The 52,146-nt window shown below is 70.4% G+C and carries 47 protein-coding genes; 38 read left to right on the forward strand and 9 right to left on the reverse strand.

All coding sequences use genetic code 11. The features are described 5' to 3' along the window. The coding region (locus tag FXO23_RS41645) for a DUF222 domain-containing protein (RefSeq protein ID WP_158892858.1) at positions 1–291 on the reverse strand (291 nt) is incomplete at its 3' end. A 331-nt stretch (positions 292–622) separates the two neighbouring features. On the opposite strand from FXO23_RS41645, the gene FXO23_RS41650 reads away from it, so the two are divergent. The 8 genes from FXO23_RS41650 (at position 623) to FXO23_RS41685 (ending at position 8,229) form a co-directional block, all read left to right on the forward strand. After that, positions 623–1,360, forward strand: a complete 738-nt coding sequence (locus FXO23_RS41650) for a class I SAM-dependent methyltransferase (RefSeq protein ID WP_158892860.1) — start codon at positions 623–625, stop codon at positions 1,358–1,360. Next, positions 1,357–2,172, forward strand: a complete 816-nt coding sequence (locus FXO23_RS41655; protein WP_246258339.1) for a Rossmann-like domain-containing protein — start codon at positions 1,357–1,359, stop codon at positions 2,170–2,172. The genes FXO23_RS41650 and FXO23_RS41655 overlap by 4 nt, the downstream gene beginning before the upstream one ends. Beyond that, entirely contained in the window at positions 2,169–3,389 is a 1,221-nt protein-coding gene (locus FXO23_RS41660; protein WP_246258340.1) for an MFS transporter, read from the forward strand. The genes FXO23_RS41655 and FXO23_RS41660 overlap by 4 nt, the downstream gene beginning before the upstream one ends. Further along, positions 3,386–4,453, forward strand: a complete 1,068-nt coding sequence (locus tag FXO23_RS41665) for a GHMP family kinase ATP-binding protein (RefSeq protein ID WP_246258341.1) — start codon at positions 3,386–3,388, stop codon at positions 4,451–4,453. Before FXO23_RS41660 ends, FXO23_RS41665 begins: the two co-directional genes overlap by 4 nt. Continuing rightward, positions 4,386–5,324 (forward strand): pyridoxal-phosphate dependent enzyme, encoded by a 939-nt coding sequence (locus FXO23_RS41670; protein ID WP_246258342.1) that lies wholly within the window; start codon positions 4,386–4,388, stop codon positions 5,322–5,324. The genes FXO23_RS41665 and FXO23_RS41670 overlap by 68 nt, the downstream gene beginning before the upstream one ends. 92 nt (positions 5,325–5,416) lie before the next feature. Next, the gene (locus tag FXO23_RS41675; RefSeq protein ID WP_218952318.1) at positions 5,417–6,439 is read left to right on the forward strand and encodes a FecCD family ABC transporter permease; all 1,023 of its coding nucleotides are present in this window, start codon (positions 5,417–5,419) and stop codon (positions 6,437–6,439) included. A gap of 3 nt (positions 6,440–6,442) precedes the next feature. Next, positions 6,443–7,234 (forward strand): ABC transporter ATP-binding protein, encoded by a 792-nt coding sequence (locus FXO23_RS41680; protein WP_158892866.1) that lies wholly within the window; start codon positions 6,443–6,445, stop codon positions 7,232–7,234. Next, on the forward strand, positions 7,231–8,229 hold the full coding sequence (locus FXO23_RS41685) for an ABC transporter substrate-binding protein (protein ID WP_158892867.1): 999 nt from the start codon (positions 7,231–7,233) through the stop codon (positions 8,227–8,229). The genes FXO23_RS41680 and FXO23_RS41685 overlap by 4 nt, the downstream gene beginning before the upstream one ends. 20 nt (positions 8,230–8,249) lie before the next feature. On the opposite strand, the gene FXO23_RS41690 is transcribed toward FXO23_RS41685, so the two are convergent. Next, positions 8,250–9,065, reverse strand: coding sequence for a DUF899 domain-containing protein (locus FXO23_RS41690; RefSeq protein ID WP_158892869.1), 816 nt, complete (start codon positions 9,063–9,065; stop codon positions 8,250–8,252). Between the two features lie 744 nt (positions 9,066–9,809). On the opposite strand from FXO23_RS41690, the gene FXO23_RS41695 reads away from it, so the two are divergent. Next, on the forward strand, positions 9,810–10,790 hold the full coding sequence (locus FXO23_RS41695) for a cyclase family protein (protein WP_246258343.1): 981 nt from the start codon (positions 9,810–9,812) through the stop codon (positions 10,788–10,790). A 90-nt stretch (positions 10,791–10,880) separates the two neighbouring features. Here FXO23_RS41695 and FXO23_RS41700 read toward each other — a convergent pair whose 3' ends face one another. Genes FXO23_RS41700 through FXO23_RS41710 form a run of 3 tightly spaced genes read right to left on the reverse strand, consistent with a single transcriptional unit; the run spans position 10,881 to position 13,394 of the window. Continuing rightward, positions 10,881–12,539, reverse strand: coding sequence for a tannase/feruloyl esterase family alpha/beta hydrolase (locus FXO23_RS41700; protein WP_158892871.1), 1,659 nt, complete (start codon positions 12,537–12,539; stop codon positions 10,881–10,883). Between the two features lie 5 nt (positions 12,540–12,544). After that, positions 12,545–13,057 (reverse strand): SRPBCC family protein, encoded by a 513-nt coding sequence (locus FXO23_RS41705; protein WP_158892873.1) that lies wholly within the window; start codon positions 13,055–13,057, stop codon positions 12,545–12,547. Between the two features lies 1 nt (position 13,058). Then, positions 13,059–13,394 (reverse strand): ArsR/SmtB family transcription factor, encoded by a 336-nt coding sequence (locus FXO23_RS41710; RefSeq protein ID WP_158892875.1) that lies wholly within the window; start codon positions 13,392–13,394, stop codon positions 13,059–13,061. Positions 13,395–13,485: 91 nt separating this feature from the next. Between FXO23_RS41710 and FXO23_RS41715 the strand changes: the two genes are divergently transcribed. From FXO23_RS41715 to FXO23_RS41740, 6 genes are all read left to right on the forward strand, one after another. After that, positions 13,486–14,745, forward strand: coding sequence for an MFS transporter (locus FXO23_RS41715; protein WP_158892877.1), 1,260 nt, complete (start codon positions 13,486–13,488; stop codon positions 14,743–14,745). A gap of 26 nt (positions 14,746–14,771) precedes the next feature. After that, complete coding sequence (locus tag FXO23_RS41720; protein ID WP_158892879.1) at positions 14,772–15,437, forward strand: class I SAM-dependent methyltransferase; 666 nt, start codon at positions 14,772–14,774, stop codon at positions 15,435–15,437. 368 nt (positions 15,438–15,805) lie between these two features. Beyond that, positions 15,806–17,536 carry an amino acid adenylation domain-containing protein gene (locus FXO23_RS41725; protein ID WP_158892881.1) on the forward strand — a complete coding sequence of 577 codons (1,731 nt, stop codon included), beginning with the start codon at positions 15,806–15,808 and terminating at the stop codon, positions 17,534–17,536. Position 17,537: 1 nt separating this feature from the next. After that, a complete protein-coding gene (locus tag FXO23_RS41730) occupies positions 17,538–18,941 on the forward strand; it encodes a tryptophan 7-halogenase (RefSeq protein ID WP_158892883.1) in 1,404 nt (467 codons plus the stop codon). Position 18,942: 1 nt separating this feature from the next. Then, on the forward strand, positions 18,943–20,136 hold the full coding sequence (locus FXO23_RS41735; RefSeq protein ID WP_158892885.1) for a cation:proton antiporter: 1,194 nt from the start codon (positions 18,943–18,945) through the stop codon (positions 20,134–20,136). After that, complete coding sequence (locus FXO23_RS41740) at positions 20,133–21,533, forward strand: tryptophanase (RefSeq protein WP_158892887.1); 1,401 nt, start codon at positions 20,133–20,135, stop codon at positions 21,531–21,533. The genes FXO23_RS41735 and FXO23_RS41740 overlap by 4 nt, the downstream gene beginning before the upstream one ends. A 4-nt stretch (positions 21,534–21,537) precedes the next feature. On the opposite strand, the gene FXO23_RS41745 is transcribed toward FXO23_RS41740, so the two are convergent. Next, entirely contained in the window at positions 21,538–24,279 is a 2,742-nt protein-coding gene (locus FXO23_RS41745) for a ferritin-like domain-containing protein (protein ID WP_158892889.1), read from the reverse strand. Between the two features lie 158 nt (positions 24,280–24,437). Continuing rightward, a complete protein-coding gene (locus FXO23_RS41750) occupies positions 24,438–25,616 on the reverse strand; it encodes a DUF1015 family protein (protein ID WP_158892891.1) in 1,179 nt (392 codons plus the stop codon). A 130-nt stretch (positions 25,617–25,746) separates the two neighbouring features. Here FXO23_RS41750 and FXO23_RS41755 point away from each other — a divergent pair, with 130 nt between their 5' ends. The 20 genes from FXO23_RS41755 to FXO23_RS41850 are packed head-to-tail and all read left to right on the forward strand — an operon-like array spanning position 25,747 to position 48,331. Further along, positions 25,747–27,378 carry a phage tail sheath family protein gene (locus FXO23_RS41755; RefSeq protein ID WP_158892893.1) on the forward strand — a complete coding sequence of 544 codons (1,632 nt, stop codon included), beginning with the start codon at positions 25,747–25,749 and terminating at the stop codon, positions 27,376–27,378. 20 nt (positions 27,379–27,398) lie between these two features. Continuing rightward, positions 27,399–27,923, forward strand: coding sequence for a phage tail protein (locus FXO23_RS41760; RefSeq protein WP_158892895.1), 525 nt, complete (start codon positions 27,399–27,401; stop codon positions 27,921–27,923). A 4-nt stretch (positions 27,924–27,927) separates the two neighbouring features. After that, positions 27,928–28,638, forward strand: coding sequence for a T4 family baseplate hub assembly chaperone (locus FXO23_RS41765; RefSeq protein ID WP_158892897.1), 711 nt, complete (start codon positions 27,928–27,930; stop codon positions 28,636–28,638). Further along, positions 28,635–29,414 (forward strand): hypothetical protein, encoded by a 780-nt coding sequence (locus FXO23_RS41770; RefSeq protein WP_158892899.1) that lies wholly within the window; start codon positions 28,635–28,637, stop codon positions 29,412–29,414. Before FXO23_RS41765 ends, FXO23_RS41770 begins: the two co-directional genes overlap by 4 nt. Further along, complete coding sequence (locus tag FXO23_RS41775) at positions 29,411–30,682, forward strand: Pvc16 family protein (RefSeq protein WP_158892901.1); 1,272 nt, start codon at positions 29,411–29,413, stop codon at positions 30,680–30,682. The genes FXO23_RS41770 and FXO23_RS41775 overlap by 4 nt, the downstream gene beginning before the upstream one ends. After that, positions 30,682–32,736, forward strand: coding sequence for an ATP-binding protein (locus FXO23_RS41780; RefSeq protein WP_158892903.1), 2,055 nt, complete (start codon positions 30,682–30,684; stop codon positions 32,734–32,736). The genes FXO23_RS41775 and FXO23_RS41780 overlap by 1 nt, the downstream gene beginning before the upstream one ends. Then, positions 32,733–32,993 carry a hypothetical protein gene (locus tag FXO23_RS41785; protein WP_158892905.1) on the forward strand — a complete coding sequence of 87 codons (261 nt, stop codon included), beginning with the start codon at positions 32,733–32,735 and terminating at the stop codon, positions 32,991–32,993. The genes FXO23_RS41780 and FXO23_RS41785 overlap by 4 nt, the downstream gene beginning before the upstream one ends. A gap of 3 nt (positions 32,994–32,996) precedes the next feature. Beyond that, positions 32,997–34,112, forward strand: a complete 1,116-nt coding sequence (locus FXO23_RS41790) for an eCIS core domain-containing protein (protein ID WP_158892907.1) — start codon at positions 32,997–32,999, stop codon at positions 34,110–34,112. 10 nt (positions 34,113–34,122) lie between these two features. Beyond that, positions 34,123–34,506: a hypothetical protein gene (locus FXO23_RS41795; protein ID WP_158892909.1), complete on the forward strand. Its 384-nt coding sequence runs from the start codon at positions 34,123–34,125 to the stop codon at positions 34,504–34,506. Then, a complete protein-coding gene (locus tag FXO23_RS41800; protein WP_158892911.1) occupies positions 34,503–35,153 on the forward strand; it encodes a YkgJ family cysteine cluster protein in 651 nt (216 codons plus the stop codon). Before FXO23_RS41795 ends, FXO23_RS41800 begins: the two co-directional genes overlap by 4 nt. Then, positions 35,150–35,782: a hypothetical protein gene (locus FXO23_RS41805; RefSeq protein WP_158892913.1), complete on the forward strand. Its 633-nt coding sequence runs from the start codon at positions 35,150–35,152 to the stop codon at positions 35,780–35,782. The genes FXO23_RS41800 and FXO23_RS41805 overlap by 4 nt, the downstream gene beginning before the upstream one ends. Positions 35,783–35,792: 10 nt before the next feature. Further along, on the forward strand, positions 35,793–36,140 hold the full coding sequence (locus FXO23_RS41810) for a LysM peptidoglycan-binding domain-containing protein (RefSeq protein ID WP_158892915.1): 348 nt from the start codon (positions 35,793–35,795) through the stop codon (positions 36,138–36,140). Beyond that, positions 36,133–37,254, forward strand: a complete 1,122-nt coding sequence (locus FXO23_RS41815; protein ID WP_158892917.1) for a hypothetical protein — start codon at positions 36,133–36,135, stop codon at positions 37,252–37,254. The genes FXO23_RS41810 and FXO23_RS41815 overlap by 8 nt, the downstream gene beginning before the upstream one ends. Further along, complete coding sequence (locus FXO23_RS41820) at positions 37,251–37,769, forward strand: phage baseplate assembly protein V (protein WP_158892919.1); 519 nt, start codon at positions 37,251–37,253, stop codon at positions 37,767–37,769. The genes FXO23_RS41815 and FXO23_RS41820 overlap by 4 nt, the downstream gene beginning before the upstream one ends. 42 nt (positions 37,770–37,811) lie before the next feature. Then, positions 37,812–38,120: a hypothetical protein gene (locus tag FXO23_RS41825; RefSeq protein ID WP_158892921.1), complete on the forward strand. Its 309-nt coding sequence runs from the start codon at positions 37,812–37,814 to the stop codon at positions 38,118–38,120. A gap of 5 nt (positions 38,121–38,125) precedes the next feature. After that, positions 38,126–38,488: a GPW/gp25 family protein gene (locus FXO23_RS41830; RefSeq protein WP_158892943.1), complete on the forward strand. Its 363-nt coding sequence runs from the start codon at positions 38,126–38,128 to the stop codon at positions 38,486–38,488. After that, complete coding sequence (locus tag FXO23_RS41835; protein ID WP_158892923.1) at positions 38,485–41,367, forward strand: putative baseplate assembly protein; 2,883 nt, start codon at positions 38,485–38,487, stop codon at positions 41,365–41,367. Before FXO23_RS41830 ends, FXO23_RS41835 begins: the two co-directional genes overlap by 4 nt. Beyond that, on the forward strand, positions 41,364–44,639 hold the full coding sequence (locus FXO23_RS41840) for a putative baseplate assembly protein (protein ID WP_158892925.1): 3,276 nt from the start codon (positions 41,364–41,366) through the stop codon (positions 44,637–44,639). The genes FXO23_RS41835 and FXO23_RS41840 overlap by 4 nt, the downstream gene beginning before the upstream one ends. Continuing rightward, positions 44,636–46,771 carry a hypothetical protein gene (locus FXO23_RS41845; protein ID WP_158892927.1) on the forward strand — a complete coding sequence of 712 codons (2,136 nt, stop codon included), beginning with the start codon at positions 44,636–44,638 and terminating at the stop codon, positions 46,769–46,771. The genes FXO23_RS41840 and FXO23_RS41845 overlap by 4 nt, the downstream gene beginning before the upstream one ends. Before the next feature lie 9 nt (positions 46,772–46,780). Then, a complete protein-coding gene (locus FXO23_RS41850) occupies positions 46,781–48,331 on the forward strand; it encodes a DUF6519 domain-containing protein (protein ID WP_179957030.1) in 1,551 nt (516 codons plus the stop codon). 63 nt (positions 48,332–48,394) lie between these two features. On the opposite strand, the gene FXO23_RS41855 is transcribed toward FXO23_RS41850, so the two are convergent. After that, entirely contained in the window at positions 48,395–49,114 is a 720-nt protein-coding gene (locus FXO23_RS41855; protein WP_158892929.1) for an AfsR/SARP family transcriptional regulator, read from the reverse strand. A gap of 238 nt (positions 49,115–49,352) precedes the next feature. On the opposite strand from FXO23_RS41855, the gene FXO23_RS41860 reads away from it, so the two are divergent. Both FXO23_RS41860 and FXO23_RS41865 read left to right on the forward strand, forming a co-directional pair. Next, positions 49,353–49,640 (forward strand): hypothetical protein, encoded by a 288-nt coding sequence (locus FXO23_RS41860; protein ID WP_158892931.1) that lies wholly within the window; start codon positions 49,353–49,355, stop codon positions 49,638–49,640. Continuing rightward, complete coding sequence (locus FXO23_RS41865) at positions 49,637–50,428, forward strand: peptidoglycan recognition protein family protein (RefSeq protein WP_158892933.1); 792 nt, start codon at positions 49,637–49,639, stop codon at positions 50,426–50,428. Before FXO23_RS41860 ends, FXO23_RS41865 begins: the two co-directional genes overlap by 4 nt. A gap of 53 nt (positions 50,429–50,481) precedes the next feature. Here the strand turns inward: FXO23_RS41865 and FXO23_RS41870 are convergent, their stop codons facing one another. Then, on the reverse strand, positions 50,482–51,357 hold the full coding sequence (locus tag FXO23_RS41870) for an SAM-dependent methyltransferase (protein WP_246258344.1): 876 nt from the start codon (positions 51,355–51,357) through the stop codon (positions 50,482–50,484). Positions 51,358–51,790: 433 nt separating this feature from the next. Here FXO23_RS41870 and FXO23_RS41875 point away from each other — a divergent pair. Continuing rightward, the coding region (locus tag FXO23_RS41875) for a DUF222 domain-containing protein (RefSeq protein ID WP_246258345.1) at positions 51,791–52,146 on the forward strand (356 nt) is incomplete at its 3' end.

Consider the following 52,146-nt stretch of genomic DNA (forward strand, 5'->3'; position numbering starts at 1 on the left):
GGGTTCGGCGATCTTGGCGGCTTTCTCCTCGTCGATCACCCCACCCTCCATGGCTTTCAAGGTCTCGGGCAGCCGCGTGGTGAGCGTCCGCGCAAGCACCACCTTCCTCGCCGCCTTATGCTCGGTCAGTTTCAGCATCCACGCGACTTCGACGGGCACACCCCGGGATCTTCCTTGCAGGTTGTCCAGTTCCGCAATGGCTCTCAACTGCCGAGCCTGCGCCCGCGCGATCACCTCCCCCTCCGACTGGATAATGTCTTTCAGGTCCGCAAGTCTGGTATTTGTTTCCACGTCTCCTATTTTATCGAAAATGGAAGATCAACACCCATCTCGAATGGGTGAATCGGGCACAGAAACCAACGTAACCAAACGTGCCCATTCCGTGGGGAACTGTCGCTGGCGACCAACAACGCGAACCGACCCGTGGAGCGACAGTTTCCCACGGCGCGCCGAAGGCGTGCCTGAAACCCAACCACCCACGGACCCACCCCGAAACCAGCCTCCCACGCCCGAAACATGGCGAAACGCCTATTTGACAACGACAATCCTTTTCGTCAACCTGGCTGAGCGCACCAGACTGGGGTCGGGGGAAGCAGGACAAGCACAACTAGATGGGAGTTCGATGCTGAACGACGACCCGGCAGGCCGGGCCTTGCTCGACCGCCTGCCGGAGCCGCTGCCGCCCGAGCAGATCATCGCGCTCAACCGTCCCAAGGCCGATCTGCACACGGTCCGCCACTACGAATGGAACGGATGGTCGTTCGAGGTTCCGCCGGGTGTCTTCCTGCCCGGGGCGACCAGCCGGATGATCCACGAACGCCTGCTCGACGGGACGATCGACGTCCGCGGCCGCGCGTACGCGGCGATGGGCGCCGGGCTGGGCGTCGAGGCCGTGGTGGCCGGGCTGCGCGGAGCGCGGGAGGTCTACGCGATCGACGTGCACCCGGGCAGCGTCGACACCACCCGCCGCTACTACGAACAACTCGTCGGAAACCGGGCGAGCACCACGTTCGTCCCGGTGGTGGCCGATGTCTTCGACGGATTCACCGGTGGCCCGCTGGACGTCGTCACCTTCAACCCGCCCGCGGTGAGCCAGACCGTGAGCGACGATCCGGACATCGTGCGCAACGTCTGCGTCGGCAGCTCGCTGCTGGAGCGGTTCTTCGCCCAACTGGCCGAACGGGAGCTGCTCGCGCCGGACGGCGAGGTCTTCGTCATCGTCTCCAACACCGCGGATCTGCGTGCGATCGTCGAGCACGCCCTCGACCACGGCTTCCGGCCCGAGGTGCACTACCTGCACGACTGGCGGGACGGGGTCCAGACCTATCTGTTCCGCGTGCGACAGGGGAAGAACGCGTGACCGCAACGGAATCGCTGAGCGTCGCGGATCTCTTCGAAGAGGCGCTGGCCGACCCGGCGGCCGAGCAGCAGCTGGCGACCAGCGTGTTCTGGCTGCACCACGGGACCCGCCTGGCCGGGGGAAACACGACCTACCGCAACCAATACGTGCTCGTGCGCGCTGGGCACTCCTTCGGTGGTTGCGCGTTCGAATCGAACGAGATCGATCCCGAAATCTGCCGGGACGCCTCCGGCAGCCCGCTCGCCGCGCTGCTGCGCGAGGGACCGCTCCCGCTGCGGATCGCCGCCCTGGACGCGTTCCTGGCCCTACGGCGTCCGCACCGCGAGGCGGAGAACGCGGAACCGCTGGAACTTCCGGCGGGCACGCCCGAAGAGCGGGCGCACGCCCGCGACGCCGCGATCGCCGGACTGCTCGACCTCGAACCGGGCGCGAAGGTCGGGCTCATCGGCGTGGTCAATCCGCTGGTCGCCGCGATCCGGGAGCGGGGCGGGGAATGCCTGCCGTGCGATTTCAACCTGCGGACGACCCAGTGGGGCGACCCGGTGACCGATTCCATGGCGGAGGTGCTCGACGCGGCCGATGCGGTGGTGGCGACCGGGATGACGTTGAGCAACGGCACGTTCGACGAGATCCTGCGCCGCTGCCGGGAACGCGCGATCCCGCTGATCGTCTACGCGCAGAGCGGCAGCGCGGTCGCGCGGGCGTTCCTCGGGTCGGGGGTGACCGCGCTTTCGGCGGAGCCGTTCCCGTTCTCCCAGTTCAGCGCCGAGCCCACCACGCTGTACCGCTACCGCGCGGAGGCAGCCCGGTGAGCGCTCCGGCTGACTCCGCGGTGAACGAGGAGGCGGTGCCCGGGGACGCGCGGATGGCGGTGACCCTGTGGCCGATCCTGCTGGCTTCGGCGGTGGGGCTGGTGCCGTTCACGGTCTTCAGCACGTTCCTGGTCCAGATCGCCGAGGACGCGGGGACCGAGGTCGCCGCGCTGGGCAGCCTGCGCGGACTCGGCGGCCTCGCCGCGCTCGTCGTGGGCACCGCGCTGGCGCCGGTGATCGACCGGTTCCCCCGCGAGTGGACCGCCGCCGGCGCGCTGGTGCTGCTCGGCGGTTCGTCGCTGCTCGGCACGATCGGCGAGATCCCCGCGCTCGCCGGATTCTGCCTGCTGATCGGGGCGGCGACGGCGGTGCTCAATCCGGCCCTGGGCGCCGCGGCGGCGGACCGGTACGGAACGGGTGCCGCGGCGGGGCGGGCCGCGACGCTGGTCACCGCCACCCAGTCGCTGACCGCGATGCTCGCCGCGCCGGTGCTGGCACTGCCCGCGCTGCTCTGGGGCTGGTCGGGCGACCTGGTCGCGGTCGGGGTGATTTCCGTGCTGCTCGCGGTGGTCCTGCTGGGCAGGCGAGCGGGCGGCACGCGGGCATCGGGGGAGCCCGCCCTGGGCTACCGGGCGTCCTTCCGCGCTCTGCTCGCCGTTCCCGGGGTGGTCGCGCTGCTGCTGATCGCCCTGTTGCGGACGGCCGCCTTCATGGGTTACCTCGCCTATCTCGCGGCCTTCTACCACGACCGGTTCGCCCTCTCGCCCGAGGTCTTCACGTTGGTGTGGACGCTGTCCGGGGCGTCGTTCTTCGTGGGCAACCTGCTCGTCGGCCGGTTCGTGAACGGGCAGCGCACCACGCCGCGCACCGAGGTCGTCCTGGTGGGCGGGCTCGTCGTCGCGGTGGCCGCGGTCGTCGGCGTCTTCTTCGCCCCCGTACTGCCGGTCGCGCTCGTGCTCACCTCCCTGCTCGGGCTCAGCCACGCGACGGTGGCCGCCTGCGTGGTCACCCTGCTGGTGCGCCGCAGCGGCACCCGGCGCGGTTCGGCGCTGAGCGTCAACGCGGCGGGGATGAGCTTCGGGGTGTTCGCCGGAGCCGGGTTGGGTGGGCTCGGCCTCGGCTTCGGCGGATTTCCCGGCGCCGCCGCGGTGTTCGGCGGGCTCACCCTGATCGCCCTGGCCGCCGCGCTGACCTTGCTGCGCGGGGGTGACCGGTGAAGGGCATCGGCCACGCGCCGTGCCACCACGGCGAGATCCTGCAGGGCGTTTTCGCCGACGCCGCCGGGAACCTGTGCCGGGGCCTGGTCACGTTGCCGCTCGTCGGGCCGGGCGCCCGCGCCGAGTTCCACCGCGATCGGTCGGCGGATCCCGGAGATCTCACGGTGGTGCCGGGCGACCGGGCCAAGGCCCGGCGCGCGGCGGAACTCGCCGTGGCCGAATGCGCCCGGGTCACCGGGCAGCGGCCGTGCGGCGGGGTGCTCGATCTGAGCGGTGACATTCCGATCGGGCTCGGCATGGGCTCGTCGACCAGTGACATCATCGCGACGGTCCGGGCGGTGGCGGCGAGTTTCGGGATCGTGCTGCGGTCGTCGGCGATCGCGCGGTTGGCGGTACGCGCGGAACTCGCCTCGGATCCGCTCATGCTCGACAACCGGCCGCTGCTGTTCGCGCAACGCGAGGGCCGGGTGCTGGAAGTCCTCGGCGGCGCGCTGCCCGCGGCGGTGATCGTGGGCTGTGCCACCGGCGGCGGGCAGGCGGTGGACACGCTCGCGATCCCGGTCACCGAGTACGGCCCCGAAGATCTCGGCACGTTCGAGCGGTTGCGCGCGATGCTGCGTCGCGCGATCGGCACCGGGGACGTCGAGCTGCTCGGCAGGGTCAGCACGGAAAGCGCGCGGATCAACCAGCGCGTGCTGCCGAAGGCCGAGTTCGAAGTGCTCGAGCACGTCGCGGCGCTCGTCGGCGGCGCGGGGGTGCAGGTCGCGCACAGCGGAAACGTCGCCGGGGTGCTCTTCGACGCCGGGAGCCCCGATCTGCCGCACCGGCTGCGGCGGTGCACCCGCGTCCTGCGGCAGCACGGAATCGAGGTCACCCGAGTTTTCGGCAGCAGAAACTGGGAGGAACGCGAACATGCACGACCACATCGCGGATGCGATCGGGCGGCCAGATCTGGTGCGCGTCGGGCGTGGCCTGATCTGCCTGCGTTTCGAAACGATGAAGATCGTGTCGGCGCTCGGCGCCGTGCGGCGGCTGCTGGAGGCGGGCACCGTCAAGCCGGGTGACACGCTGGTGGACAGTTCCAGCGGGATCTACGCCTACGCGCTCGCGCTGGCCGCGCACCGGTTCGGACTGCGGTGCCACATCGTGGGTTCGACCACCGTGGACCACACGCTCCGGACCCAGCTGGCCATCCTCGGGGCGCGGCTCGAGCAGATGTCGCCGTCGAAGAACCTCAAACTCGACCAGGACCGCCGGGTGCGCCGGATCGAGGAGATCCTCCGGGAAAACCCCTCGTACCACTGGATGCGCCAGTACCACGACGACATCCACTACCACGGGTACCGGGCCGTCGCCGACCTGATCGCGCGGGAGGTGCCGCTGGACGATCTCGTGCTGGTGGGCGGGGTGGGCTCCGGGGCGTCCACCGGCGCGCTCGCCGGATTCCTGCGCGAGCGTTCGCCGTCGGTCTCGCTCGCGGGCGTGCAGCCGTTCGGCAGCGTGACCTTCGGCAGCGAGCACGTCGAGGACCCCGACATCATCATCGCCGGGATCGGCAGTGCCATCCCGTTCCGCAACGTCCGGCACGACAGCTACGACGTCATCCACTGGATCTCCTACGAAGCCGCGCTCGCGGGGAGCGTCGACCTGCTCCGGCGGCACGCGGTCTTCGCCGGGCTGTCCACCGGAGCGAGCTACCTGGCAGCGCGCTGGGAACAGCGCGAGCGTCCACAAGGGACAGTGTTGTTCGTGGCCGCGGACACCGGGCACCGCTATGTGGATTCGGTGTTCGCCCGGCACGCCGAGGCCGCGGCGATCGACGAGCTCGCTCCCCGGGAAGTGTCCACAAGGGATGAACTGGCACTGCCGTGGTGCCGGATGCACTGGGCCCGTGCCGCGGGGCTGCAGGCCGCCGTGGAGAGAGTGGCCGGATGAGCGAGGTCGTCGTGGACAGTCCGCCGCTGGCGGCACCGGGTGAACCGGCGGCCACCCGGGGAAACCGCCGGTGGCTGAACACCCGGCGCGGCATGGTTTTCGGTGTTGCCGTGCTGTCGGTCGCGCTCGCCGGTTCGGTGCTGCTGGCCATCGGCCTGGGTTCGGCGGTCGTCCCGCCCGGGGACACCGCGCGTTACCTGTGGGCCGCGTTGACCGGGGACACCATCGCCGCCGAGGAGTTCACCCGGTACCAGATCATCTGGCAGGTGCGCACCCCGCGGGTGCTGCTGTCCGCGATCGTCGGGGCCGGGCTGGGCGCGGTCGGCGTCGCGATCCAGGCGATGGTGCGCAACGCCCTGGCGGACCCGTACATCCTGGGCGTCTCCTCGGGCGCCTCGGTGGGTGCGGTCACGGTCAGCGTGTCCGGTGCGCTCGCGGCGCTCGGGATCTACGCGGTCTCCGCCGGCGCGTTCGTCGGGGCACTGCTGGCGTCGGTCCTGGTCTACTTCGCCGCGCGGTCCCGGGCCGGGGTCACGCCGCTGCGCCTGGTGCTGACCGGGGTGGCGATGTCGTTCGGGTTCCAGGCCGTGCTGAGCGTGATCATCTACCTGGTGCCGAACAACGAGGCGACCAGCACGGTGCTCTACTGGACGATGGGCAGCTTCGGGGCCGCGACCTGGGGCTCGCTGCCGATCGTCGCGGTGGCGGTGCTGGCCGGGGTGCTCGTGCTGCGCGGTTGCGGGCGCGGGCTGGACATCCTGTCCCTCGGTGACGAGACCGCCGCCAGCCTGGGCGTGCACACCGCCGGTCTGCGCCGCGGGCTGTTCGTCCTGACGGCCGTGGTGACCGCGGCGATGGTGGCGGTCAGCGGGGCCATCGGTTTCGTCGGGCTGGTGATCCCGCATCTGGTCCGGATCGTGGCCGGTGCCGGGCACGCCCGAGTGCTGGTGCTCGCGCCGCTGGCGGGGGCGCTGTTCATGGTGTGGGTGGACCTGCTGTCCCGGACCCTGGTCGCCCCGCGCGAACTCCCGCTGGGGGTCATCACCGCGCTGATCGGGGTCCCGGTGTTCATCACCTTGATGCGCCGCAAGGGTTATCTGTTCGGAGGCGGATGAGGAATGGACCTCAGGCTGGACCGCGTGTCCGTGGTCGTCAACGGCAGCACCCTGGTCCGGGAGCTTTCCCTGGAGGTGCCGGGCGGGCGGATCGTCGGGTTGATCGGGCCGAACGGCTCCGGGAAATCCACCGCGCTGCGCTGCGTGTACCGGGCGCTCGAGCCCAGCGGTGGCACGGTGTGGGTCGGCGGCACCGATCTCGCGACGATCGGTCTCCGGGAAAGCGCGCGGTCGGTCGCGGCGCTGACCCAGGAGGGCGGGGCGGAGTTCGACTTCACCGTCGAGGAGATCGTCGCGCTCGGCCGGGCCCCGCACCTGCGCGGCAACCAGGCGCTCAGTGCCTGGGAGCGGGCGCTGTGCCGCAGTGCGATGACCCAGCTCGACGTGCTGCATCTGGCGGATCGGGGAGTGCTGTCGCTGTCCGGCGGGGAACGGCAGCGTGTCCTCGTCGCGCGGGCCCTGGTGCAGGAACCCCGGGTGCTGGTGCTCGACGAGCCCACCAACCACCTGGACGTGCGGCACCAGCTCGAACTGCTGTCGCTGTTGCGGGACTCCGGGCTGACCGTGCTCGTGGTGCTGCACGACCTCAACCTCGCGGCGGCCGTCTGCGATCGGCTGGGCGTGCTTCACCGCGGCTCGCTCGTCGCCGCGGGCACCCCGGCGGAGGTGCTCACGGCCGAACTCGTGCGGGATGTGTTCGGCGTGGCGGCGACCGTCGTCACGCATCCGCTGACCGGCGACCCGCAGTTGTTGTATTCGCTTACTTCGGCGCAGAAGAAGGAGACCTCGGTATGACCCAGTCCTCCCCGGCCCGCGTGGTGCGGCTGACCGCCCTCGCCGTGGCAGGCGTGCTGCTCGCCGCGTGCGGGGCCCAAGTGGACAACCGCGAGGCGCAGGTCCGCACCACCACGGTGAAGCGGTGCGGCGAGGAGGTGCGGTACACCACGCCGCAGCGCGCCGTGGTGTACGAGGGAGGCAGCGCGGACAAGATGTTCGCGCTCGGCCTCACCGACCGCGTCCACGGGTACGTGCTGCCGCCGGCGAATCCGCCGGTGACCCAGTCGCCCTGGGCCGCCGAGTACCAGAAGGTCAAGTTCCTCGGGGACGATCTGCTCAACCGTGAACTCGTGGTCGAGGCCAAGGCCGACTTCGTGGTGGCGGGCTGGAACTCGGGCTTCAGCGATCAGCGCGGCATCACCCCGAAGGTCCTGGACGGCCTCGGCATCCAGAGCTTCATGCACACCGAATCCTGCTACAACTACCCGAACTTCCCGGAGAAGGTCACGCCGTTCGAAGGGCTCTACACCGACCTCGAGCGCCTCGGGAAGATCTTCGGGGTGGAGGACCGGGCGGCCCAGGTCGTCGCCGACTACCGCAAACGGGTCGACGCCGTCCGGGCCCAGGCGCCGCAGGGGAACCCGGTCCCGGTGTTCCTCTACGACTCGGGCACCGAGCAGGCGTCCACCGCGGGCAACCAGGTGCCGCCGAACGACATCATCAAATTCGCGGGCGGCCGCAACGTCTTCGACAACGTCGAGGCGCGCTGGACCAAGGTCGGCTGGGAAGCGGTGGTCGACGCCAAGCCCGAGGTCATCATCATCCTGGACTACAACGACAAACCCGCCCAGGAGAAGATCAACTTCCTGAAGTCCTCGCCGGTCACCGCGAAACTGCCCGCGGTGGTCAAGAACAACTTCTTCGTCCTCAACTACAACGAGGGCATCAGCAACCCGCGCAACGTCGACGGGCTGGAACGCTTCGGCGAGTACCTCCGCAACCTGAAGCGGTAGGCCGATCGTTTGCTCCGGCGTCAGTGGTGGTGGCCTTGTCGGCCGAGGGTCTCCACGGGGGTCGCGCCGGGGCGGGTCCACTGCGGCACGGGGCGGCCGGTCGGGCCCCAGGTGGCGTTCCCGTCGGCGTCCGTGCGCCAGTACCAGCAGATCGGCGAGCCGTGCCCGCCGACCGGCGAGCCGGCCTGCGGCGCCTCGGGCCAGCCCTCGGGGTTGTCCTCCCATCCCTCGCGTCGGCCGTAGGGCGTCATGTCGAGCAGGCCGAGGGATCCGCTGGCCGGCTCGTTGCCGCGGCCCGTCGTGGAGTAGGTGAGGAACACGCGGTCGCCGTCGCGCAGGAAGCAGACGAGGTGCCCCATTTCGCCGCCGATCGGCGCGTCCACGTCGCGCACCGAGTACCAGGGCTGGGTGTAGCCCATGAACTCGACGTAGGAGGCCACCTCGTCCCACCGGCCCGTGGTCAGGATGGCGAACGAGACGCCGCGGGCGTTGAGGTAGACGGCGTCCTTCAGGTGCCAGGCCGTGAGGGTGCAGCCCTCGCACTGCCCCTGGTGCGGCGCGCCGTCGTACCACATGTGCTGGTAGACCACGAGCTCGTCGCGGCCCTGGAACAGGTTTAGGAACGGGACAGGGCCGTCGGGTCCGACGACCTCGACCGTCCCGTCGATCTCCACCATCGGCAGCCGGCGGCGGGCCGCGGCGATCGCGTCGCCTTCGCGGGTGTGGGCCTTCTCGCGGACCAGGAGCTCGTCCCGGGCGGCCTGCCAGGTGGCCAGATCGACCACGGGCGGGCGGCCGGGCAGCGCGGTGGTCGGGTCGTCCGGCGTGGTCGTCATGGTGTCCTCCGTGGTGTCTCGTGCCGCTTCGACAGCGCGTCGGAACTTTATTACGCGCGGGAATGCCGGTCCACGCTCGCGTGTCCCTGGTCAGGAGGTGTTTCCTCGGCGACAACGCAAGAGTCAACACCTCGGCTCTTCTCAACCGCCCGCACCGCGGTCAACCATCGATGGCGGCTGCTGGGGCCGACCTGACGAGTGTCGTTCAGGGAATTCGAGGAGATTGTGAATGCACAAGTTCGCTAAAACGTTGGTTGTGGGTGGCGCCGCGGTCGCCTGGGTGTTGGGAGCCGGCACCGCGTCGGCGGGCGACGTAGCGGCAGGGCAGGCTCGAGCGGCCGCTCCCGCCGTGCATGATTGCTGGACCGAGGCTGTGGACGATGCGCGAGTTCGGATCAAATGCAACTATGTTTCCGTAGGAGAGGTCCGCGGATATGCCGTGTGCGCCGGGGTTGACAGCAACATCGCCACCGGTTGGATAACGGCTCCCAAGAATCAGTACGTGACGATAACGTCAACGTACAAATGCCGGTGGGGAATCCGCAGTCATCACGTTGAAGAGCGGGGCTGACGCCGATTGACGGGTGCTCGCCGCGGCCGCCGCGGCGAGCGCCCACACCGCTGGACGAGACCGGCGACTCGACCGGCAAGGCCGCTACCCGTACCGTACCTCCTGACCGGCCGACCGCCGGCCCGCTGATCTGGTGTCGTGCCGGTTCAGCGGGCCTTGCTGTCTTGAACCGCGTGACCGGAGGAGTCGATGCTGGGATGACGGCAGGGCGATCGATGCCCACACAGGACGACGTGCTCGGGTACTTCAGCACGCTGTCGAACTGGGGACGGTGGGGCGACGACGACGAGCTCGGCACGCTGAACCACATCACCGACGACGTCCGGCTGGCGGCGGCGCGGGCCGTGCGCCACGGCAGGAGCGTGTCGTGCGCATGGGATGTTGCCGTACCGGAAGACATGGAGCGGTCGACGACGACGTGCCCGTGTGCCGCCGACATGCCGGGTGCCGAGGACATACCGGTGCCCGGATTCCGCAACGACCGGCGCTGGGGCTTTTCGAACGAACGGCTCGGCATCATGTTCCACGGCAACACCGTCACCCACGTCGACTCGCCGTGCCACCTCTTCTGGGACGGCACGATGTACAACGGGCGATCGCACTCGTTGGTCGACGCCGCGACGGGATCGGCGTGGGCGGCCGTCACGGCGGCGGCGAACGGGATCGTCACGCGTGGTGTCCTGCTGGACATCGCGAGGGTCCGCGATGTGCCGTGGCTGGAACCGGGGCAGGGGGTGTTTCCCGAGGATCTCGAGGAGGCCGAGCGTCGCCAGGGCGTGCGGGTACGCCCCGGCGACGCGGTACTCCTGCGGACCGGCGGTGGCCGCATCCGCCACGAGGGCGGCCAGGCCGGCGGCATCACGCAGGCCGGTTGGCACGCGTCCTGCCTGCCGTGGCTGCATGAACGGGAGGTCGCGCTGATCGGCGCTGACACCCCCCAGGACGTTCAGCCTTCGGGGTACGAAGACGTGTTGATGCCGGTCCACGCCGTGAGCCTCGTCGCGATGGGTCTGTGGCTGCTCGACAACTGCGACCTGGAGGCGTGCGCGACGACGGCTGCCGAACTCGGCCAGTGGGACTTCCACCTCGCGGTCGCGCCGGTCCGCTTCGCCGGTACTTCCGGCAGCCCGGTCAATCCGATCGCCACGTTCTGACCATGGGACCCGCGCGAAACGGGGAACTCGGTAGACCGAAACGGGGGACTCGCGCCAGTCAAGCCCGGTCCGACCGCGGCCCGGCACGACTTACGACACCGGGGGAGCGACCGGTCCCGGCCGGTAGTACAGGTCCGTGCCCACCCAGTTCACCGCGTCGCGCGGCGGCGTGGGCGGGGGAGCGGGAACGAAGTTGTTCGCGTCGTCGATGCTTCCGGTGCCGTCGTACTGGGGCCGCAGCGGATACGGGAACACCGGTCGGGTCCGGAGTTCGTTGCCCTGCGCGTCCCGTCCGGTGGCGACGATCTTGTCCGGGGCCTTGCCGCGTTCGACCCAGCCGATCAATTCGCGGAACGGGTTGAACTCGGTCAGCCGGTCGCCGCCCGCGCAGTGGTACAGGCTCGGCACCATGAACGTCCGGGCGAATTCCTGGGTTTGCCGCAGGCCACCGGAATGCCGCACCAGGCGCTGGTAGTAGTCCAGCGTCGCGGCCGGTGGGATGCCCGGATCGGCCCAGCCGTGCCAGAGGATGAGCTTGCCGCCGGAGCGCCGGAACGGCTCGAGGTCGAGGCTCAGCGCGTTGGCTTTCAGCCCTTCCGGGGTCAGGCGGTCGAATTCGCGGACCGTGAACTGGAAGTCCTTGAGCGACGAATGCGGCGTGCCGATCGGGTAGCCGATGTACTTGAGGTAGTTGTCGGCGATCCCGGTGTGCAGCGGCACCGGGAAGTCCGGGGACGGCAGGATGGTCCCCTCCCAGGCGAGTTCGGAGCCGAAGGGTTGCGAGCCGGGGTAGAGGCGGCGCCCGTGGGCGTCAGCCGGTCCCGCGTACAACTTCCGCGCGGCTTCCACCTGGGCCGCGGTCAGGCAGTCCGGCTGGTCGGTCGCGCCCGGGCAGCGCACGGCCACGGGGTCGAAGCGGCAGGCACGCGGATCTTCGATTTGGCCGTCGACCAGCCCGTCCAGCCGGTCGCAGGCCGCCACCGCGGCGTTGTGCAGCACCGGCAGCTTCTCGCGGGTGATGATCGGGGCGCCGTTCTCGCCGGTGTTCGAGCGGATGTTCCAGGTCGCGTACACCCCCGCCAGCGGGCCGAAGTAGCTGGCCGGTGCGCCCGCGAGGATGCCGTCGAAATCGTCCGGGTACCGCTGGGCGAGCAGCAGTCCTTCGCGGCCCCCGGTGGAGCACCCGTCGAAGTACGAATGCTTCGGCGGCGATCCGTAGTAGGCCGCGATGATCCGCTTGGCCGCGACCGACACCACATGGGGCGCGCGGAAGAAGAAGTCGTCGCGCGCCGCCTGGTTGTCCGCCGCCCACTTCCCGTCGATGCCGTCGCCCACGTGGCCGTCGTCGGTCGCCGCCACCGCGAGGTCCCCACCGCGCGGACCACCGCAGTCGGGGAACTGGACCGGGAAGATCAGGCCGCAGAAGGCGCCGCACCCGTACTGGAGGTAGCGCCCGGTGAACGTGGCGGTGGGGAGTTTGAGCTGGAAGCCCACGGCGGGTTCCACCTGACCGCGCACATCGCAGTACTCCGGTTCGCCGCCGGTGGCCGGAACGACCGTCGCCGCGGTGACCCGGGTCGCCGCCGAGGGGATGTCGAACTGCCCGACCAGCTCGGCGCACTGCCGGACCGGTTTGAGCACCGGGTCCGCCTCCGCCGCCGCGGTGCTCGGAACGAGACCGGTCAGGGCCGTGGTCAGGGCGATGAGCGCCACGCAGGTTCTGGCGCGCCAGGACGATCCGCGTCTCATCGGATTCACCGCCCGTCGCGAAGGTCGGCCGCGATCTGCTCCAGCAGATCCATCTGCTCCTGCAGGCCGACTTCCATCCCGGAATCGAGGATGGTGTCGCGCAGTTCCTTGTTCGGGCAGCGCACGAGGTAGGTGAGGGTGGTGCGCCCGCCGGTTTCGGTGAAGCTGACGATGTTCAGCGGCACCGCTTCGTCGGACGCTTCGGCGCCCGGCATCTCGTAGACCTCGGTCGTCACGATCCGTTCGTTTGGGACGATCTCGCGGTACTCGCCGTGGAAGGCGACTTCGAACCCGCCGTTCGCCACCAGCACGTACCGCCAGCGGCCGCCGACCCGCAGATCGATCTCGACGCTCGTCATCGTGCCGCGGTGCCCGCTCCACCACTTCCGGACCAGTTCCGGCGTGGTCCACGCCCGGTAGACCAGATGCCTTGGCGCGTCGAACTCCCGGGTGATCAGGATTTCCTCGTCCGAGGGAAGCGTCACCATCGCCGATCCGCTGCTCGTCTTCTCCACCATCTCATTCCTCCTCGTCCTTGAGTTCCGCCAGCACGTCGTCCAACAGCTCGAACCGCTCCGACCACGAGCGCTCGTACTTCTTCACCCAGTCGTGGATCGGCTTGAGCGCCCGGCCGTTGAGCCGGTACAGCCGCTGCCGCCCTTCGTCCCGCACGTCGACCGCCCCCACTTCGCGGAGTACCCGCAGGTGCTTGGACACCTGCGGCTGGGCCAGCCCGAGCGCGCCGACCAGGTCGTTCACCGAGCGCTCACCGCTCGCGAGGACGTCGAGGATCTGCCGCCGCCGGGGTTCGGCCACCGCGTTGAAAGCGTCCGTGGTCGTTGCCGCTCGCGCCATGCGGCAATCATATTCCCATATAGGTATGCGTCAAGGGGCTAGAACCATCGATGGATTGCCCGGGTACACCACGCGCGGAAGCATCAGATCCGTGCCGAGCCCGAAGCGCGTGACGGCGGTGACCGTCACGATCCTGTTCGTGTCCTGGATCGTCAGCTTCATCGACCGGTTCGTGATCGCGACGGCGTTGCCGAGCATCGGCAAGGAGTTCGGCCTCGACCGGAGTCAGCAGGGCTTGCTGCTGACGGTGTTCTTCGTGATGTACGCGCTCTTCCAGTACCCCGGCGGCCTGATGGCCGATCGGATCGGCGCCCGGAAGACCATGGTGATCGCGATGGTCGCGTGGTCGGTGTTCACCGGCGTGAGCGGCCTCGCGATCTCCTTCGGCATGTTGCTGATCGTCCGGGTGCTGTTCGGCGTCACCGAGGGGCTCTTCCCCGGCGCCGCGACGAAGGCCCTCGCCGAGCGGACCGAACCGGCGACCCGGATGACCGCCACCGGGATCGTCCTCTGCTCGAACCCGTTCGGCGCCGCGCTGGCACCAATGATCGCGGCACCGGTGATCGCCGCCGTCGGCTGGCAGAGCTCCTTCCTCGCGGTGGCCGCCGCGGGCGTGGTCGTGGCGGTGGTGCTCTGGTACACCCTGCCGCGTCCGCTGCCCGCCGAGGTCGCGGTGGACAAGGACGCGGCGCCCTCCGCGCCGCGGATCGGGCTCCTCGGGTTGCTGCGCCGCGGCGTGCTGTGGCGTTTCACCCTGATGTACGGCGGATTCGGCCTGGTGGGCTGGGGGCTGACCAGTTGGGTGCCGGGCTACCTGCAGACCGAACGGCACGTGTCGACCAGCGCGTCCGGCCTGCTGGCCTCGATCCCGTTCTTCTGCGGCACCGCGGGCATGGTGCTCGGCGGCCTGCTCTACGACCGCGTCTTCCACGGGCGGCACCGGCTGCTGATCATCCCGTCCTGCCTGGCCTCCGGCGGTTTCCTGCTGCTGATGGTTTCGGCGTCCTCGACCGGGATGTTCATCTTCTACCAGTCGGTGGCGATGCTGGTGCTCTACCTGAGCATCATGCCGATCTTCGGGCTCCCGCTGCGGTTGCTGCCCCGCGAGATCGCCGGTTCGGCCAGCGGCCTGATCAACATGGGCGGCCAGATCGCGGGCGCCGTCGCGCCGTTCGTGATGGGGTTCCTCGCCGACCACGTGTCGTTCGACGCGGCCTTCCTGTTCCTGGAGGTCGGGCTGGTCGTCGCGGCGGGTGCCACCTTCTGGGCGCCCCAGCGCCCCGAGGACCTGCTGAAACACTTCCCCGAACTGACCGCCGAACCGGGCCACCAGGAGGACACTCGGGTGTAAAAGTGAGACGATGGTACCGTTTTTCGGTGACTGATACAGGTACCGTGAATCACTGGGACGAACAGGCCGCGAACTGGATCGCCTGGGCTCGCGAGCCCGGGCACGACGCTTACTGGCATTACCGCGACGCGTTCTTCGAATTGGTGCCCGCGCCGGGGGAGTCCACTTTGGATATGGGCTGCGGCGAGGGCCGGGTGGTCCGCGACCTCGCCGCGCGCGGTCATCGGGTCACCGCCGTGGACGCCTCGGCGGATCTGCTCGCCGCGGCTCGGGAGGCCGATCCGGACGGTGACTACCGCCGGGCGGACGCCGCCGACCTGCCCTTCGCCGACGACGAGTTCGATCTGGTCGTTTCCTACAACATGCTGATGGACGTGCCGGACGCGGCGGCCGTGGTGCGCGAGGCGGCCCGGGTGCTGCGGCCGGGCGGACGGCTGTGCCTCTCGCTCGTGCATCCGATCGCGGACGCCGAACGCTGCATGGACGGCGACTACCTCAGGACCGTGCGGTTCCACACCGAGGTGGAACAAGGCGGGCTGCGCATGGTGTTCGACGGCTGGCGCCGCCCGCTGTCCGCGTACACCCGCGCGCTGGAGGACGCGGGTCTGGTGATCGAGGCACTCCGCGAGCCGTCGGACATCGAGACCCCGGAGTTCCCGCTGTTCCTCTGGATGCGGGCCCGGCACGCCTGACCGGCGGGCATATCCGGTGGGTTATCACCCACCGTGATATGCGATCCGTTCGCAACGCGCTCGTTACCCCGAACGGTGTAATTGGACTTACGCTTTCTTGATCAGCTTGCCTGGTACGCACCATCGGCGGTGGCGCCGGGCCGGGAGACCCCCTGCCGGGCGCCGCGGATGGTGCGGCTGCGATTTCAAATAGCACGGTATTTGAGGGCGTGGTCGTCGCGTGCTCCGCGAGGCGGTCATGGCCCGTGGTGAATTCTGTCCTCTTTAGGCATACGCGGAAAAGGGTCCCCAAGTTCATGCTGCCGTCGAGTGTCTGTCCAATGTAGACGCTGTGGTCGTTGACGCCCTTTCCGAAGTTGGGAAGGATCATGGCGGCCGGATGGTGGGAGTTGTTCGAGCGCCGCGCCGCGGCGTCCCCTTCGGACACCGGGCTGGTGGCGGACGGTGTGGCGTGGAGTTTCCGGGAGCTCGATCGGTGGAGCAACCGGCTGGGTCACCTCCTGCGCTCGGCCGGCGCGGCGCCGGGCACGGTGGTCGCGTGCGCGATGTCCCGTTCGGTGTGCGCGGTGCTGGCCCTGCTGGCGGCGGCGAAGACGGGCGCGACCTATCTCGCCCTCGATCCGTCCCTGCCCCGGGCCCGCCGGGAGGTGATCCTGGCCGACGCGCGCCCGGCGGTGCTGCTCACCGATCTCACTGATCTCACTGAGGCGCCCGGGGTGGGGGAGCGGATCACGCTGGACGCCGAACGGTGGCGGGCGGACCTCGCGGGTTACCGGCCGGAACCGTTGTGCCAGGCGGCGGAGGGTGCGGCCTACCTCGTCTACACCTCCGGTTCCACCGGACTGCCCAAGGGAGTTCTGGTCGGCAACGCGAGCCTGGTCAACCTCTACCGCGAACTGTCCGCGCGCTTCTTCCCGCTCGCCGCGCCGGGCAGCCGGGTGGCGCACGGGCAGCCGCTGGCCTTCGACGCGTCGTTCGATCCGTTGCTGTGGCTGGTCGGCGGGTACGAGGTGCACCTGATCCCCGAGGAGGTGCGGGGCGACCCGGACCGCTATCTCGGGTTCCTGCGGGAAAGCCGGATGCCGGTGGTGGAAGTCGGGCCCGCGTTCGTCGCGGCGCTGGCCGACCGCGGCCTCCTCGCCGAGGACACCCGGCCCGGCCTGCTGCTGATGGGCGGCGAGGCGGTCGGCCGGTCGTTGTGGTCGCGGTTGCGGGCGGTGCCCGGGATGACCGCGGTGAACCTCTACGGGCCGACCGAATGCACCGTGTTCACGACGTCGTGCCGGCTCGCCGAGTGCGCGGATCCGGCGATCGGACGCCCGATCCGCCACACGCGTGCCCAGGTCGTCGACGCGGATCTGCGCCCGGTGCCGGACGGCGAGCCGGGGGAGTTGCTCGTCGGCGGGGCGTGCCTGGCCATCGGGTACCTGAACCGGCCGGAACTGACCGCGAACCGGTTCGTCGAGCGGTCCGGACGCTGGTACCGGACCGGGGACCTGTGCCGCCGCCGTACCGACGGCCGCCTGGAGTGGCTCGGCCGGGCCGACGACCAGGTCAAGATCCGCGGGTACCGCGTCGAGCCGGGCGATGCCGAGCACGCCCTGCTGGGGTTGCCCGGGGTGCGCCAGGCGGTGGTGCGTGCCGAAGGCGTGGGCCGGGATCTCCGGCTGGTCGCCTACGTCGTGCTCGCCCCGGGGGTGTGCGGGCTTCGCGATCGGCTGCGCGAGGTGCTACCCGAATACCTGCTGCCGTCCCGGATCGTTCCGCTGGAGGCGATGCCGCTGGGGCGCAACGGGAAGATCGATCGAGCGGCTTTGCCGTCCGTCCCGATCAGACCGCGCGGACCCGCCGAGCACTTGACTCCCGCGCAGCAACTGGTCGCCGCGGCCTACCAGGCGGTGCTCGGTGTCCGCGCGGTGAACGCCCAGGCCGATTTCTTCGAACTCGGCGGGCACAGCCTGTTGGCCGCCGCGGTCGCGGCCCGGCTGCGGGCCGACGGAGTGCCGTGTTCGTTACGCGATGTCCTTCGCCACCCCACGGTCGGCCAGCTCGCCCAGCTGGTGTCCGCGCGGCGGCGCGAGACGGTGAAGGAGCCATGACATGCCAGCCGACGACTTCGACGTGATCGTGGTGGGCGGTGGCCCCGGCGGTTCGACGGCGGCCGCGCTCACCGCGCTGGAGGGGCACCGGGTACTGCTGCTCGACAAGGAGGTGTTCCCCCGCTACCAGATCGGCGAATCCCTGCTGCCCGCCACGGTCCACGGGATCTGCGCGATGCTGGGCGTCCGCGAGCAGATCGAACGCGCCGGGTTCGTCCGCAAGCGCGGCGGGACGTTCAGCTGGGGAAGCGACCCCGAACCGTGGACCTTCGCGTTCGCGGCGTCGGAACGGATGGCCGGCCCCACCTCGTACGCCTACCAGGTCGAACGTTGCCGGTTCGATCAGTTGCTGCTGAACAACGCCGAGCGGCTCGGGGTCGAGGTGCGGCAGGGACATCGCGCGGTGGGCGTGCTCCGGGAATCCGGCCGGATCGGCGAGGTGCGGTATGTCGACCCCGGGGGAGCCGAGCGGACGGCCGCGGCGCGGTTCGTGGTGGACGCCTCGGGGCACGGCAGCCGGTTGCACCACGAGGTCGGCGGGACGCGGGAGTATTCGCCGTTCTTCCGCAACCTCGCGCTGTTCGGGTACTTCGTCGGCGGCCACCGCATGCCCGCGCCCAACTCCGGCAACATCCTGTGCGTCGCGTTCCCGGACGGCTGGTTCTGGTACATCCCGCTGTCCGCCACGCTGACCAGCGTCGGCGCGGTGGTCAAGCGCGAAGCCGCCGCCCGGGTCCAGGGCGACCCGGACCGCGCCTACGCGGCGCTGATCGGGGACTGCCCGATGATCGCGCGCTTCCTGCGCACCGCGCGCCGCGCCGCGGAGCCGCCGTACGACCGGCTGCGCGTGCGCAAGGACTATTCGTACGACCGGTCGGTGCTGTGGGCGCCGGGCATGGTGCTCGTGGGCGACGCCGCGTGCTTCATCGACCCGGTGTTCTCCTCGGGGGTGCACCTGGCCACCTACAGCGCGCTGCTGGCGGCCCGGTCGATCAACAGCGTGCTGGCCGGGCTGGACGAGGACCGCTGCTTCGCGGAGTTCGAGGCCCGCTACCGCCGGGAGTTCGCGTTGTTCCGCGATTTCCTCATCGCGTTCTACGATCAGCGGACCGACGCGCAGACCTACTTCCAGCAGGCCCGCCGGATCACCGAACACCGGGGCACGCGGCTGGAGGCGTTCGTCGATCTGGTCGCCGGGGTGTCCGCCGGTGACTTCTCCCGCGAACCACCGGAGGGCGTGCTCGATCAGGCGGCGCTGGGCGCGGTGCTCGCCGAGGGCGCGAACCTCCAGCTGCGCGGCATGCTGGGCGAGGCCGCCGGACTCGAGCCGCCGATGTTCCCGGGCGGCCTCGTGCCGTCCCTGAACGGACGCCGGTGGGTCGTGCCCGAGCGGACCGAGGTCTGACATGTCCGACCTCGCGCTCCTGCTGGGCACGCTGGCCCTCCTGCTCGGCCTCACGAGGGTCTTCGGCTCGCTCGTCACCAGGATCGGGCAGCCCGCGGTGGTCGGGGAGATCATCTTCGGCCTGCTGCTCGGCCTGACGCTCTCGGCCGCCGGGATCCGGACCTTCCCGGCCCGGCTGGACTCCACAGTGGACACGATCGCGCAGGTGGGGCTGGTGCTGTTCCTGTTCTGCATCGGCGCCCGGCTGGCGCCCCTGCTGACGCTCCGCCGGATGACCGCGGCCGTGGTGCCGGCCCTCGGCGCGGCGGTGGTCCCGTTCGGCCTCGGGGTCCTGCTCGCGTGGTGGCTCGCCGCGCGGCACGCACCCGCGGGCACGGCGGCGTTCGTGCTGTTCGCCGGGGCCGCCATGGCCATCACGGCGTTCCCGGTGCTCGCGCGGATCCTCGCCGAACGCGGCATGCTCGTCGACTCGGACGGGCAACGCGCGCTCAGCGCCGCCGCGCTGAGCGACGTCTGCGCCTACATCGCGCTCGCCCTGGTCGCCGGTTCGCTGCACGGCGGTTCCCGGATCTGGTCCCTGGTCCTGATCGTCCCGATCCTGCTGTCCATCGCCGTGCTCGCGCATCCCTGGTTCGGCCGCGTGGCGGCGCGGCTCACCGGTCCGGCGGCCGCCACTCTCATGGTCACCATCGCCTGCGCCGGTGGGGCCGCGACCGAGATGGCGGGCCTGCACAGCGCCATCGGCGCCTTCCTCACCGGGCTGGCGGTCGGTCGCTCGTCCGCCGCGATCCTTCCGGCCGAACTCGTGGTGCCCACCGCGTCGCTGTTCGTGCCGCTCTACTTCGTCATGGTCGGGCGCCGGGTGGACCTGTCCCGGTTCGACGCCCCGCTGGTGCTGGAGGCCGCCGCGGTGGTCGCGGTCGCGGTGCTCGGGAAGTTCGGCGGGAGCTACCTGGGTGCGCGGATCGCCCGGCAGCCACCGCGCCCCGCCGCGGTGTTCGCCGCCCTGATGAACACCCGCGGCATCACCGAACTCGTCTTCGTCAGCATCGGCCTGAGCCTCGGCGTGATCGACGGCGCCTTCTACACCGCGATGGTCGCGATGGCCCTGATCACCACCGCGATGACCGGTCCGCTGCTCAACCGCCTGGGCCATCCCGCCCGGGCCGCCCGGGAAAGAGGTGCCGTGAAATGATCGCCTACCCGCCGGAACCCTGGCGCATCAAGATGGTCGAGCCCATCCGCGCGACCACGCGGGCGTACCGCGAACGGGCCCTCCGCGCCGCCGGGTGGAATCCGTGCCTGCTGCGTTCCGAGGACGTCTACGTCGACCTGTTCACCGATTCCGGCACCAACGCGATGTCCGACCGCCAGTGGTCGGCCCTGATGCGCGGCGACGAGGCCTACGCCGGGGCGCGCAGCTTCTACGTCTTCGAAGAGGCGGTCCGCGCCCACTACGGCTACCCGCACGTCATCCCGGTCCACCAGGGACGCGGCGGCGAGAACATCCTGTCCCGCTGCCTGATCCGCCCCGGCACCCATGTGCCCGGCAACATGTACTTCCCCAGCACCCGCGCGCACCAGGAACTCAACGGCGCCACCTTCCACGACGTGATCATCGACGAAGCCCACGACCCGGTCTCCGAACATCCCTTCAAGGGCAACGTGGACCTCGACAAGCTCCGGGCCGTCCTCGACGCGTGCGGGCCCGCGAACATCCCGTACGTCTCGGTCGCGGCGACGGTCAACATGGCGGGCGGGCAACCCATCAGCGTCGCGAACCTCACCGAGGTCTGCGAACTCGCCCACCACCACGGAATCCCGGTCTTCCTGGACACCGCCCGCGCGGTGGAGAACGCGTGGTTCGTCAAGCAACGCGAACCGGGCTGGGCGCGGCGATCCGTCGCGGAGATCCTGCTCGCCCTGTGCGCCCCGACCGACGGCGCGGTGATGTCCGCGAAGAAGGACAGCTTCGCCAACATCGGCGGCTGGATCGCCCTGCGCGACGCCGAACTCGCCGAACAGGCACGCGGCCTCGTCCTGCTCTTCGAGGGATTGCACACCTACGGCGGAATGGCCGGGCGCGACATGGAGGCGATCGCCCAGGGCATCGCCGAATCCGTGGAGGAGAGCATGATCGCCGCCCGCGTCGCCCAGCTCGAGTACCTCGGGCGGCGCCTGCGCGACGCGGGTGTGCCGGTGCTCCGGCCGATCGGTGGCCACTGCGTGTGCATCGACGCCGCCGCCACGCTGGCCCACCTTCCCCGCGACCAGTTCCCCGGCCAGACGCTCGCCGCCGCGGTCTACGTGGACGCCGGAATCCGCGGGGTCGAACGGGGTGCGGTCTCGGCCGGACGGGATCCGCTCACCGGCCGGAACCGCTTCCCGGCGCTCGAGCTGCTGCGCCTGGCCGTGCCGCGCCGCGTGTACACCCGGAGCCACATCGACCACGTGGCCGACAGCGTGATCGGTGTCCACGACCACCGGGACGCCATCGCCCGCGGCCTCACCTTCACCCACGAACCGCCCCACCTGAGGTTCTTCCAGGCGCGGTTCGCACCCGTCGCGGGCGCCTCCATCTTCGCCGAGTAGCCGATCACACCTGGAAACTCGGCCCGGCGACGGTATCCGCGCCCGGTGCGGACGGCAAGGACAGCAGCTTCTTGGCCTGCACCTGGACCGAGTACATCAGCCCGACCGCGTCGCCCAGCTTCCCCGGCTGCCCGTTGAAGACCTGGTGCAGGGTGGACAGCAGTTCGGCGTAGACCCGGTCGCACAGCTGGGAGGCCGCCCGCGCCGGGGTGTTCTCCGGCAACGCGTAGGTGTCCGGGTTGTCCACCATCGGGTGCACGCCGTCCGGGTCGAACGGGATCGGCGCCCCTTCGAACACCCACTTGCCCTGCGCGTCGCGGATCAGTTCCCGCCCCTCGACGATTTCCTTGAAGCGGTAGTAGTGCCCGAATTCCTCGCGGTCGCGGACGTGCTCGGCCGAGTCGACGTCGTGCGGGCTGCCCTCGCCCTGCTCGATGATCTCGTGGATGGCCAGCAACGCCGAGCGCCGGTCGGTGACCTGGTAGAGCGTTCCGGGCGCGCCGGGCCAGCGGACCTGGCGGGCGGGATCGCCGGTGAACAGGGTGCCGCCGCGGGCGCGGAGCTGGTCGTCGAGGCGGATGATCGCCATCGCCAGCTGGTTGTAGTACCAGCCGATGGTGAACGGGTTGTACTCGGCGTCGACGTACCACTTTTCCAAAGTGGACATCGCGTCGTCGTCGCTGTCGAGCAGCATCCCCGAGTCGTCCAGGGTGAAGGTGTCCGGCGCGATCACCGCCCCGGTGAACGGGGCGCCCGCGACCGTCGGGTATTCGGGTTGCTCGATCGCCAGGAACACGTCCCGAATGTGTTCGATGGAGCATTTGCGCAGGGACACCCGCAGGCTCGGCAGGACGCCGCCGGGCAGCGGCCCCGGATAGACCGGCACGAAACCCGGCCGCCCGATCACCGGTGTGCCGCCGACCGCGTTGAGGATGTTGCCGACCAGCGCCATGTGCAGCATCTCTTCGAGGACGACCCCGCGGATGATGCGGGCGACCTCGAGGTTGCGGTCGTTCTTGAGCGAGAACAGCGCGGTCAGGTACACCGGGATCGTCGAGTGCTCCACGGCGAGCGCCTGCTGCAGCACCCGCCGCAACTCCTCGACCGTGTCCAGTTCCAGCATCGGCGGTTCGGGTTCGATGCCGAGCCAGCGCACGATCATGTCCCGCTTGCCGGGGGAGAGATCCCGGGTGACCGGCATGTGGCCGGGCGACTCCCGGGGCGCCAGCAGCGACTTCCGGATCCGGTGCCGGTAGGCGACCACGTGGTGGTAGTTGGCCAGATCGAAGACGTCCCGCATGACCGGGTAGAGGTTGGCGTACTGCTGGAAGATCGGCTGCACGTCGGTGACCCAGGTGGGCCGGTCCGGACCGGTGAACCGGCTCTGCACCAGGATGTTCAGCTGCCGGTGCGGTGCGGGGAAGCTCGGCGGCCCGTCCGGCTGCGCGGACCAGGTGTACTCCAGCGCGCAGAACAGGCCGTCGAGCGGCCCGCGCGGATTGCCCGGATCGGTGGCGGTGACGGTCAGTTCCGCCCGGCCGTTCTCGTCGGTCACCACGCTGGCCGGGAACTTGAGGGGCGCGGTGCCGCTGGGGTCGGTCACGAAGATCCGCTCGCGCGCCGCCGGACGGCCGAACCTGGTCGCGACCAGGGTGGTGGACGTGGTGTCGTGCGGTTGTTCGGGGTAGAGGCGGAAGGTGAACTCGTTCGCGCGCAGGAAGCCGGCTTCCGCGTTCTCCGCCAGGAGAACCTTGGGCGTGGCCGCGGAATCCAGCACCGCCAACCGGTTCTCGGCCGCGAGCGCGAGGTGTTCGCGCTCGAGGCGGATCGCGGCGACACCGGCGCGTTCGCGGTAGAAGCGGTCGTCGATGCCGTCCAGCGGCGCCAGCCGCACGGGGCGGCCGTGCGCGGGGAGCACCGCCAGGTGCAACTCGCCGAGGTCGACCAGGTTGCCACCGGCGGTCACGGTGGGCAGGCTGTTGCCCAGATCGAGCAGCACCGTGCCGGTTGCCTCGTCCAGGCGGCAGGGCGCGTCGTTGAGCGTCGAACCCGGCTGCGGCCGCAACCGGCGGGCGGCGACGAAGGCGGTGGGCTCACCCGGCTGGTAGGCGCCGATCGAGCCGACGATCCGCCCGAACGTGAAGTCCGGCGACTGATCGTCGCCCTGAAATCCGTCGAGGTTGAACTTGATGGACAGCAATCCGTCCGCGGTGGTTTCCCGCAATTCGTCGAGGAACGGTGAGCCGCTGGTATCCAGCCACCGAACGTCGGTGAGAACGGACTGGTAGCTCGCGCCGAACGGGACGATCTCGCCGGTTTTCGGGCCGCGATTCCAGATGTCGGCGAACGAAGTCGGTGTGAAATCGCCGCGGCAGACCACCCGGCCGGTCGCGTCGACCAATTGGAGTTCCAGGCCCCAGATCTGCGAAACGAGTTGCTGTTCCGGGTCCAGGTCCACCAGTTTCGCGCTGACCTGCGAACCGCCGTCGATCAGGGAGCCGTCGACCGCGGGATCGGTCGGGTTCGGGGCGGCGCTGCGGCCGTCCGCGTGGAACGCGCTGGTGATCGATACGTTCTGGAATCGTAAGGCGCCGGTGCCTTTCGGATTCCAGCCGCCGAAAGGTTCGCGCTGGAAGCGGGGCTGGAAAAGATCGATGTCGTACCTTTCGGGTTTGTTGTTGATCGTCGAGGGATCTGCTTGGTAACTGCCGGAGAAATGAAGTCGTGGAAAACTCAGGTACGACATTGCTTGCACCCCCCAAAATATCGACAGCCGCGTCACCGGGCGGCCCCCTCGCCCCGGCTGTCTGATTCGCTGCCGACCCCCACCGTAGCGAAGACGGCCGGAGGAACCGCCCCCGAATCCGGGACCGCGGACCCCGCACCCGGATTCTGGGGATCGCCCTAACCGGTGAGATCGGCCAGGAGCAGTCCGCTTTGCGGTTTCGGGGTGAAGTAGGTGCTCTTGCGGGGCATCCGGCGGCCCTGCCGGTGGACGGCGAGGACGTCGGCGAAGGGGACCGGGGCGAGCTGGAGCACCGCGTCCGCCTCCTGGTCCGTGGCATGTCCGGCGGGCAGCGGGTGCACGTGCGGGCCCTGGGGGTCGATGCCCAGCGCGTCGCCGATGAGCAGTTGTTCGACCAGGGCGTGGTCGATCCGGGGCAGCGGCTCGCCCGGCCCGGGGGCGGGCAGATCGACCCGCAGGTTCGCCGCTGGCGTCCGGACCGTGACGCCGCCCGGTTCGGCGGGCGTGGCCGGTTCGTCGATCGTCCGGACGTTCAGGCCCGCGCGCTGCCAGGCTTGGACGAGATCGGCCGCGGTGAGCCCGGTGCCGGTGAGGACCCGGTGGATCGAGCCGATCCGCAGCGCCGGGCCCGCGGTGATCAGGGCGAGCAGGTTCGACGAAGCCCGGACGGTCGCCGCCAGGCGGTGGTTCCCGTCGGCGACCACCAGCGGATGCCGCCGCACCTCGGTGAGCAGGGTGTCCTGGTCGGTGCCCGGGCCGAGCAGCCACAGCCGGTGGGTCCTTCCCGCGGCGTCCGTCGTCGACACCGCGGGCGCGCCGAGCGCGCCGACGATCCGCTGGACGGTCGCGGTCAACCCCTCGCCGCCGGACACCGGGACGAGCATCGCCGCGCTGGTCGCGCAGCCCAGCCCGGCGAGCATCGCGGCGCGTTCGGCGACCACCTGGGGGTAGACCTGTTCGCTGTGCCGCACACGGGACATTCCGTGCCCGTCGACCGCGGCGGGATCGACCAGGCACAGCACCCCGATGGCCGTCCCGTCCGGACCGTCCACCCGGTAGGGGGCCACGAAATCGGTCACCCGCCGGTAGGCGGTGGTCCGGAGCCGGTCCAGTGCCCGGCGGGCCAGGGGCAGGGCGTCGGTGAGGGACAGGCCGCGCGCGCGGGCCTCGGGTGTGCGGTGCGGATGCTGCACGGCCAGCAACGTGTCGCCCGCCCCCCGCGGACCGGCGAGCGCCGCGACCACCTCACCGGCCGCGGCGAACTCGTCGATGCCGGGTCCGGGGACCGCGCCGGTGGCCACCCACCCGTTCTTGATCACTTGGGCCCATTCGGTCATCTCCCGATCTTGCCCGAGCGCGCTGACAAACGCCTGCAACGGTGAGATGCGGATGGTGTGACGCCGCGGTGACGGCAACCGAGCAGGGTGGGCCTCCACGGCCGCGGCCGTTGCGAAGGGAGATACGGCCATGCCCATCAGTCCCACCTATCCGGGCGTCTACATCGACGAGCTGCCGAGCGCGGTTCGCACCATCGTGGGGGTGCCCACTTCGATCGCGGCCTTCATCGGCACCGCGTCGCGCGGTTCGGTCAAAGGCCCGGTGCACATCACCAGTTTCGCCGACTACGAGCAGGAGTTCGGCGGACTCGACCCGAAACACGACATGAGCTACGCGGTCTTCCAGTTCTTCCAGAACGGCGGCGCCGAAGCCGAGATCGTCCGGGTGGTCAACCGGACGGCGTCCACCGCCGATGCCGGAGAAGAGGAGGCGGCGCCGACCCCGGCGGCCGGCGAGGCCACGATCACCCTGCCCGGGGGAGTGACTCTGAAAGCCGCCAGCCCCGGCAGGTGGGCCAACGACTCCCTCCGGGCCCGCGTCGACTACGGAACTGCCGAGGATCCGGGCAGCAAGCTCTACAACCTGACCATCCGGGACGCCGAGACCGGTGCCACCGAGACCTATCTGAACGTCAGCATCGAGGCCGCGAGCCCGCGAAACCTGAAACACGTCATCGCCTCTTCCGGCCTGATCGGCGAAGTGGCGGGGGAGACCAGCCGGCCCACCGCGCACAAGGCCGCCGGTGCGACGGGCGGCCCCGAGGAGGGCGAGGACCCGTTCAAGGACGGCAAGGGAACGGGCGCGGACGCCTGGTACACGGCCGCGACCGGCGGCGAAGACGGTCCGGCCCCGGTGGTCGGCGACTACAAGGGGGATCGGAACGCGCAGACCGGGCTCTACGCGCTGCTGAAGACCGATATCTTCAACATGCTGTGCCTCCCCGGCGCCCCGGGTGAGATCGACGGCGCGGCGAGCATCATCGCCCCGGCGCTGGACCTCTGCGTGGAGCGCCGGGCGATGCTGATCGTGGACCCGAAGAAGAACTGGGCATCGGTCAACGCCGCCGTGACCGCGGTGAAGGACCCGACCTTCAAGGTGAGCGGTGAGGCCACGCGCAACGCGGCGCTGTACTTCCCGCAGATAGTCCAGCCGGATCCGAAGCAGGAGAACGCGGAACGAGCGTTCCCGCCGTGCGGTGCGATCGCCGGGATCTGGTCACGCACCGATGTCCAGCGGGGCGTCTGGAAGGCCCCGGCGGGCACCGAGGCTTCGCTGAACGGCGTCAGCAATCTGACCGTGCCGATGACCGACCGGCAGAACGGTCTGCTCAACCCGATCGGAGTCAACTGCCTGCGCCAGTTCCCGGTGGTCGGCAACGTGGTCTGGGGCGCCCGGACCCGGCGCGGCGCGGACGTGCTGGCGGACCAGTGGAAGTACCTGCCGGTGCGGCGGCTGGCGCTGTTCATCGAGGAAAGCCTGTTCCGCGGCACCCAGTGGGTGGTGTTCGAACCCAACGACGAACCGCTGTGGGCCTCGATCCGGCTCAACGTGGGCGCGTTCATGAACAACCTGTTCCGCCAGGGCGCCTTCCAGGGCCGCACGCCGCAGGAGGCGTACCTGGTCAAATGCGACAGCACGAACAATCCGCAGAACGACATCGACCGCGGGATCGTCAACATCCTCGTCGGCTTCGCCCCGCTCAAGCCGGCCGAGTTCGTCATCATCCACATCCAGCAACTCGCCGGCCAGATCCAGGTCTAGGTCGAGGGGAGAGCCCAGTCATGGCCGACAGCAAGACGAAACGCCGCGATCCGTACAAGAACTTCCGGTTCCGGGTGAAGTTCAGCGGCGGAGCGGAGTACATCCTCGGGATCAGCAAGGTCACCGGGTTCAAGCGGACCACCGAGGTGGTCAAGCACCGGGCCGGTGGCGATCCGGCCACCAGCTTCAAACTGCCCGGGCGCACCGAGTACGACGCGATCACGCTGGAACGCGGGGTCACCACGGACAAGGTGTTCGAGCAGTGGGCGAACCGGGTGTGGAGCTTCCACAACTCCGGCAGCGGTCTGGAGACCTCGCTCAAGGACTTCCGCCGGGACCTGATCGTGGACGTGTTCAACGAGGGCGGGCAGAAGGTGCTCTCGTACCAGGTCTTCAACTGCTGGGTCTCGGAGTGGCAGCCGGTGTCCGATTTGGACGCGAACGCGAACGCGGTGGCGATCCAGCACGTCAAGCTGGAGAACGAGGGCTGGGTGCGCGAGGACCTGCCCGAGCCGCCGGACGTCAACTTCGAAGACCCGGCGTGACGTCGTGGCCGCGCTCACCGAAGCCGGGCTGCTGGCGACCTGGGAGGCGGCGCTGGGCCAGGGCCCGGTCCGCCGGGCCCTGGCGCTGGCCACCGCCGGTGGGGCGGAGCCGGCCACGGTCGCCGACCTCAGCGTCGGCCGGCGGGAGGAATTCGTGCTGGCACTGCGGGAAAGGTGTTTCGGCGCCACCTTCTCGTGCGCGGTGACCTGTCCGTCGTGCGAGGAGGAGCTCGAACTGGAGCTCGGCCTGGACGACGTGCGGGCCGCCCCGCCGCCGGACGGGGAGAACCGGATCACCGCGCACGGCTTCGAAGTGGAGTTCCGCCCGATCACCAGCCGGGACCTGCTCGCGGTGCGCCGGGACCTCCCGGACGCGCGGCGGCGCCTGCTCGAGCGGTGCGTGCTCAGCGCGCGGCGGCGCGGCCGGAAGGCGCGGAAGGTGCCCGACGAAGTGCTCGACGCGGTCGCGGCGGAACTGTCCACCCGCGACCCGCAGGCCGATGTGCGGCTCGACCTGGACTGCGCGTCCTGCGGCCACGAATGGCGCTCGCCGTTCGACGTCACGGCTTTTCTGTGGGCCGAAATGGAAGCCTACGCCCGGCGGCTGCTGCACGAGGTGCACGCGCTCGCCACCGTGTACGGCTGGTCCGAGCGCGAGGTGCTGGCGGTGAGCCCGGCGCGGCGGCGGTGCTACCTGGAAATGGCGGGACAATGACGGATTTCGTGGATCGCCTGCTCGGCAGGCCCGGTGCGCCGCCGATCCGGCCGGTGGTGCCCTCGCTGTTCGAGCCGATCACCTCGGCCGGCGCCGAACCGCCGCTGCCGATGGGAACCTTCACCGGTTCCGAGCCGGGTCCACAACGGACGGACGAGCCGCGGCCGGTGGATACCACGGCCGGGAACGGCGGTGAACCGCCTGCCCCGGCGCCCGTGCCCGCGCCGCCGATCGCCGTGGTTCGGGAACCGATCGCCCCGCCACCGGTCCCGGCGGAATCGACCGGGGAGAAGGCCCCGCCCACCGCGGTGGTCCACCAGGTGACCGGAGAACCCGCACCGATCCCCACCGCCCCGCAGACGCCTGCCCCGGTGCGGGTTCCGGGGGAGCGCCGGGTCGAGACCGTGCGCGAGATCGTGCACCACACCGCGCCCCCGGCCGCCGCGCCCGCGACGCATCCGGTGTCCGCGGTGCGCGTGCCGGAACCGCCGGAACCCGCGTATCCGAGGGAGCCGCCCCCGGCGCCCGTGCCTCCCGCTTCGCATCCGGTGCGGCCGGTGGCACCGGGATTTCCGGCGGTGCCGCCGATCCCGGTCGCCGCGCCGGTCCCGCTCCGGCGGGAACCGAGCGAACCGGACGTGCACATCACCATCGGCCGGGTCGAGGTCAAGGCCGCCGTCGAGGCCGAGCGGCCGAAGCGCCGGGACCCGGGCAAGCGGCCCGTGCTGAGCCTGGACGAGTACCTGCGCGGGCGGGCGGGAGGTGACCGAGCATGAGCGACGCGAGGGCCATCGAGGCCGTCACCCACACCCTGATCCGCCTGGTGGCCGACGGCGTCAACGGTCGCGGCGACGGATTCGACGGCCGGGCCCGGGTCGACGCCAAACCGCCGCACGAGGTGCCGGGCACCGACGAGCTGATGGTGAACCTGTTCCTGTACCAGACCGAAGTGGACGGTTCGCTGCGCAACGAGGACGCGTTGGACCGGGTGCCCGGGGAGACCGGCGATCCGCCGCTGCCCCTGGTGCTGCGGTACCTGATGACGCCGTACGTGCGCGACGGCAAGGACCGGGACGCGCACCGCCTGCTGGGGCTGGCGGTCCGCGCGCTGCACGAGCACACCGTGCTCGGCCGCGCCGAACTCGCCTCGAACGCGCCGTTCAGCGATGTGGCCCGCCAGCTCGACCGGATCCGGATCACCTGGCAACCCTTGGCGGAAGCGGACATCTACTCGCTGTGGTCCGCGTTCCAGACCCCGTACCGGCTGTCCACGGCGTTCGAGGTGCGGGCCGTGCTGATCGACAGCAGGCGACCGCCGCGGACCCCGGTGCCGGTGCTCAAACGCGGGCAACATGACGAGGGACCGGTGGCGCGCGGAGACGTCGAATCGCCGTTCCCGGAACTCACCGCGGCGGTGCCGGTCACCGTGGACGACGAAGGCGCGGAGCACGAGCAGGCCTCCGCGGTCGTCGGCGGGCGGGTGGTGCTGCGCGGGGTGAACCTGGGTGCGCGCACCGTGCGGGTGCTGCTCAGCCATCCGCTGCTGGCCGAACCGCGCTCGATCACCCCGGCCGAAGGCGACGCGACCGGCACCGAAGTGCGGTTCACCCTGCCCGCCGCCAGCGCTGGCGAATACGCGGCCGGGCTGTGGTCGGTCGGGCTGGCCCTGACCACCGGCACCGGTGCTGAGGAGGCGACGACCTACACCAACGAGGTGCCGCTGGCGCTCGCCCCGAAGATCACCAGCGAGCTGCCGCTGCGGGTGGCGAGGGTGGGCGGGACCGCGACCTTCCAGGTCACCTGCTCGCCCGCGGTGCTGGCCGGGCAGCCGGTGTTGTTCCTGCTCAACGGCCGGGCGCTGCGCGAAGTACGGGCCGTGGCCAACGAACCGGTCTCCGGCGGCACGCTGCGGTTCGTGCTGCCGAAGGCGCAGCCGGGCGACTACCTGATCCGGCTGCGGGTCGGCGGGGTGGACAGCCCGCTGGTCGACCGGTCGCGGGCGAAGCCCCGGTTCGACCCCGAGCAGCTGGCGAAGGTGGAGTGATGGCCGAACACCTCGCCGACCGCGCCGAATGGGAGGCCGCCAACGGGACCTTCCTGGCGGCCTCGCTGGGCTGGCTGCGGCTGTCGCTGCGCCGGAACATCGAGAACCGGAGTGTGCCGCTGGTCCACCCGCCGGAGCCGTCCGGGTGGATGTCCCGAGTACTCGGCCGATCCACTTCCTCCACAGTGGACACCCCGGCCGCCTCGCCGGTCACCGACGCGGAACTCGCCGAAGCCGCGGCCGAGGTGGAGCGGGCAGGAGCGATCTCGCCGCCGCCCGCGCTCGTGGAACTCGCCGATCGGCTCGGCCTGTCCCGGTTCGAACGGGACACCCTGCTGCTCTGCGCGGCGGTCGAACTGGACCCGTCGATCGGTGAGCTGTGCGCGCTGGCGCACGGGAGCGAACGGATGGCCCACCCGACCTTCGGGCTGGCCCTGGGCGTCCTGCCCGAGCCGGCCTGGGAGGTCGTCTCGCCCCGGCAGGGCCTGCGGTTCTGGCGGCTGGTGGAGATCACCCAGCACAACGGGCCGGGCCTGGTCTCCGCCGCGCTGCGGGCGGACGAGCGGATCGTCAACTACCTCAAGGGGCTCAACGACCTCGACGAGCGGCTGGCCCCGCTGCTCACCCGGCTCACCCCGGCCGAGGGGCTCGAGCTGCCGCCGTCCCAGCAGGAAGTGATCGACGAGATCGCGCGGGGATGGCGGGACTCGCCCGCCGGTCCGATCGTGCAACTGGCCGGGCCCGACGAGGACGCCAAACGACTGGTCACCGCGCATGCGGCGGCGGCCAGGGGCCTGGTCGCCTACCGGCTCCCGGCCGCGTTGCTGCCTGCCCAGCCGGTCGAACTCGACCAGCTGGCCCGGCTGTGGCAACGCGAATCGACCCTGCTGCCGCTCGCCCTGTACCTCGACGTCGAGGACACCGACGACTCCGCGCAGACCCGGCCGCCGGTGGGCCGGTTCCTCGGCCGGGTCAGCGGGCCCACCGCGTTCGCCGCCCGGGAGAGCTGGTCGGATCTCGGGCGCCGGTCGCTCGTGCTGGACGTCGCGTCCCCGACCCCGGCCGAACGCGCCGTCGCGTGGCGCGACTTCCTCGGCCCGGCCGCGGCGGGCGAGGCCGTCGATTCGCTGGCCGCCCAGTTCGCCCTCGAAGTGCCCGCGATCCTGGAGGTGGCGGCCGTTTCGGGCGGGGACCCGGCGAAGGCGTGGCAGGCGTGCCGGGCCCGCACCCGGCCCCGCCTGGACGCGCTCGCCCAGCGCCTCGAACCGAAGGTGGGCTGGGACGACATCGTGCTCCCGGAGCAGGGCCGGGTGCTGCTCGGCCAGATCGCCGACCAGGTCGCGCAGCGCACCACCGTCTACGAGAACTGGGGGTTCGGCGAGCGGATCACCCGCGGGCTCGGGATCAGCGTGCTGTTCACCGGGCCGAGCGGCACCGGCAAGACCATGGCGGCCGAGGTGGTCGCCAAGCAGCTGGCGCTCGATCTGTACCGGATCGACCTGTCCGCGGTGGTGAGCAAGTACATCGGGGAGACCGAGAAGAACCTGCGACGGCTGTTCGACGCGGCCGAAGGCGCGATCCTGTTCTTCGACGAGGCGGACGCGCTGTTCGGCAAGCGCAGCGAGGTCAAGGATTCGCACGACCGGTACGCCAATATCGAGATCAACTACCTGCTGCAGCGGATGGAGGCGCACCGCGGGCTGGCGATCCTGGCCACCAACCTGCGGACCGCGCTGGACTCGGCCTTTCTGCGCCGGTTGCGGTTCATCGTCGAGTTCCCGTTCCCCGGGCTGGCCGAGCGGCGGGCCATGTGGGAGAAGGCTTTCCCGGCGGGCGCGCCGCGGGGCGAACTGGACTACGACCGGCTGGCCCGGCTGCAGGTCAGCGGCGGGATGACCCGCAACATCGCGCTCAACGCCGCGTTCCTGGCCGCCGCCGGGGGTTCGGAGATCACCATGCGGACCGTGCTGGACGCCGCGCGCACCGAGTTCCAGAAGCTGGAGCTCCCGGTCAGCGAACACGACTTCGCGTGGGAGGAGGCGGGCGCGCGATGAGGATCGAACTGGCCATCGACCGCGTGGTGCTGGACGGCGTGGGCCTCGCCCCGGGACAGGCCAGGGCCGTCCGAGAGGCCCTGCACGCCGAACTGGCCCGGCGGATCACCGCGACGCCGGGGAGCTGGCAGCGGTCGCGCCGGGAGCGGCTGCTGGGCGCGCCCGCGTTGCGCTTCGACCCGGCGAGTGGTCCGGCCGCATTGGGCCGGAGCCTCGCCCGATCCATCCACTGTGGACTGACCGGGGAAGGGCGATGACCGATGCCTGAACACGCCGGAAGGAAGCCCGCGCGCAACAAGGCGAACCTGGGACCGATCCTGCCCGCGGCGAAGCGGGAACCGGGACCCGCGTTCGACGGTCCCGCGCGGAACCGGCTCGAAGCCGGGGTCGGCGCGGATTTCAGCCAGGTCCGGGTGCACGGTGGCCGGGCTTCGGCGGAAGCCGCCGAGCGGATCGGGGCCCGGGCGTTCACCATCGGGCAGGACATCTACCTCGGCGCGGAAGCGCACCGGTTGACCGGGGTGGCGCGGAACCGGCTGCTGGTGCACGAAGCCGTGCACACCGTGCAGCAGGGCGCGCACACCTGCCTGCCGGACTCGTTGCCGGTCTCCACCCCCGGGGACGCGGGTGAGCGCGAAGCCCACGCCATCGCGGACGCGGTGGCATCCGGCGGCTCGCCATCGCTGGCTATCCGGCGCCACCGCCTGGCCGTGCAACGCGACCTCGCCGCCACCCATCCGGTGACCGAAGGCGAATTCTCCGTCGATCTGAAAGCGGAATCCCACCCGGGTGCGAAATCGGGCATGAGCGGCTCCATCACCTTCCTGGCGAACGACAAGGCTCCCGACTCCACCTTGATCAAACTGCTGCAGATCGTGCGGCTCATCGACAGCGGTACCGGTACGGACTACGTCTGGACCGGCGGCGAGGCGAATCGGAACAAGGTGATGACCAAGGCCGCCCCGGGAGTGACCCCGGGATTCTTCGTCGACCACCAGGCAGCGAGCGTGGCGCCCCGGAAGGCGAAGAGCGATCCGGCCGTGTCGCAGTACTACCGCGACTACTGGCCCAACCCGAAGAACAGCCAGGACGGCAGCAAGAAGGGCAAGGCCGTCAAGGGAGCATCGCTCTGGGACTACCCGGGGTGGAACTCCAAGTGCCAGTTCCGGTTCGAGACCGCGGCGAAGGACGCGGTCGGTGGGCACATCTACGGCACCTTGCGGTGGGGATTCGACCTGACGGATCCGGCCAAGGGAAAGGTCGAGAACGAGTTCGCCAAGGCCGCGGACACCGAATCGGCGACCTTCACCGCCGCCGGTAAGGCGTTCGACGAGTTCTACCGCAATCCCGGCAGTTCGACGGCGCCGACCAAGTGAAGGGGGAGAGGTGACCGATTCTCGCGAGGTGGAGGAGTTGCTGGCCGCGATCGACGACGATCCGGACCCCCTGCACCTGGACTACACCCCGGCGATGTGGGCGCTGGCGGAACTCGGCTGGCCGGTCGCCCCCAGCCTGCTCGATCTGATGGAGACCGCGGGCGACCAGACCCGGCTCCGGGCCGCGCGCGCCCTCGAACTCATCGTCGATCGCGAACACGGATTCGTCGCGGGAAGGGGTTTCCCCGGCCCGGAGGCGGAGGACGCGGTGCGCGCGCTCTGGGCGCGCAACGGCGACTACCGCTACGACGCCGAGGAAGCCGCCCGCGTCGAGTCCGTGCGGCGGTGGCGGGACTGGCTGGCCCGGCGGGGCGAACCGGAGGAGGAGACATGACCGTGGCACCGCACCGGGACACGGGCACCGAGCGGCAGTTGGAGCGGAGCCAGTTCTTCGCGCATTCCGCGTTCGCCGAGCTGCACCAGCGGCTGCGGGAAACCGAGATCCTGTTGCACGGGCTGGCCGACCTGCTGCTCGGCCGGGGGCTGGTGACCGAACAGGAACTGCGGCGGTCACTGGAATCCGTGGCGCCGCAGCTGACCGAGGAGCAGACCGGGGTCGGGGTCGTGGTGGCCCCGGAGGCGCCGGTCGAGGAGCCCGAGCCGGTCGACTGCGCGGCCCGGATGCACGTCTGCCACGCGGTGTGCTGCAAGCTCGATTTCCCCTTGTCCGTATCGGAGATCGAAGCCGGGGCGGCGCGCTGGGATCTGGGCCGCCCGTACTTCATCCGGCACGAATCGGACGGCGGCTGCACCCACAACGACCGCGAGACCGGCCACTGCGGCATCTACGACGACCGGCCCGCGGTGTGCCACCGGTACTCCTGCCGCCAGGACGAGCGGATCTGGAAGGACTTCGACCGGATGGAGCTGAACACCGAGTGGATCGAGGAGAACCTCAAACCCGGTGACTCCCGACCCCGGGCGGTGTTCCTGCCGATGCCGGTGGTGCCGCCGCGGACCGAGCAAGAGGCACGGCCATGAGCACCTTCCCGGAGAGCCTGCATCCGGTGCGCGGCGGGTTCGTCCTGGTCGACCCGGATTCGGGGCAGCCGATCAAGACGATCCCGTTCCAGTACAACCCGGACACCCTCACCCGGACGCTGCAGCCGCAGGGCATCGGCAACGAACCCGGCGACCGGTTGGAGGCGTTGCGGCTCAAGGGACCGCCGCACGAGTCGTTCAAGTTCGACGCGGAGTTCGACGCCACCGAGGCGCCGGAGCGCTACCCGGACGGGCTCTACCCCGTGCTGTCCGCTTTGGAACTGAGCATCTACCCGACCTCCGGGCAGCTCCGGGAGGAGGACCGGCTGGCCGCGGAGGGGAAGATCGAGATCGCGCCCGTCGAGGCGCCGCTGACCGTGCTGGTGCTCGGCCCGAAGCGGGTGGTTCCGGTGCGCATCACCGAGTTCAGCATCACCGAGGAGATGTTCGACACCGCGCTCAACCCGATCCGCGCCAAGGTCAGCGTCGGTGTCCGGGTGCTCACCGTCGACGACCTCGGCCACCGGCACAAGGGTGGGCTGCTCTACCTGACCTACCACCAGCAGAAGGAGCGGTTCGCCACCTCGGTGAACCATTCGGTCACCGAACTCGGCGTGCCGGGAATCTAGGGAGCGAACGATGTTCTCGATCACCAGCCGTTACCAGGGCATCCCGACCGCGGTGCACGAACTGCCCGACGGCCGCAAGGTCACCTACGTGCGCCGGCGCCTGCTGCCGCATCCGGAGGAACTGGCGCAGATCGGCGAGCACGTCGTGGTGGCGGGGGAGCGGGCGGACCGGATCGCCGGGCAGGAGTTCGGGGACGCGGAACAGGCCTGGCGCCTGGCCGACGCGAACAACGTGCTGGACCCGGACGAACTGGTCACCGAACCGGGCAGGCGGCTGCGGATCACCCTGCCCGCCGGGCTCCCGCCGGGTGGCGGCGTGCTGAACAGCGGTGTTCCGGGAGGCGCGGGCCATGGCTAAGAGCCTGCAGCTGATGCTGATGATCGGGCGCGTGGTGGCCGCCCCGGCGCCACAGGCGCTGATGGACGCCCTGCAGTCCGTTCAGGTCACCTCGAGCGCCGGGCAGCGCAGCGGTTTCCAGCTCTCGTTCGCGGTGAGCAAGCGTTCGGTCATCACCGAGACGCTGCTGCCCGCGGGGCTGCTCGATCCGCCCACGCGGGTGGTGATCGTCGGGATCGTGGGCGGGGCGTCCGAGGTGCTGATGGACGGGGTGATCACCCGGCACGAACTGAGCCCGAGCGACACCCCGGGCGGTTCCACGCTGACCGTCACCGGCGAGGACCTGACCGTGCTGATGGACCTGCGGCACGAGCGCGAGTGCTTCCCGGCGATGCCGCTGAACGTGCGGGTGATGAAGATCCTGCTGAAGTACGCGATGTACGGGATCGTCCCGGCGGCGGTCCCGGCGGTGATCTTCAACGTGCCCAACCCGATCGAGACCATCCCGATCCAGTCCAGCACGGACCTCGCCTACCTCAACGCGCTGGCCTCGGAGGCCGGGTACTCGTTCTTCCTCGTTCCCGGGCCGCGGCCGGGGATCAGCACCGCCTACTGGGGGCCGGAGGCGCGGGCCGGGCTCGTGCAACCGGCGCTGTCGGTCAACTCGGGCGCGGCGACGAACGTGGAGTCGCTTTCGTTCAGCTTCGACGGGATGGCCCGGACCCAGTACACCATCCGGCTCACCGAGCCGAACACGAAGATCGGCATCTCCATCCCGATCCCGGACATCTCGCTGCTGCGGCCGCCGCTCGCGGTGCGCCCGGCGGTGGCGCTCAAGGAGGAACCGCTGCCGGATCTGGCCGGGCGTTCGCCGGTGGAGGTGATCCTGCGCGGGCTGAGCAAGACCACCCAAGCCTCGGACGCGGTGACCGGGCAGGGGAAGCTGGACGTGCTGCGCTACGGGCACGTGCTCAAATCGCGCGGCCTGGTCGGCGTGCGCGGCGCCGGGCTGGCCTACGACGGCCTCTACTTCGTCAAGAGCGTCACCCACGACATCCGGCGCGGTGAGTACAAGCAGACCTTCAGCCTGACCCGGGACGGTTTCGTCCCCTTCTCGCAGCAGGTGACTACATGACGACCGACGGCAAGAAGTACCACGGCACCTACAAGGGTGTGGTTGTGTCCAATGTGGATGTGACCGGCGGGAACCGGGTGATGGTCCGGGTGGAGGACGTGCTCGGCAACGATCCGTGCATCTGGGCCACCGCGCACACCGCGGTCCCCGGCATGAACGTGGTGCCGATGATCAACTCCGGGGTGTGGATCGAGTTCCAGGACGGCGATGTCGACCGTGCCGTGTGGACCGGGTTCTGGCGTGGCGGGATCGGGGAGGCCCCGCCGATCGCGCAGACCATTCCGCCCGGGGTGCCGCAGATCGTGATGGGCACGCCGCTGCAGAACTACCTGCTGATCACCGACGCGCCCGGGCCGACCGGCGGGATCCAGATCCAGATCCGGGGCCCGGCGGGACCGTACATCAAGATGAGCGAGGCCGGGATCGAGCTCTCCTGCGGTCCTGGTCTCGCGTCGATCCGGCTCGTCGGGACCGCGGTCGTGATCAACAACGGTTCCTTCACGGTACCGATGTAGGGGGAGCGGATGCCTGGTTTGATTGTCCACAGTGGAATGACGATGACCTGCCCGCACGGCGGCACGGCCACGTTCGTGCCGAGCGGGCCGCCGGGCGCGCTGGTCAACGGGATGCCGGTGGCCACCGCGGCCGACCAGATCCTGGTCGCCGGATGCGCGGCGCAGCCGACGCCGTGCGTGAAGGTGCAGTGGACCAACGTCGCGAAGGTCCTCATCAACGGCACGCCCGCCCTGGTGCAGGCGCCGCCCCCGACCCCGCCCCCGGTGCCCGGTGGCGGGGTGTGCCTCGGGTCGGCGACCCCGGCCCCGCCGCTGGTGATGGCCATGCAGCTGCTGGTGACAGGGACGTGAACGTGATGCAGATCGACTTCCCCTTCCACGTCGACCCGCGGGGCCGGTCCGCGGACACCGGCTACCCGGACCACGTGCTGGACTTGATCGAACAGCTGTTGTTCACCACGCCCGGGGAGCGGGTGAACCGGCCGGACTTCGGCTGCGGTCTGCTCGATCTCGTCTTCGAACCGAACAGCCCGGAACTGGCCGCGGCGCTCCAGGTTTCCGCCGAGGGCGCCCTGCAGCGCTGGCTCGGCGATGTGCTCCGGGTGGAGTCGCTGGAGGTGACCGCCGAGGAGAGCACCCTGCGGATCGAACTGCGGTACGTGCTCCTCGCGACCGGTGAGCACCGGCACGACGTCCTCGAAGGGAGCGTGCCGAGATGAGCTGTGTCGACGAGCGGCGCCGGGTCAAGGTCCGGGAGTGCCGCCGCAACGGGATCGACGCGATCAGCGTGAGCGACGACCGGACCGAACTCGCGGTGACCTTCTTCGGCGACGCGCCCGAAGACCTGGAGCCGGCGAACTTCCGGATCGACGGGGGCCGCCGGATCACCGGGATCGAAGTGGTCGCGGTCGAGCGGTGCGCCGACGAGGATCCGGAACTGGAGGACCGGATCTGCCTGACCGTCGACCGGCCGGGAGATCTGTCGGTCTACCGGCTCTGCGTGGTGGAAGCGGATCCGTGCGGCAGGCCGGGAACCGAACCGCATCCCGGCTTCGATCCCCGGTACGCCTGCCTGGAGTTCACATTCGCCACCTGCGAGGACGTGGACTGCGCACCGGACGACGACCGTCCACAGCGGACCTATCCGGAACCGGAGATCGACTACCTCAGCAAGGACTACGCGAGTTTCCGCCAGTTGCTGCTGGACCGGCTGAGCCTGACCATGCCCGGCTGGACCGAGCGGCACGTCCCGGACATCGGGATCGCGCTAGTGGAACTGCTCGCCTACGAGGGCGACCGCCTGAGCTACCGGCAGGACGCGGTGGCCACCGAGGCGTACCTGGCCACCGCCCGCCGCCGGGTCTCGGTGCGGCGGCACGCACGACTGGTCGACTACGCGATGCACGACGGGTGCGCCGCCCGGTCCTGGGTCTGCCTGGAAGCCGAGGAGCAGGCCGAACTGGATGGCGCCGATTTCCGGTTCGTCACCCTGCCCGACGGGGTGCTGCCCCGCCCGGACAAGGCCCTGCTGCACGCCGACCTCGACCGGCGCGATCTGCCGCCGTACCAGGTGTTCGAGCCGGTGCGGAAGGAGAAACTCGTCCTGCGGCCCGCGCACAACAAGATCCCGCTGTGGACCTGGGGCGACTTCGAGTGCTGCCTGCCGAAGGGGGCGACGGCCGCGACCCTGGCCGACGGCAAACCCGGCGAGGACCGCGTGCTGCACCTGGCGCCAGGGGACGTGCTGCTGTTCGAGGAGGTGCTCGGCCCGAAGACCGGGGTGGCCGCGGACGCCGATCACACCCATCGCCAGGCGGTTCGGTTGACCTCGGTCACCCCCGCGGTGGACGAGTTGTACCGGCAGCCGCTGCTCGAGGTGACCTGGGCCCGCGAGGACGCGTTGACCTTCCCCCTGTGCGTCAACGCCCGCGGCGGTCCCGACTGCGCGGACCTCGAAGTCGGCGTGGCCCGCGGCAACGTGGTGCTCGTCGAGCACGGCAGCACGCTCGGCTGGTGCGACCCGTCGGCCGGGGAAGGCCACGACGTCCCGGCACCGGCCGTGGACGAACCGGGCTGCCCCGATCCGGTCGGCTTCGGCTGCCCGGACGAGACCCGGCCCGCCCGGCGCCCGGCCTACCCGCCGCTGCCGATCCGTTTCCGCCCCGAGCTGAAACACCAGCCGGTCACCCAGAGCGTGCCGTTCCCGGCGCCCGCCGACATCGCGGAGGCGCAGGCCCGGTGGCTGCTGGGTCTGGCCGACCGGGCCCGGGACCGGCTGCGCGAGCTGTGGCGGAAGGCCGGTCACCAGAAACTGTCCGAAGCGGACATCAAGTATCTGAAGGTGGCCTTCGGCGCGAAGGTCCTGGCCAAACTCGACCTCGACCACCATCCACGCCGGGCGTTGCGGCACCTGCTGGCCCGGTTCGACGAGTTGCTCGAGACCAAGCTCGACCGGCTCGCCGAACTGATCCGGCGGGCCCGCGCCGGGTACGTCCTGACCGCGCGCGACGAAGGCTGGGAGATCGGCCAGAGCTGGGGCGCGGAGGAAGGCGCGCTGATCGATCCGGACCGGGCTGCGTTCCGCGGCCCGGCGGCCCTCGCGCTGCGCCCGGATCCCCGTGCGGCGCTGCCCGCGATCGGCGTCACCGACCAGTACGGCAAGCCCTGGGAACCCCGGCGCGACTTGCTGGAAAGCGGTCCGGCCGACCGGCACTTCGTCGGCGAACTCACCGACACGGGCCGGATCGCGCTGCGATTCGGCGACGGCCGTAACGGCGCGCGGTATCCGCTCGGGGACCCGCGGGACCCGCTCAAGGCGAAACTGCGCGCCCGGTATCGGGTCGGCAACGGCGCGGTGGGCAATGTGGGCCGGGAGGCGATCAACCGGATCGTGTTCTGCTCGACCCGGGTCGGCGGTATCACCGTGGTCCGCAATCCCTTACCGGCCACCGGGGGCGTCGATCCGGAACCGGTGTCCGAGGTCCGCCGCCGGGCGCCGCGCGAGCCCCGGCACCGGCTGCTGCGGGCGATCACCGCGGCGGACTACGCGGCCCTGGCCGGACGGGTTCCCGGTGTCCAGCGCGCAGCCGGGGACCTGCGCTGGACCGGAAGCTGGTACGAGGCACAGGTCGCGGTCGATCCGGTGGGCGCGACCGGCGCACCGGACTGGCTGCTCGACGAGGTTCGCGAAGCGCTGCACCGGTACCGCCGGATCGGCCACGACCTCGCGGTGTCCAGTGCCGCGCTCGTCCCGCTGGAGCTGGCCCTGCGGGTCGAGGTGCGGCCCGACCACGTCACCGGGCACGTGCGCACGGCCCTGCGGCGGGTGCTCGGTTCCGGCCGGGGTGGCTTCTTCCACCCCGACAACCTCACGTTCGGCACCCCGGTCCGGATCAGCCAGGTGATCGCCGTCGCGGCCGCTGTTCCCGGAGTGTTGCACGTCGAAGTGACCGAACTGGAACGGCTCTTCGGTCCGCTCGGCACCGCGCTGGACACCGGCGTGCTGCCGATCCGGCCGCTCGAGGTGGCCCAGCTCGACGACGATCCCACCCGGCCGGAGAACGGCCGGTTACGACTGGACATGCGAGGTGGCAGATGAGTGCCTGCGAATGCGGCTGCTGCGACGGCGTCGCGACGGCCACGCCGGTGTCCACCGAGAACCGGCCCGGCCTGCCCGCGATCTCGTACCGGATGGGGACGCACGGCGGGTTCCGCGAATCGATGCTGGCCCGGTTGTCCACCCGCCCGGCGCTGGCCGGGCTGACCACCCGGGAACCGGACGATCCGGCGATCGCGCTGCTGGACTGCTGGGCGGTGCTCGGCGACGTGCTGACCTTCTACCAGGAGCGGATCGCGAACGAGGGTTACCTGCGCACCGCGACCGAACCGGAGTCGCTCGCCGAACTGGGCAAACTGGTCGGCTACACGCCGCGGCCCGCGCTGGGGTCCACCACCTACCTCGCCTACACCCTCGACCCCGGCGCGCGGACGGTCATCCCGGCCGGTTCGGGGGCGAAGAGCGTGCCGAAGCAGAACGAGCTGCCGCAGACCTTCGAGACCACCGAGGAACTGGTGGCCCGCGAGGAGTGGAACACGCTCGGGATCGCGATGACCGAGCCGCCGGAACTCGACGCGACGACCGTGCCCGCGGAACTCGGCCGGTTCGCGGTCAAGGGCACCGTGGCCAACCTGCGGCAGGGTGACCGGCTGCTGTTCCTGCTGGGCGTCGGGAAGCCGCTGCCCCGCGTGGTCGAAGCGTCCAAACCGGACTTCCAGGCGGATCGGACCGAGGTCACGCTGGTCCGGGCCGCGGGGCGGTCCGACGATTTCACGCTGGCGATCGGCAAGCTGAAGGAGGCGGTCGGCGCGGCGCTGGGGCAGCCGCCGAAATCGCAGTGGACCGCGGATACCGTCGCGGCGCTGACCGGGCTGAAGCCCGCCCTCGAGCCGGTCCCCGCCGACCCCGGCACCCTCTTCCCGAAGTTGCGGGCGCTGGTGCCGGTGCTGCGCGAGCGTGGCGCGATCGCGCGGGCGCACGGCAACTGCGCGGACACCGCCTGGTTCGACGTCCTGATCGGCGAAGTGCTGCGCGCCGCGCTCGCCGCCCTGCGCCTCGCCGCCGAGACGATCCGCGAAAGCGACCCGGAGGTGCGTTACCTCCGCGACCTGGCCACCGAGCTGATCTGCCCGAAACCCGGCTGCGGCGGTTCGAAGGCGGAAGCCGCCAACGGCGGATGCTGCGAGCACGACTCGAAGAAGGACTGCGGGCGGGCCGTCGCGCTGGTCGGCCTCACCCCGGTGCTGCCGTGGCTGCGCCGGGAACCGTCCCGCCCCCCGAAGCGGTCCACCGAACTCGTGTCCACAGTGGACGAACTGTTCCGGCCCGATGCCGACACCCATCCGAAACTGCTGATCGCCGCCGACCCCCGGCTGGCCCCGAACCTGCACCGGGCCTGGGCGAACCAGCGGATCACGCCGCCGGAGCCGGTCTCCGACCTGCAGGTCTTCCGGGTCAAGGCCAAGGTCGCCGACACCAAGAAGCCGGGTGGCAACGGCGGGGATGTGCACATCGTCGAGGCCGCGAAGACCGAGATCTGGCTGGACACCGTGTACGACGGCATCCTGCCCGGAAGCTGGGTTCTGGTGGAGTCGGCCGGGAAGGCCCCGCAGATCCTGAAGGCGACGGCGGTGGAGCAACGACAGCTCGCGGTGACCGTGGACAAGACCACCGTCGAGGTGCCGGTCACCGTGCTGACCTTCGACGGGACGGTGACGGCGGCCAAGGGCGAACCGGTGTTCGCGCAAGGGGAATCCCTCACCCCGGTCGGCGACCCGATCACCGCGGACATCGAAGGCGACGAGATCGAACTGGCGCGGGTCTACGACGGACTGCGGCCCGGCCGGTGGCTGGTGGTCTCCGGCGAACGCACCGATGTCCCGCACACCAGCGGAATCCAGGCGAGCGAGCTGACCATGATCGCCGGGATCCGCCAGCGGGTGAACCGGGACAAACCCGGCGACGCGGTCCGCACCTTCCTCCTGCTCGCCACCGAACTGTCCTACACGTACAAACGGGACACGGTGAAGCTGTACGGGAACGTCGCCGAGGCGAACCAGGGCGAGACCCGCAACGAGATCCTCGGCAGCGGCGACGCCGGCCAGGCGAACCAGGCGTTCCGGCTGCGGCAGGCCAACGCGGACAACCCGCTGACCTTCCTGCCCTCGGACAACCCGCTGGGCGCCGAGAGCACGCTGACCACCCGGATCACCGGGGTGCGCTGGCAGGAGACGGACGACCTGATCTTCTCCGGGCCCACCGACCACAGCTACGCGGTCACCATCGGGAACGACAAATCCGTGACGGCCGGCTTCGGCGACGGGGTGCACGGCGCCCGGGTGCCCACCGGAGCGGAGAACGTGACGGCGACCTACCGCACCGGCGCTGGCCGGTCGGGCAACGTCGCGGCGAACCAGATCACCCAGCTCGCCGCCCGGCCGCTCGGGGTGAACGCGGTGACCAACCCGCTCCCGGCCACCGGCGCCGCCGACGGCGACGGCCCCGGGGACGCCCGGATCACCACGCCGTTGCGGATGCTGGCCCTGGACCGGCTGGTCTCGGTCCGGGACTACCAGGACTTCACCCGGGCCCGGGCCGGGATCGGCAAGGCGGTCGCGGCGAAACTGCACGACGGCGAGCGGGAGATCGTGCAGGTCACCATCGCCGGGACCGGTGACGTGCCGATCGACCCGGCGTCCGGCCTGTTCACCACGCTGGAATCGGCGCTGGTGCGGTTCGGCGACCTCGGCGTTCCGGTGCGGGTCGGGGTGCGGGAGCACGTGCTGCTCGTGCTCAAGGCGGGGGTCAAGGTCCTGCCCGATCACTCGTGGGACCTCGTCCAGCCCGTCGTGCGGGCCGCGCTGCTCGCCGAATTCGGCTTCGCCCGGCGAGAACTCGGCGAGCCCGCCTATCTCAGCCAGGCGATCGCGGCCGTGCAGGCGGTGCCGGGGGTGGACTACGTCGACGTCGACGTGTTCGACGGCATCCAGGGCGACGTCGACCCGATCACGCTCGCCAAGATCGTGGACGCGCTGACCGGCGCGAAGTCCTGCGTGCCCGCGCTCCCGGCCCGCTACGACGTCCGGGAGCACGAGGTGGTCGAGGACAACCGGTTCGGCGTGGAGACGCTCACCGCGGTCGCCGTCCGCTACGGACTGACCGTGGACGAACTGGCCAAGCTCAACCCACAGGTGACCGCGCCACAGCTCACCCCCGGCCAGCTCCTGACCGTGTCCCGCGGCATCCGGCCCGCGCAGCTCGCCGTGCTCCCGGCCGACGTGCCGGAGGCCCTCACCCTGACGAGGATCCGATGACTCACGACTTCGACCGGCTGTACGAGCTGCTGCCGAGCGTCTACCGGCGGCGCGACGCCGAACAGGGCGGCCCGCTCAAGGCGTTGCTCGAGGTGATCAACGAGCAGGCCGATCTGCTCGGCGCCGATATCGACCAGCTCTACGAGGACTGGTTCATCGAGACCTGCCAGGACTGGGTCACGCCCTATCTCGGCGATCTGGTCGGTTACCGGGTGCTGCCCGGTTCGGGCGAGACGCTGGCCGGCGAATCCGAGGAGGCGCGCCGGCTGCTGGCCGCGATCGCGTCCCGCCGCGATGTCGCGCACACCGTCGGCAACCGGCGGCGCAAGGGGACGCTGGCCCTGCTCGAACAGCTCGCGGCCGACGTCGCCGGCTGGCCAGCGCGTGCGGTGGAGTTCCGGCGGCTGCTCGGGGTCACCCAGGCGGTGCGCCTGCACGGGCGCGATCCGCGGGCCGATCGGCGGCGGCTGCACCGGGGCCGCCTCGCCGGACTGCACGAGATCGACGCGCTCGACCGGCTGGACGGACCGTTCGACCGCCTCGCGCACACCGTTGACGTCCGCCGGGTGAACTCCGCGCGGGGGCGGGGAAAGCACGACATCCCGGCGGTGGGCCTGTACGTGTGGCGGCTGCGGCCGTACTCGATCACCCACGGCCCGGCCTACTGCGAGGACCGTGCCCGCACCCATTTCACGTTCAGCATCCTCGGCAACGACACCCCGCTGCTCACCAAACCGGTGGCCGAACCCGCGCCGACGCATGTCGCGGACGAGACGAACGTTCCCGCGTTCATCCGGCGGCGCGCGTTCGCCGAACGCACCGCCCACTACTACGGGCCGGGCAAGAGCCTGTGCGTGTACCGGAACGGGGACGAACCGGTGCCGTTGAGCGAGATCGTCCCGGCCGATCTGTCCGGCTGGCGGTACACCCCGAAACGCGGCCAGGTCGCGATCGACCCGGTGCTCGGCCGGATCGCCTTCCCCTCCCGCGGCGCGCCGGACACCGGGGTCTGGGTCTCCTACCACTACGGGTTCTCCGACGACCTCGGCGGCGGCGAGTACATGCGGCCGCAGGAACCCCCGGATGCCAAGGTGAAGGTGTACCGGGTGGGCCCGGGCCACCGCGAGCGGATCATGCAGGCGGTCGAGGAGTGGCGGCGGGACAAGGCCGAGCACGCCGAGCACCGCGAGGCGATCATCGAGCTCACCGACACCGGGGCCTACCAGGAACAGATCGAGATCCCGCTGGACCGCGGCGACCGGTTGACCGTCCGCGCCGCGCAGGGCGCCCGGCCGGTGCTGCGGCTGCTCGACTGGTACAGCAATCGCCCGGACGCGCTGCGGCTCGTCGGCACCGGGCAGGGCGACCCGAAGGCGCCGCTGCCCAGGATCGTGTTCGACGGGCTGCTGATCACCGGGCGCAGCGTCCGGGTGCAGGGCCCGATCGGCCAGGTCGTGCTGCGGCATTCGACGCTGGTCCCCGGGTGGTCGCTCGACGAGCACTGCCATCCGGAACACGAGGAGGAGGCCAGCGTCGAACTGTTCGACACCCCGGCGTGCCTCCAGGTGGAGCGCAGCATCTTCGGCACCATCCTGGTCAACACCGACGAGGTGGCGCACGAGCCAAACCGGATCTGGCTCTCCGACAGCATCCTGGACGCCGCGGGGGAGGGCCTGGCCGCGGTCACCGGGCCCGACGACCGGCACGCGCACGCGGTGTTCAACGCCCGCCGCAGCACGGTGCTCGGTCAGGTGCTCACCCACGCGATCGGGCTGGTGGAGAACTCCATTGTGGACGGTAAGCTGCTGGTCGCGCGGCGGCAGTCCGGCTGCGTGCGATTCAGCTACCTGCGGCCCGGTTCCCGTACCCCGCCGCGATTCCACTGCGAACCGGACCATTCGAAGGCGCCGCGCCGGGTGGTCCCGCGGTTCACCGGCGCCCGGTACGGCACGCCCGGGTACGCGCAGCTTTCCCAATCCTGCCCGGAAGAGATCCGGCGGGGCGCCGAGGACGGTGCCGAGATGGGCGCCTTCCACGACCTGTTCCAACCGCAACGCGAGGACAATCTCCGGCTGCGGCTCGACGAATACACCCCGGCCGGATGTGACGCCGGGATCCTGATCGCCACCTAGGAGACTGTGATGCAAGCCGACTTCTCGCGCCGCACCTTCGACCGCGCCAAGCACTTCTCCGCGGTGCTGTCCCAGCAGGGCCGGGTCCAGCTCGACGCCGATTTCAACGAGCAGGCCGCGATCCTGTTGCACCAGTTGCGCACGGTGGTGACCGATCTGGTCGGCCACGCGGCCGCCCCGGAGGCGTACGCCGGGTTCGCGGTCGAGCGGGAACCCGCGGACGCGACCAAGAAGCTCGAGGACCTGCGCGTCTCCCCGGGCCGGATCTACGTCGACGGGATCCTGGTGGAGAACGATCTCGGGACGGCCACCGACTCTTCGACCTGGACCAGCTACTGGCGCCAGCCGGACGGTTACCTCGATCCGGAGAACCCGGAGGACCGGCTGCCGGACACCGGTCCGTTCGTGGTGTACCTGCGGGTGTGGGAACGGCTGATCACCGCGTTGCAGGATCCGGCCATCCGCGAGGTCGCCCTCGGCGACCCGGGACCGGACACCGCCGTCCGGTCGAAGGTCGTCTGGCAGGTGGCGAAGTTCCTGGTGGACAAGGAGAACACGGCGCCTCCGGCCGCTCAGTTCGACGCCTGGCGGAAGGAGCTCAACCCGAATCCGGGCCTGCTCGCCGCCCGGGCGAAACGGCCCGGGCGGGCCGACGAGGACGTGTGCGATCTCCCGCCCGAGGCGCGGTTCCGCGGCCTGGAGAACCAGCTGTACCGGGTCGAGGTGCACACCGGCGGCCTGGCCTGGCAGGACTGGACTGGCGACCGGACGCTCCGGAAGGACGAGTGCGGCCTGTCCGGGGCGACGTTCAAGTGGTCCCGGGAGAACGCTTCGGTGGTGTTCCCGATCGTGTCACTCTCGGGCGCCGAGGTGGAACTGGCCACCCTGGGCCGCGACGGCAAGCTCGCCCTCGAGGTCGGGGACTGGGTGGAACTCGTCGACGACGCCACGGCCAGCCGGGTCGCCGACGACGTGCTGCCCAGCGACGAACCGGTTCCCGCGCCTTCGCTGCGCCAGGTGGTGGCCATCGATCCGGCGGACCGGCGGGTCACCCTGGACGCGGAGGTGGCCGAAGACTGCGGCCCCGGCAGCCGTCCGGAACTGCATCCGTTCCTGCGCCGGTGGGACCACGCCTCGCCGACCGCCTACGAGAAGGGCAAGCGCGACGTCGCCGAGGACGGGGCGCTCCCGCTTGTCGAAGGGCAGTGGATCGACCTGGAAGACGGCGTGCAGGTGATGTTCGCCGAGCGTGCCGACCCCGGCACCTACCGCCGCGGCGACTACTGGCAGATCCCGGCGCGGACGGTCCCCGGTGACGTGGAATGGCCGCAGGACGATCGGGGGCCGCAGGCGGTTCCCGCCCATGGTGTCGCCTATCACTATGCGGCGCTGGCTGTGGTTACCGCGGCGGGTGCGGTGACCGAGCCTCGGCCGGTTTTCAGGCCTCAGGTCGGGTCTCCGGCTGGGTCGCCTGTTCAGAAGCGGGTTTCGTCCGGGTCGCCGAAGCCGCGTACCGCGCAGTCGACGCGGCGATCTTCGGGTGGATCCGGTGATGGCTGAGCAGCAGGACCTCCGCCGTGCCGAGCGGCGCGGCGGAGGTTTCGGGCTGCCTTGAGACCGGACCTATCCGGCGCTCGGCAGGTAGTCCGCGCGGTCGGCTTCGTGCAGCAGCCGCTGCATCTCGGGGGACGGGCCGACGCCGAGTTCCCGGCGCAGCAGCACCCGGTAGGAGTGGTAGGTGTTCAGCGCTTCGGAGTAGTTTCCTTCGGCGAGGTGGATCTCCAGCAGAAGCCGGTGCGGGGTCTCCCGCAACGGCTCGGCGCGCATCGCGGCGAGGGTCGACTCGACGGCCTCCCCGTACTTGCCCTGCCGCAGTTCGTTCGCCGCGAGCCTTTCCATGGTGTGCAGGTAGAGCTGGCGCAACCGCTCGCGTTCGATGAGCACCCAGTCGTCGAACCATCCGGGGAGCAGTTCGCGCAGCCCGCCCATCCGCAGATCGAGGACGTCCGGCGGCTCGTCGCCCACCGCGGCGGTCTTCGCCGACAGCACCAGGTCGTCGACGTCCACCCGCACCCAGTCGTGCAACCGGAGCGTCTCGCCCTGGGCCGCCACGACCGGCGCCCCCAGCTGGTGCAGCCGCCACAGCGCGGTTCGCAGGCTGCCCAGTGCGCGCTGCTCGTCCGATTCCGGCCACAGCACGCCGATCGCGTGCGCGCGGCTCGCCCGTCCCCGCAGGCCGAGGAAGGCGAGCAGCCGTTGCAACGTCCGCGGCACGTCGACGGTCCCCTCCGCGCACGCGAGCGCGAATCCGTCGAGCAGCGACAGCCGAGCCTCACCCGTCATGACCAGGACCACCCCTCCGCACCCATGAACGTGATCAAGGGTCCCGCCGCGAACGGTCCGTGGTCGCGCCCCATCGCGACACCGATGGGGCCACCCCTTTCCGCCCGAAGGGTCGGTTGCGCGGTTGCCCGATCAGGCAGCCGGTGTCGTCCATGTGGACGATCGACGGACCGTGGCCAAGACGGTGATTTCCAGACAGGCTCGCACCGGAAGTTGATGACCTTTCGTGAGGTGGGCGATGATCAAATATTCGCGGTGGGCCCCGCCCGATCAGGTCGACGAGGTCGAGGCCCATGTCCGAGCGCACTTGTCCTCGGTGGCCGACGGCGCCGACGATCCCGAGAGCCGGGCCGGGGAAGTGGTGATCGAACGGAAAGAGGAGTCCGAACCGGCGGGCGTCCTGGTCGTCGGCACGCTCGACGCCGAACCGGACGCCGCTTATCTGCGCGACGATTTCGATCCCGAGGACGACGTCCGGCGCAATCCGCTGTCGGTGCCCTCGATCAACGACGAGGAGAGCCGATGAGTGTCGCACGCGCACGGGAAGTCCGGGACCGGCTCCGGGCACTGGGTTTCGTCGTGCACGAATGGCCGGGATGGGAGTCTCGGGGCAATGGTCAGAGTTCGGCCTACGAGGGTGCCATCTGGCACCACACCGGAAGCGCCTACGGCAGCGCGTATCGCGGTTTGGTGGACGGCAGGCCGGATCTGTCCGGGCCGCTGTGCAATTTCGCCGGCAACGCGGATGGCAGTTTCACCCTGATCGCCGCGCATCCGGCGAACCACGCCGGCGCCTCCGGCGGCCGCAACACGGCGCCGCTGCCTCGTACGAGGACGTTCAACCGGTGCGTCATGGGCCTGGAAATCGTCTACCCGGGCGACAAGCCGATGACCGACGCCCAGTACCGGGCGATGCTGGCGTGGGGAAAGGTGACCACGGACGTCTTCGGCTTCTCCGACATCAACCGGGTCAAGGGGCACGCGGAAACCAGCATCACCGGTAAGTGGGACCCCGGGTTCGCGCCGGGGAAAACGATCGATCTGAACAAGGCCCGCGCCGACGCACGGGCGGGCAAGGGAGGCGACGACATGTTCGAGGACGGCGACCGCAACGCGTTGAAGAGCATCAAGGACAACCTGTACTACGGCGGAGGCGATCGGTCGCGTTTGGACGATCTGCTCGATCTGGTCAAGTCCATTCACGAAATGGTCTCCTCGGATCACCAGAACCTGTACCACGGTGGCGGTGACCGGTCGAGACTGGACGACCTGATCGACGACGTGAAAGCGATCAAGAGCGGAAAGGTGAAATAGTCCGGGAAGCGTGTGCGCCGCCGCGGTCTGCCGGCCGCGGCGGCGCTTCAACGTCAGCCCGGCGGTTTGCGGAGCAGGAAGAGGAAGTAGCCGATGTGGTCGCGGAAGAGCGACCGGACCAGCGGAACCAGTTCGTCCATCCGCGCCACGAGCTCCGGCCCGTAGCGTTCCAGGATCTCGTCGTGCCGGTCGGCGTACAGAATTCCCATGAGCTCGCCGGAGAAGGCGCAGTTCTGCGTCATGTTCTCGGCCCGGACGAGTTCGAATCCGGCCGTGTCCGCGAGGGTCAGCAGTTCCGTGGGGGTGAGTGGCGGAGCGCAGGACCAGGTTTCGCGATAGGCGGCCAGTTCCTGTTCGGATGGGTTACCGCGCTGGGTGAATTCGGTCAGCAGGAAATGGCCGCCCGGGCGTAGGACCCGCCAGGCCTCCTGCAATCCTTTCAACCGATCGGAAAGATGCGGGTAGCTGTCAATCGCCCAAGCGGCGTCGAAGGATTCGTCCTCGAAGTCGAGGTCCATGGCGTTGCCGTAGACGAACTTCACCCGGTCGGCCGCACCGGCGGAGCGCGCCAGGTCGGCGGCCTTGGCGATCTGGGTCCGGCTCACGGTGATCCCGGTGACCCGCCCACCGCTGCGCTGGGCCAGCCGCACCGCCGGGCCTCCGGTGCCGCAGCCGATGTCCAGTAGGTGCTCGCCGGTGCGGAGGCCGATGGTGTCGATGAGGAAATCGGTTTGCCTTTCCTGCGCGCGGTTCGCCAGGTCGGTCAAGGTGGCGGCGGGAGCGCGTTCGTGGTGGGGCGCCCACATGCCGATGTGGATGGCGGTGTCGCCGATCGTCAGGGAGTAGAGGTCGCCGAACTGGTCGTAGGCGGCCCCGACTTCGTCCGGAGTGGGTAGGGAATCGTTGACTGGTCGATCGTTTGTCGTCACAGTGCTTCTCCCGAGCGATAACTGGGGACGTTGCCAGGGTAGTGGGCGGTGCGCTCTCGGGGCAGTGAGTTCGTGGTGGGGGTGGTTGCCGTTTCTTGGAGTTGGGTTGGGTTTCAGGCACGCCTTCGGCGCGCCGTGGGAAACTGTCGCTCCACGGGTCGATTCCCGTCGTTGGTCACCAGCGACAGTTCCCCACGGAATGGGCATCTTTGGTCGCGTTGGCGGCCGTGCCCGATTCACCTTCCGCGAGTCCCCCGTTCCGGTCGCGCGAGTCCCCCGTTTTGGTCGGGTGAGTTCCCCGTTTCGGTAGCTGAACACCACGATCCGGCATGCGCCCCCCACAGAATGAGCATGTTTGGTTACGGCAGCAGCCGCGCCCGATTCACCCATTCGAGATGGGTGTTGATCTTCCGTTGTCGATAGAATGGGAGACGTGGAAACGAATACCAGACTTGCGGACCTGAAAGACATTATTCAGTTGGAGGGGGAGGTGATTGCGCGGGCGCAGGCTCGGCAGTTGAGAGCCATTGCGGAACTGGACAACCTGCAAGGAAGATCCCGCGGTGTGCCCGTCGAAGTGGCTTGGATGCTGAAACTGACGGAACACAAGGCGGCGAGGAAGGTGGCGCTCGCGCGGACGCTCACCACGCGGCTGCCCGAAACCCTGAAAGCCATGGAGGGTGGGGTGATCGACGGGGAGAAAGCCTCCAAGATCGCCGAACCCACGGCATACTTGAGCGATGAGAAGGCCCGTGAGGTTGATGCCATCATGGCCAGCCGGTTGCAGGG

Source organism: Amycolatopsis anabasis, assembly GCF_009765355.1.
In the GTDB taxonomy this organism is placed as follows: Bacteria; Actinomycetota; Actinomycetes; order Mycobacteriales; family Pseudonocardiaceae; genus Amycolatopsis; species Amycolatopsis anabasis.

What these genes read in the sequence shown, in the direction of transcription:
- FXO23_RS41650 (WP_158892860.1), top strand. Translation starts at nt 623, where the DNA reads ATGCTGAACGACGACCCGGCAGGCCGGGCCTTGCTCGACCGCCTGCCG.
- FXO23_RS41670 (WP_246258342.1), top strand. Translation starts at nt 4,386, where the DNA reads ATGAAGATCGTGTCGGCGCTCGGCGCCGTGCGGCGGCTGCTGGAGGCG.
- FXO23_RS41675 (WP_218952318.1), top strand. Translation starts at nt 5,417, where the DNA reads ATGGTTTTCGGTGTTGCCGTGCTGTCGGTCGCGCTCGCCGGTTCGGTG.
- FXO23_RS41680 (WP_158892866.1), top strand. Translation starts at nt 6,443, where the DNA reads ATGGACCTCAGGCTGGACCGCGTGTCCGTGGTCGTCAACGGCAGCACC.
- FXO23_RS41685 (WP_158892867.1), top strand. Translation starts at nt 7,231, where the DNA reads ATGACCCAGTCCTCCCCGGCCCGCGTGGTGCGGCTGACCGCCCTCGCC.
- FXO23_RS41690 (WP_158892869.1), bottom strand. Translation starts at nt 9,065, where the DNA reads ATGACGACCACGCCGGACGACCCGACCACCGCGCTGCCCGGCCGCCCG.
- FXO23_RS41700 (WP_158892871.1), bottom strand. Translation starts at nt 12,539, where the DNA reads ATGAGACGCGGATCGTCCTGGCGCGCCAGAACCTGCGTGGCGCTCATC.
- FXO23_RS41705 (WP_158892873.1), bottom strand. Translation starts at nt 13,057, where the DNA reads ATGGTGGAGAAGACGAGCAGCGGATCGGCGATGGTGACGCTTCCCTCG.
- FXO23_RS41710 (WP_158892875.1), bottom strand. Translation starts at nt 13,394, where the DNA reads ATGGCGCGAGCGGCAACGACCACGGACGCTTTCAACGCGGTGGCCGAA.
- FXO23_RS41725 (WP_158892881.1), top strand. Translation starts at nt 15,806, where the DNA reads ATGGCGGCCGGATGGTGGGAGTTGTTCGAGCGCCGCGCCGCGGCGTCC.
- FXO23_RS41730 (WP_158892883.1), top strand. Translation starts at nt 17,538, where the DNA reads ATGCCAGCCGACGACTTCGACGTGATCGTGGTGGGCGGTGGCCCCGGC.
- FXO23_RS41735 (WP_158892885.1), top strand. Translation starts at nt 18,943, where the DNA reads ATGTCCGACCTCGCGCTCCTGCTGGGCACGCTGGCCCTCCTGCTCGGC.
- FXO23_RS41740 (WP_158892887.1), top strand. Translation starts at nt 20,133, where the DNA reads ATGATCGCCTACCCGCCGGAACCCTGGCGCATCAAGATGGTCGAGCCC.
- FXO23_RS41745 (WP_158892889.1), bottom strand. Translation starts at nt 24,279, where the DNA reads ATGTCGTACCTGAGTTTTCCACGACTTCATTTCTCCGGCAGTTACCAA.
- FXO23_RS41750 (WP_158892891.1), bottom strand. Translation starts at nt 25,616, where the DNA reads ATGACCGAATGGGCCCAAGTGATCAAGAACGGGTGGGTGGCCACCGGC.
- FXO23_RS41755 (WP_158892893.1), top strand. Translation starts at nt 25,747, where the DNA reads ATGCCCATCAGTCCCACCTATCCGGGCGTCTACATCGACGAGCTGCCG.
- FXO23_RS41760 (WP_158892895.1), top strand. Translation starts at nt 27,399, where the DNA reads ATGGCCGACAGCAAGACGAAACGCCGCGATCCGTACAAGAACTTCCGG.
- FXO23_RS41770 (WP_158892899.1), top strand. Translation starts at nt 28,635, where the DNA reads ATGACGGATTTCGTGGATCGCCTGCTCGGCAGGCCCGGTGCGCCGCCG.
- FXO23_RS41775 (WP_158892901.1), top strand. Translation starts at nt 29,411, where the DNA reads ATGAGCGACGCGAGGGCCATCGAGGCCGTCACCCACACCCTGATCCGC.
- FXO23_RS41780 (WP_158892903.1), top strand. Translation starts at nt 30,682, where the DNA reads ATGGCCGAACACCTCGCCGACCGCGCCGAATGGGAGGCCGCCAACGGG.
- FXO23_RS41785 (WP_158892905.1), top strand. Translation starts at nt 32,733, where the DNA reads ATGAGGATCGAACTGGCCATCGACCGCGTGGTGCTGGACGGCGTGGGC.
- FXO23_RS41790 (WP_158892907.1), top strand. Translation starts at nt 32,997, where the DNA reads ATGCCTGAACACGCCGGAAGGAAGCCCGCGCGCAACAAGGCGAACCTG.
- FXO23_RS41800 (WP_158892911.1), top strand. Translation starts at nt 34,503, where the DNA reads ATGACCGTGGCACCGCACCGGGACACGGGCACCGAGCGGCAGTTGGAG.
- FXO23_RS41805 (WP_158892913.1), top strand. Translation starts at nt 35,150, where the DNA reads ATGAGCACCTTCCCGGAGAGCCTGCATCCGGTGCGCGGCGGGTTCGTC.
- FXO23_RS41810 (WP_158892915.1), top strand. Translation starts at nt 35,793, where the DNA reads ATGTTCTCGATCACCAGCCGTTACCAGGGCATCCCGACCGCGGTGCAC.
- FXO23_RS41815 (WP_158892917.1), top strand. Translation starts at nt 36,133, where the DNA reads ATGGCTAAGAGCCTGCAGCTGATGCTGATGATCGGGCGCGTGGTGGCC.
- FXO23_RS41820 (WP_158892919.1), top strand. Translation starts at nt 37,251, where the DNA reads ATGACGACCGACGGCAAGAAGTACCACGGCACCTACAAGGGTGTGGTT.
- FXO23_RS41825 (WP_158892921.1), top strand. Translation starts at nt 37,812, where the DNA reads ATGACCTGCCCGCACGGCGGCACGGCCACGTTCGTGCCGAGCGGGCCG.
- FXO23_RS41830 (WP_158892943.1), top strand. Translation starts at nt 38,126, where the DNA reads ATGCAGATCGACTTCCCCTTCCACGTCGACCCGCGGGGCCGGTCCGCG.
- FXO23_RS41835 (WP_158892923.1), top strand. Translation starts at nt 38,485, where the DNA reads ATGAGCTGTGTCGACGAGCGGCGCCGGGTCAAGGTCCGGGAGTGCCGC.
- FXO23_RS41840 (WP_158892925.1), top strand. Translation starts at nt 41,364, where the DNA reads ATGAGTGCCTGCGAATGCGGCTGCTGCGACGGCGTCGCGACGGCCACG.
- FXO23_RS41845 (WP_158892927.1), top strand. Translation starts at nt 44,636, where the DNA reads ATGACTCACGACTTCGACCGGCTGTACGAGCTGCTGCCGAGCGTCTAC.
- FXO23_RS41850 (WP_179957030.1), top strand. Translation starts at nt 46,781, where the DNA reads ATGCAAGCCGACTTCTCGCGCCGCACCTTCGACCGCGCCAAGCACTTC.
- FXO23_RS41855 (WP_158892929.1), bottom strand. Translation starts at nt 49,114, where the DNA reads ATGACGGGTGAGGCTCGGCTGTCGCTGCTCGACGGATTCGCGCTCGCG.
- FXO23_RS41860 (WP_158892931.1), top strand. Translation starts at nt 49,353, where the DNA reads ATGATCAAATATTCGCGGTGGGCCCCGCCCGATCAGGTCGACGAGGTC.
- FXO23_RS41865 (WP_158892933.1), top strand. Translation starts at nt 49,637, where the DNA reads ATGAGTGTCGCACGCGCACGGGAAGTCCGGGACCGGCTCCGGGCACTG.